Genomic DNA, 55,249 nt, shown 5'->3' on the forward strand with positions numbered 1-55,249 from the left:
ATCGCGACCAGTTCGGGCACCGAGTAGTTCTCGAACTCGACGGTCCGCGAGAAGCGCGATGCGAGGCCCGGGTTGGAGCCGAGGAAGGAGTCCATCTCGCGGGAGTATCCGGCCGCGACCACCACTACGTCGTCGCGGTGGTCCTCCATCAGCTTCAGGAGCGTATCCACGGCCTCGCGGCCGAAGTCGGCGCCGCCGTTGTTGCTGTCCGAGGTGAGCGTGTACGCCTCGTCGACGAACAGCACGCCGCCAAGGGCACGCTGGAACGTCTCGGTGGTCTTGATCGCGGTACCGCCGACGACCTGGGCGACCAGGTCGGCGCGGGAGACCTCCACCAGGTGCCCGCTGCGCAGCGAGCCCAGTTCGGCCAGGATCGAGCCGTAGAGGCGGGCGACGGTGGTCTTGCCGGTGCCGGGGGGCCCGGCGAAGATCAGGTGCCGGCTCATCGGCGGCGCTGACATGCCGAGTTGTTCGCGGCGCTGGGCGAGCTGGGTCAGGTTGACCAGGGTGCCCACCTGCTGCTTGACGTTCTCCAGGCCGATCAGCGCGTTGAGGGCGCCTAGCGGGCCGCCTTCGCGGTCCGGCGGGGGCGCGTCACCGGCGCCGGATCCTGCCGGGTCGGTGTTCTCCGCACTGCCGGTGCCCCAGGCGTCCCGCTTGCCGTTGCCGACGCTGTTCAGGCCCTCCACGGCGAGCCGGTCGCCGGGCGAGGTCTGTACGAGACCGCCGCCCGCGTTCTCCCGGGCGAGGCAGTTCACGATGGAGACCGGCGCGGTGGACTCCACGCGGAAGCCGTCCTGTTCGCCCCCGGAGACCTCGCAGCCGCTGAGCGAGGCGAGCGCGCCTTCGTTGAGCAGGAATCCGTGGCTCTTCGGGGCGTGGACCGTGGTGCGGTTGGCGGTCAGCTCGCCGCCCGCGGCGACGGCCACCCCTTCCTCGCCGGATATCTCGACGCGGAAGTCGCGGACGGTGACGTTGCCACCGTCCTCGACGACCAGGCCGCTGGTGACCGTGTCGGAGACTCCGCCACCGGCCAGGTAGAGGGTGCTGCCGGAGGCGACGCGCACACCCGCGCCGTTCGGCCGGACGATCTCGCAGTCCTCGGCGCGGCCTCGGGCGTCCTTGGTGGCCGCGATGCCGTCACCGCCGGGCTCCACCAGACGGGCCCGGCGCAGCAGGGGGTTGGCCCCGCCGCGTATCGCGATCGCGGGCGAGCCGCCGATCACTTCCAGGCGGTCGAGCTCGGGCGCCGAGTCCTCTTCAAGGAGCAGCCCGGTCGCGTCGCAGTCCCGGACGGTGAGGCCGGTAAGGGCCGGGGACGCGCCCCCGGCCACCCGCAGCGCCGCGCCCTGCGCGCTGTCCACCCAGCAGTCCTCGAAGGTGCCGCGCGCCCGGTCGGTGACGAGGACTCCGTGGCCGCGGGTGCGCGAGACCCGGCAGCGGCGCAACACCGGGTCGGTGCCACCGGCAAGGGCGATGCCGTTGCCGGAAGCGCCGGTGACGCGGACGTCCTCCAGCGTCGTACGGCCCGTGCTGCTCAGGTGCACGCCGGTGCTCGTGTCGTGCACCACGGTGCGGGTCACCGTGAGGGAGCTGTTCTGTTCCAGGGCGATGGAGGGTTTGTCGGTGGAGGAGAAGTCGCAGTCCTCGACGGTGCCACGGGCCTCGCCGTTGGCGAGCAGGCCGTTGCCGCGGGCGCCGCGCACCGTGCAGCCGCGGACGCGCGCGTCGCCCTCCTCCGCGATGACGAGACCGCTGGTGCCCAGGTGCTCGAAGTTGCAGGACTCCACGGTGCTGGGCGTGGTCGACGTGACCACGATGCCCGCGCCCTGCGGGTTGCTCACACGGCAGTCCCGCAGCGCGAGGGAGCCGGTGCCCCCGGCCAGCATCGCGGTCCAGGCCGCGCCGATGACCTCGCAGCCGTCGAGTGCGGCCTGTCCGCGCCGTACGTCCACGGCCGGTTGCTCGGCGTCGCCGCCGCGCAGGGTCAGTTCGGAGAGCATCACGGCGTCGGCGCGCAGCGCGAGCACACTGCCCGAGCGCGGCCGGATCTCCACGGTGCCCCGCCCCTCGGCGGCGGTGAGGGTGACCCGGGTGTGGATCACGAGGTTCTCCGCGTACGTCCCGGGCCGGACGCTGATCAGCGCGCCGGTCCTGGCGGCCACGAGTGCCTCACCGATCGTCCGGTAGCGGTCCTGGCCTCCGGGGCCGACCGTCAGTACCTGGCGCGACACGCACCAACCTCCTTGCCATGGCTGCGTCTACAGCGGGACGCCCCCTCGCGGGGGCGCGTGTGTCGGCGAGCCGACGGTGCCATCATGCCTCGCCCGCGGGAACGGGCGGGCGTCGGGAGCGGTGTGCTCCCGCTGCGGTGCGTCCGGTCAGACGCTCCACTTCTGGTTGTCCCTGCCCGTGCAGCCCCACAGTTCGAGAGGGGCGTGGTTCTCACGGTTGCTGCCGTTGATGTCGACGCACTTGCCGACCACTGTATTGACCAGGTCGTGGCTGGGGTTCAGCGCGAACTTCTGGGCGTCCGCGCCGTTGCACCGGGCGATCTGGATGGCCGTTCGGTCGTTGAAGTTCGCGTTGGCGACATCCAGGCACAGGCCCTGAATGCGTACGGTGCCGTCGGAGGCGAACTGGAACTTCTGCGCCGGGGCGTTGTTGCAGTCCCACATCTGCAGCTGCTTGCCATCAGTGAAGTTGCTGCCCGGTACGTCGATGCAGCGGCCCGAGAGGTGACTGTGGAAGGAGACGGGAGCGCCGAGAGTCACGCCGCCACCGGCCTTCTTGGGCTTGTCCTTCTGCCCGTCGGACTTCTTCTCGCTGCCCTGCTTCTCCGTCTGGGTCTTCTTGCCTTCGTCCTTCGGCTTGTCCTTCTCGCCGTCGTCCTTCGCCGGGGTGGCCTCCGCGTTCCCCTTCTCCGACTTCTCCGGCTTGTCGGACTTGTCGGAGTCCTTGTCGTCGTCTTTGGCACCGGCGTCGGGCTTGGTCTCCGCGAACTCGCCCGGTTCGTCCTGCTCATCGCCGCCGAGGACGGTTCCGGCAGCCGCCGTCGGTCCCTTGCCGCCCTTGTCGTCGTCCCCGCCGAGCGTCAGCAACGGCACGGACACGAGCAGCGCCCCGGCGACCGCGGCTCCGGCGAGCACAGCCCTGCCCGGCCGCCCCACCGGCCCGGTCCGCTGCTGCGGCTTGCCGATCGCGGTCGCGGACACGGTCCGTACGAGCGCGGGCAGTCGGCTCTTGGCCGCCGCGGCGGCGCCGGGGTCGGTCTCGGTGTCGGGCCCCGCGCCGGAGGCGGCGGCCCCGCTCTCGGACGCGGTTCCGGTGGCCTCGGACTTGGTCTCGGCCTTGGCTTCGGTCTTGGCTTCGGTCTTGGCTTCGGTCTTGGTCTCAGCCTTGGCTTCGGTCTTGGCCTCGGACTTGGAGGGCTCCGTGCCGGGCTCGGCTGCGGCTTTCGCCTCCGCAGGCTCGGGCACGGCCTCGGGCTCCGACTTGGGCCCGGTCTTCGACTGGGGATCCGTCTTCGACTTGGGCTCGGCGACGGTGGCCGCCGCGGTCGTCTCCTCACCGTCGGAAGCCGTCTCGGCCCCCTTCGGGGCGGGGGGCTGCTGGGCCGAACGCGTCACGAGGTACTCCCTGGGATGTGGGGCGAGAGTTCAGGAGAGCTGTCGGTCCGGGCCGCGGCCGACAGGTCGGCACGGTCCACGGTGCCGGAGAGACCGATGAGGCTGTCGGCCGGGACGAGCAGAGGGGCCGCGGCCCCTGCGTTGACCATCAGCAGGGTGCCCGAACCACTCAGTGAACGGGCCAGCTCCCGCGCCGGAAGCCTGCCATGGCGAAGTACCGGGGACATGAACTCGTGTGCAGGCGAGGTGAACAACAGCACAACCGGCTCCCCGTCCTGCCCGGTCGCCGTGAGCGGCCCGCCGTCCGGCGCGCGCACCACGGTGATGTCCGTCTCCGCGAGCGCCGCGAGGGCTTCGTCCACCGAGCCGTATCCGGTGGCGGCCCGCTGCGCCGCCGCGTCCACCGGGTCGGTGGGCTCCGGCCAGCCGAGCACCCGGGCGGAGGGGCGGTACGCCGGGTTGGCGCGGTACTCCCCCACTCCCCCGCTCTCGTCCGACTGCCACTCCCCGAGCACCGCGAACTCCGGCGGTGTCCGCTCCTCGGTCCACTCGGGGTCGACCACGCCGATCCAGTGCCCTGGCGCCCGGCGGGCGGCAGCGCGCACCGCCTCGGGTATCTCGGGTGTGACGGTGGCCTCTGGTGCGTCGTCGACGGCTGACGCGGGGGCGGCGGCGGCCGGGCCGGATCCACCGGACACCACGGACAGGGCATCATGCCTGCCCTCTTGCCGTTCTCCGGGCCGCATCTCCACCTGAACTCTTCGGTCCGTACGAATCCTTGGGCGCCGCACAACAGGCGCGCGCCGACACTGATCATACTGATCATGCCGGGAGTCAACACAATGCCATACGCACCCCTGCCGTTGGCGGCCGGGGAAGATCCGTTTCGGTCTTCCGCGTGCCCGTTTGACGCCCGATCGGGGAACGTTTGGGGAGCAGTGAGGCGTGAACGGACAAAGCGCGAAGGCAGTTGTGCCGCGATGAGCGGCTGCCGGTCCCATGACGGGCTAAGTTGTGCACGCCGTCGGCTCCGCCGATGGACAGTGCGTTCCCCGGACGTCCGGGCCAGGGCCGTACGGGAAGACCCAGCGGCCCGGAGGCGTCGGACCGGCCCGCGGCCGCCACCGTGACCGACCACGCGGAGAACCGCATCAAGTACCGGGCCGAACCGGCTCACTTCGACACGCCCCCACCCGACACCGGTGGCGGCGACAGGCTCTCGACCGGCCCGGCCGCCGCGCGAGCCCGTGCCCACATCGACAGCTCCGCCACCGAGGAGGAGTACCGCATGTCCCCCCAGCCCCCCGCCCCCGGCGCGAACGCGGAGACGGCCACAGCCACCCCCGCAGGAGAGAGCGGACCGCCGCCCGCGTCCCCCGCACCGGCCGAGAAGACCGCTCCCTCCGTACCGGACAAGGAGACGCCGAGCCCGGTCGCAAGCCCCGATGCGGAGTCCGGCACTTCCCCGGCCGCTGAGACCTCGGCCGCTCCGGCCGCCGCGCCCGCCAAGTCCACCGAGACTCCGGATGAGGGCGTCGCCGTGGCTGCGGCCGTCGGCACGGCGCCGCCCGGCGTCAAGACCAACGCCGGCGTCGGCAGCGGCCGCCCCCGCAAGCCGGTCCTTGCGGGTGCCGCGCTCGTCGGTGCCGCCCTGATCGCGATACCGCTGCTGCTGACCGGCAGCGCAAGGGACGACGGGCCCTCTGACACCGTCAAGGAGGCAGGAGGCTCCGACACCGTCCTGAACCCCGGATCCGACCCGGCGGGACTCCAGGACTACGTGGCCAAGAAGCCCAGTCCGTCCCCGGAGAAGAAGAAGCCGAAGAAGTCCGAGGCCCCGAAGACGACCGCACCCAAGGCCGCTCTGCCCCCGCCGGAGCCCAGCAAGAGCAACCCGCCCGAGAAGAAGCCCGACCCCAAGCCCAAGGCTGCCCCGAAGCCGAACTGGACCACCGAGACCGTTTCGGCACCCAGCGTCCTGGAGGTCAAGCAGGCCTGGACCACCAACCGCATCCGCATGGTGATGCAGACCGACGGCAACCTCGTCGTCTACAACGAGAAGGGCAAGCCCATCTGGGCGTCCATGACCTTCGGCGAGAACCACCGGGCGATCTTCCAGCAGGACGGCAATCTCGTCATCCACAACGGCGACGACCGTCCCATCTGGGCGTCCAAGAGCCACGGCCACGAGGGCGCCCGACTGGTCCTCAGGGCCGACGGCAAAGTGGTGATCGTGCACGACGGCCGGGTCATCTGGTCGACCTGACACCGCACCGGGGTCCGCTGCGGCAGCACCTCGCATACCAGCAGCTCTCACCCATGACCCCTCTTCGTTGCCCCCGATGAGTGCCCCGCCCCGCGTTGTCGACCACGACGAAGCGGCGGCCGGGCCCGCTGCCCTAGCTTCCGGACATCACCGGTTCGAGGAACAGCAGCAACCGAGAGGGGCAGCAGATGGCAGTGCGCAGAGCACGGATCGGCGCGGTGGGTCTGGTGGCAGCGGCGGCCTTGACCGCCACTTCGTTCACCTCACCCGCGGCGGCCGACAGCGGTGTGGGACATGCTCAGACCCAGGTGGCCATGGACACCGCCGTGAAGGACGGGGTGCCCGGAGTCGCAGGGCAGGTCAAGGACGGGTACTCGGTCTGGACGGGCACTTCGGGCGTCGGGAACCGCAAGACGGGCGCCCCGCGCTCGGCGTTCGACCGCTACCGCATCGGCAGCATGACCAAGACCTTCGTCGCCACCGTGCTGCTCCAGTTGCAGGGCGAGGGCAAGCTCGACCTCGACGACAAAGTCGACAAGTGGCTGCCCGGTGTGGTCCAGGGCAACGGCAACGACGGTCGCCGGACAACTGTGCGGCAACTGCTCAACCACACCAGCGGGATCCCCAGCTACACCGCCGACCCGGAGTTCCTGGAGAACGGCTTCACGGAGAAGTTCCTGGAGCACCGCTACGACACCTACACGCCCGCGCAGTTGGTCGGCATCGCCATGCGTCACAAGCCGCTCTTCGACCCGGGCGCGGGCTGGAGCTACTCGAACACCAACTACACGGTGGCCGGAATGATCGTCGCGAAGGTCACGGGCCACCCCTACGAGGACGAGATCAAGCAGCGCATCATCCAGCCGCTCGGCCTGTACGCCACCTCTGTCCCCCGCACCGCCTCGTCGATGCCCGCGCCGAGTTCGCGTGCGTACTCCAAGCTCTCCCTGACGCCGCAGCCGACCGGCGCGGTCCACGACGTCACCGAGCTCAATCCGTCGGCCGCCGGCTCGGCGGGCGCGATGATCTCCGAGTCCGGTGACCTGAACCGCTTCTACTCCGCTCTCCTCGGCGGCAAGCTGCTGCCCGCGGAGCAGCTCAAGGAGATAAAGACCACCGTCCCGGTCAGCGGGGCCGGTCTGATCACGGCCTACGGCTTGGGGCTGATGAAGTTCTCGCCGTCCTGCGGCGTCACGGTCTGGGGGCACGGAGGCAACATCCAGGGTTCGGCGTCCCAGGCCGTGACCACTGCGGACGGCACGCACTCGCTGGCCTTCAACTTCAACGGTGACTGGGCGGGGAACAGCCAGGCGGTCATCGAGGCGGAGTACTGCCCGAAGTGAACAAGGGCCGCTGCGCATGAGCGGGGGGGGTCCGGTACGGCTCCCGCCCCCCGCTCATGTGCCTACCGCCGTCTACCGCCGTGCCTCCGGGCGGCGCAGCAGGCGCAGTTGCAGCATCAGCGCGAAGCGGACGTCGGGGTCGGTGAGGTCGGTATCGGCGACTTCGGTGGCGCGGCGCAGGCGGTAGCGGAAGGTGTTCTGGTGGACGTACATCGCTTCGGCGGCGGCCGGGACGTCGCCGAAGGCGTTGAGCCAGGCCCTGAGTGTGTCGACCAGTTGGGAGTCGTGCCGCTTGTCGTAGGCGAGCAGCCGGGCCAGGGGTCCTGTCGGCGGATCGCCCCGCTCGGCGGCGAGGTCGGCGAGGTCGAGCAGGAGCGCCTCGACGTGGATGTCCGAGATGTGGGCGAGCTGTCGGGAGCCTCCGTTGGTGCGCAGGACGCGCAGTGCCCGGTCGGCTCCTTCGCGGGAGCGGGCCAGCGCGCCGGCGTCCTGGGCCGTGGGGCCGATGCCGATCAGCGGGGTCAGCCGGTCACCGATGCGTGTGAGGAAGTCGGAGCCGATGCGGGCCGCTCTCTCCTCCCCGTCCGCCTGGTCGTGCGGCACGGGGAGGATGCCGTAGGCGACATCGCCGATGAGCGCGGTGGCGGCGCGGGCGTGGATGGCGGAGAGATGCATGGCGAAGGCGTCGGCCAGGCGCTGGCGTTCGGCCGTGTGCTGCGCGTGCAGGTCGGTCGAGCCGGTCGACTCGGGCGGGTCCGGCACGGCCAGGGCGAGGACGACACCCGCATAGTCGGTCAGGCCGAGTCGGCCCAGAGCCTCGGCGGCGCCTGATCCGCCTTCCAGGGCGGTGGAGACCAGGTCGGCACGGAGCCGTCGCTCGACATCGGCCCCGGCCCGCAGGCGCAGCATGTGCAGGGCCACCAGTTTGGCCGCGTCGTGCAGCGCCTGGCCGCGCTGTGCGGTGAGCGGGGTGTGGACGACGGCCCAGATGGAGCCGAGGACTTCGTCACCGGCGCGTACGGCGATCGCGGCGCGCGGGATCTGGAATCCGTCGGGTCCGGGTGGGGCGACATGGACCGGTTGGTCGCTGCGGTACAGGGAGCGGAAGATCCCCCGGTCCTCGAGCAGGCGGGTGAAGCGTTCGGGCACTTGCCTGCCGAGGACGGTCTCCACGCGCGAGGGGTCGGCCTCGTCCTGGCGACCGGAGAAGGCAAGGACGCGGGAGCTGCGGTCCTCGATGGTGACCGGGGCGTCGAGCAGTGCGGCCACCGCGTTGGCCACCGCGAACAGGTCGCCGGACGGGGTGCCGCCAAGGGACTGGGGACCCGCGTCGCCGACATCGCCGTCCGCGAGCAGCGAGCGCAGCAGCGCCGCGAGCTGGGCCCATGAGGCGCCGCGGGTCAGCGCGAGCAGCGCCACCCCGGACCTCTGTGCGGCCGCGGTGACCGTCTCGTCGGTCTGCGCGGGGGCGCGGACCACCAGCGCCGCCGCGCCCGCGTCGCCGAGGGCGGTGAGCAGCCGGGCGGTCTCGTCCGCCCCGTGGACGCCGATACCGAGCACCAGCGCCTTCCGGGGCAGCACCGGGTCGTCCAGCGGGTCGTGGATGACCACACCGCCGATCCCGTCCACCGAGTCCGGGTCACCGCACACGAGGTCGAGCAGGGTGGTGCCGAGGTCTTCCAGGACGCGCCCGAGGCTGGCCCGCGGCTGTGTGTTCACCGTGCCTCGTACCCCCCGTCCCCCCAGTAGTGCTTGGGGCCGCTCTTCGTCGGTGTCGACGGGATTGTGCGGTGCTCTCGTCGGCTGCCACAAGGGGCCCGTCACAACGGGATCCACTCCGTGTCGACGGTGACCTCCTCAAGGGCGTCCGGGAGCGGTGCGACACCGAGTCCGGGGCCGTCGGGGACCGCGAGATGGCCATCGGCGAGCACGAACGGCTCGGTGATGTCGGTGCGGTAGAAACGGTCGGACGCGGAGGTGTCGCCGGGCAGCGTGAAGCCCGGCAGGGCGGCCAGAGCGACGTTCGCGGCACGGCCGAGGCCGGTCTCCAGCATGCCGCCGCACCACACGGGCACGCCGTGCGCGGCGCACACGTCGTGGATACGGCGGGCCTCCAGATAGCCGCCGACCCGGCCGGGCTTGATGTTCACGATGCTGCACGCGCCGAGGGTGATCGCCGCCGCCGCGGACCGGGCCGAGGTGATCGACTCGTCCAGGCACACCGGTGTGGCAAGGGCCTTGGCGAGCTGCGCGTGGCCGAGGAGGTCTTCCTCGTCCAGCGGCTGCTCGATCAGCAGCAGGTCGAACGGGTCGAGTCGGGCCAGGTGCCGGGCGTCGGCGAGGGTGTAGGCGGTGTTGGCGTCGACCTGGAGCAGCAGATCGTCGCCGAAGCGCTCGCGCACCGCACGTACCGGCGCGATGTCCCAGCCGGGCTCGATCTTGAGCTTGATGCGGCGATACCCCTCGTCGAGGTAGGCGCCCACCGCGTCGAGCAGCTGTGGCACCGAGTCCATGATGCCCACGGACACCCCGCACGGCACACGGTCGTGGACGGCGCCGAGCTCTCGCGCCAGTGGCACCCCTCGGGTGCGCAGTTCGGCGTCGAGTACGGCCATCTCCAGCGCGGCCTTCGCCATCCGGTGGCCCCTGAACGGTTCGAGGGCCGGGGCGACGCCGACCGCGTCGAGGCGTGGGTACCGGCCGAGGGCGGGGACCAGGAATCGGCGCAGCACGTCGGCGCAGGCGGCCGAGTACTCCGAGGAGTACAGCGGATCGACCATGGCGACGCACTCCCCCCAGCCCTCGGCGTCGGTGCCCACCGCGCGCAGGAGCAGCGCCGTGCGTTCCGTCTGTGTGCCGAACGAGGTGCGGAAGGGGGCCACCAACGGCAGCCGGACCTGACGGAGTTCGACTCCGGTGAGCTTCACTGTGTGTCCTTGTCTACGAGCAGGTACGAGGCCTACGAGGTGGAACGCGGATCTACGAGGAGGTACCAGCCGGCGCGGTCGAATCCCGTCACCTGCCACCCGTCGGCGAGGAGCCCGCCGAGGACGTCGCGCACGCCGGAGCGCCAGGCCGCCGCGGACTGCGGGTCGGTGCGGCGCAGTTGCTCGATGTCCTCGGGCACGGCGACCAGGGTCCGGGGCCCGATGACGGAGTACGCGTGCGGCCGGCCGTCGGCGGTGGCGCCCAGGGCGACGGTGGCTCCACCGGTCAGTTCGGCCGTCGCGTCGGTGGCCCGGTGGTGGCCGTTGCAGGCCGCGGCGGTCTCGGGGGCGGCCAGCCGCCACTCCACCAGGAGGCGGTCGGTGTCGTCCGCGCCGTTGATGCCGTCGTTCATGCGGCCGTAGAAGTTGGGCAGGTACTGCGCCGCCTTTCCGGCCAGCTTGCCGATGTTGAAGTAGGCGTTGCGCCGCACCAGTGGATCGAACGTCCAGGACACCTGGGCCGCGCCCCGCTGCAGCGCCCAGGCCCGCTGGTGCGCCTTGAGGGCGAAGCCGACGCTGCGGCCGCGCATCCGGGCCGAGACACCGGCGATGTGGCTGTGCAGGGCGCCGTCGGGCGGCGGGCCGAAGAAGCCGATGCAGGCGCCGACCAGTTCGCCGCCTCCGTCGAGGGCGGCGTCGACCGGGCCTGCCTCTCCGTCGAAGGCGGCCGCGACATAGCTGCCCGCCTTGTCCATCGCACGCAGCAGCTCGGTGGTCGCGAGGGCGTTCTCGCCGCCCGGTTTCCAGATGCCTTCGAAGAGCCGGCAGGCGGCCTCCAGGTCCGGCAGGGCGCTGATCGGCCGCACGTGGCAACCGGCCGCGTGCGCCGCGGCGTCGGCGGCGGTCAGTGCGTCCGCCGCGATCCGGTGGCCGGCGTCGGGCGCGAAGTCAGTGGCGGCGGACCTGTCCGTCATCGGGGGCTCCTGGCGATCGCTGTCGTGTCACTCTCGCGTGCTGCCTGCGGGTGCTCGGCGAGCACGGCGCCGACGAGTGCCGTCAACAGGGCTGTGCGGCGCGGGAGTTCCGCGACGATCACGTGCTCGTCGGTGGCGTGTGCGCCACCGCCCACCGCACCCAGGCCGTCCAGGGTCGGGATGCCGACACCCGCGGTGAAGTTGCCGTCCGACGCTCCCCCGACGGCGGCGGCCGTGAGCGGGCCGATGCCGAGCTCTTCGGCCAGTCGCCCGGCGCGGCGGTAGAGCGCCTCCGACGCGGCGTGCGGCAGGGGCGGGCGGTTGGGTCCGCCGGTCACTTCCAGCGTCGCGCCGCCGAGTACGGGTCGCAGCCCGTGGAGGGCGGTGTCCACGCGGGTCTGTTCCCCGGCGTCGCGTACGCGGACGTCGACGGCGAACCGGCCGTGGGCGGGGACGGTGTTGGTGGTGGTTCCGGCGCTCAGCGCGGTCGGGGTGACGGTGGTGCCCGCGTCGGTGTCGGACAGCGCGGCGACCGCGAGTATCTGGTGGGCGGTCTCGATCCCGGCGTTCACACCGCGGTGCGGTTCCAGGCCCGCGTGGGCGGCCCGGCCGGCGACTCGTATCTCGTACAGGGAGACTCCCTTGCGTTCGGTCTTCAGCGCGCCGCCGTCGGCGGACGCCTCAAGGACGAACGCCGCGGCGCAGCCTGCCGCCTCGGACTCGATCAGCTCCCGCGAGGACGGCGAGCCGAGCTCTTCGTCGCCGGTGACCAACAGGGTCACCCCGTCGACGGCGTCGGGGCCGAGCGCGGCGAGCGCGTGGAAGGCCATGACGAGTCCGGCCTTCATGTCGAAGCAACCGGGTCCGCGCAGGACGCCGTCCCGGACCGTGAACGGGTGGGTGTCCAGGGAGCCGATCGGCCACACCGTGTCGTGGTGGCCGAGCAGCAGGACGCGCCGGGGTCCGCTGCCCAGACGCCAGCGCAGATGAGTGCGGCCGTCCACGGTGATCAGGTCCGGCTCGGCGCCCAGGTGCGACGCGCCGATCCTGGCCACCTCTTCGGCGCTGCGGGCCACGGCGGTGAGGTCGGCCGACGGCGACTCGGTGCGTACCAGGCGCCCGATGTCGTCGATCATCGCGGGCAGTGCGTCCTCGAACTGGGCGACGCTGGTGGGGTCGTGAGGCATCTGAACGCCGTGCGGGCGCTTCACGTCAGGACACCTTCGGGGTCGCGCGGACGCCGAAGTGCACATACGGCTCGCCGGTCGGGAGCGCGTAGAACGTCACGGGGATCCAGGACGGGCTGCCGGGCAGCCGTACGACGAAGAGGTCGTCCGACACGGGCACCAGGTCGCCCTCCTGCACCGTCTCGGGCACCATGTCGGCGAGCGGCCCCGTCACCGTCTGACGCATCCGTGGCCCGTCGGCGCCCTGAAGGATCTCGATGCGCGCGCCTGCCCTTTCGTACCGGCCCAGATGGCGGTCGACGTCCACCGTCACCGGCTCGGCCGGGGGCCCCAGCGGCTCGGGCATGGTGACCCCGGCGAGGTCGGCGAAGATCTCGCGGAACAGTTCCAGGTACAGGTCGTGGCTGCTCCCGCCGTTGGTGAGGAGGGTGACGGCGAGGTCCTGCTCGGGCAGCAGGCGCAGGAACGCCGACTGGCCGATGGTGTTGCCGTCGTGTCCGACGAGCTGGTGGCCGCCCCAGCCGAAGCGGATCCAGCCAAGACCCCAGGAGTCCCCGAGTGTGTGCGCGTCCGGCAGGTCGACCTGCTTCTCGGTCATCGCGGACGCCGCCTGCCGCGACAGGACGTGGGTGTCGTCGGCGGTGCGGCCACCGGCAAGGTGCATACGGGCGAAGGCGAGGACGTCGGCGGCCGTCGCGGTGATGAGCCCGGCCGGGCCCGCCGAGCGGGGCAGGCCCCATGCCGGGACCGGCCGTGGGTCCTCATCGCCCTGGGCGGCGTGTCCCATCGCGGTGCGGAAGCGCAGCGCCTCCTCCGGCAGCGTGACGGTGTGCGCGAGGCCCAGGGGGGTGCACAGCCGCTCCTTGAGGGCGTTGTCCCAGCTCATGCCGGTGAGCTTCTCGATGACCCGCCCTGCGAGTACGAAGCCCGAGTTGCAGTACGAGAACGTCGCACCCAGCGGGTGGATCTGCGCCGCCGTGCCCAACTCGTCCACGAAGCGCTCGACGCAGTCGTCTCCACGGCCGGTGTCGGTGAAGATGTCGCCGTCGATGCCGCTGGTGTGCGTGAGCAGATGCCGTACGGTCACCTGCTTCGCCGTCCGCGGATCGGAAAGACGCAGCTCCGGGAGGACATCGGACACGAGGGCGTCGAGGTCGAGCTTCCCCTCGTCGACCAGCTGCATGATCACGGTGGCGGTCCACACCTTGGTGATGGAGCCGATCTGGAAGAGCGAGTCCTCGGTGGCGCTCACACCGGTGTCCTTGTTGAGCACGCCACAGGCGGCCACGGCCAGGTCGTCGCCGCGGGCGATGCCAAGGACCGCGCCCGGCACCCGGTGCCGGGCCGCCAGCTCGCCGAGCCGACGTTCCCAGTACGCGACGTCCAGCGGGGCACGGGCGGGACGTCCGGCCCCACCGGCATGGCGCTCCACCCAGTCCACGACGCGACGTGCGAGGTCGGCCCGGTGCGAGGGTGGTCCCTCGAGCAGGAACAGGTGCGCGCCGCCCGGGTAGAGCACGAGGCGTGTGGGCACGCCCCGCACCCGCAGAGCGGTGAACCACTGCTCGGCCTGCCCGACCGGGCAGCGCTCGTCGGCCGCGCCGTGCAGCACCAGCGTCGGGGTGCGGACATGCTCCACCCGTGAATACGGGGAGAGTTCGGCGTACAGCTCGCGGTTCTGCCACGGCGTGCCGCCCAGCTCGGCCGCGGCCAGCGGGAACGCCTCGTCGCTGGTGCCGCACATGCTGGTCGGATCGCTGACCACGCCACCGGCGACGGCGGCGGCGAAGCGGTGGTCACGACTGGTCAGGTAGCAGGTCATGAAGCCGCCGTAGCTGTAGCCGGCCACGGCGAGGCGCTCCGGGTCGGCGATCCGTTCGGCGACCAGGGTGTCCAGCGGTTCGAGGAAGTCCGGGGCGTCCGCCTTGCCCCACGCGCCGCGTGCCGCGGTGAAGAACTCCTCGCCGTAGCCGTCGCTGCCACGGGGGTTGAGCAGGAGCACCGACCAGCCGCGTGCCGCAAGGACCTGGTGGTACAGGTGGAAGGGGTCGGCCGCACCGTTCCAGGCGTTGTGCGGGCCGCCGTGGATGTCGAGCAGCAGCGGCGTGGGGCCGGTGGCGGCCGGGTCGCGCAGCAGCCACCCGTGCACCGTGGTGCCGTCGGATGTGGTGAACTCCCGCTCCTGCGGCTCGAAGAACTCCCTCTCCCCCAGGCCCGCCCCGTGCCGGGTGAGCACCTGCTCGCGGCCGGTCGACACCTCGACGGTCGATATCTCGCCGTACGAGGTGGACGTCGCCACGACGAAGGCGGCGGTGTCACCGACGGTGGACAGGCCCGAGACGACGCGGCCCGCGCCGCCCACAAGCGGGCGGGGTTCGCTGCCGTCGGCGTTCATCGCGTACAGGTGGGTGCAGCCGCGCTCGCGCAGGCAGAACAGCACGAGGGGGCCGTCCACGGCCGGTTGGGGCAGTGCGCCCGGGTAGCCGGGGCCGCCGGGCATCACATTGCGGTCGAGTCCGGCGGTGAGGTCGACCGGTTCGCCGCCGTGCGCCGGGACGCGCAGCACGCTCGCGTGGCCGAGTGCGGTGTCCGTACGGCCCACGACAAGGAGCGCGTCGCCGCCGGCGGTCCAGTTGACGGCGTGCGCGACGCCCTCGCCGGAGCCGGCCAACCGCGGCTCGGCTCCAGGAACCAGGCAGTCCACGACGTACGCCTCGGAGCGGAGCGTCAGGTCGGCGTCGGCGCCGCGTGCCGCACAGAAGGCGAGACTGCGGCCGTCCGGCGACCAGGCCGGGCTTCCCGCGTGCCAGTCGCCGTGGGTGACCTGCCGGACCTCACGGCTTTCGAGATCCAGGATGTGCAGATGGCTGCGGACCGTGCCGAAGAGGCCATGTCCGTCGGTCTTGTAGTCGAGCCGGTCCGCCACGACGGGGGCCGCGGTCGCCGCGGAAGCCGGGGTGCCGTCGACCGGCGCAGGGAAAGCGATCGCCGTGCCGTCCGGGCTCCACACCGGCGCCCCCGCACCCGCCGGAAGGTCCGTGACCGGCTCGGGTTCGCCACCGTCCGCGGGCAGCAGCCACAGCTGCGACGGGCTGTCGCCGCCACGCAGGTACGCGATCCACCGGCCGTCGGGGGACCACGCGGGCGCGGTGTCCGCGGGGCCGCGGGTGAGCCGTCGCGCGGCTCCGCCTCCGGTCGGCACGGTCCACAACCCGCGTTCCTCGCGGTCGTGTTCGCGGTCGGCGGTGCGCAACACGTAGACGACGCGCGTGCCGTCCGGTGACAGCGCAGGCTGCTCCGGCAGCGCGATGGCGTAGAGGTCGTCGATGGTCAGACGTCGCGTCACGGTGTGCTGTCTCCTCGATGACGGGGTGAATGGGGGTGGTGTACGAGTGTCACGCAGCGCCTTCTGTATGCGGCCGTCTCGTGAGGGCCAGGTCGGCGGTGGTCGCGAAGTGGCAGGCGGTCTGGTGGGGCCGTGCGGCGGCGTCCTTGGCCGGATCCTCGGTACGGCACAGGTCTCGCCCCGCGTGGAGCTGGGGGCCCGCGGGGCAGCGGGGGTGGTAGTGGCAGCCGGGTGGCGGGTGGTGCGGGTCGGCGGGCTCGGTGGCCGCGAGGGCGTCATCGACGGGTTCCGCGCCGAACCCCGACGCCGATGTACGGCTCGGTACGGCGGCGAGCAGGTCGCGGGTGTACGGGTGGCGCGGGTCGGCGAGGACCTGCTCGGTGGGCCCGGCCTCGACGATCCTGCCGAGATACATCACGGCGACATGGTCACTGAGGTAGCGCACCACGGCCAGGTTGTGCGAGATGAACAGCATGGTCAGGTTCATCTGCCGCTGCACGTCGCGGACCAGGTTGAGCACGGCGCCCTGGACGGATACGTCGAGGGCCGAGGTGATCTCGTCGGCGATGACGACCTGCGGCCGCCCCGCCAGTGCACGGGCGACCGCCACGCGCTGCCGCTGGCCGCCGGAGAGCTGTCCGGGCAGCATCGGGGCCCGGTCCGGATCGAGGTTGACCTGCTCCAACAGCCGGGCCACCTCGGCCCGACGAGCCGCCGCGCCGCGCCCTCGTTCACGCGGCAGGGCCTCGGCGACGGAGTCCCCGATACTCATCCGCGGGTCGAGGGAGGAGTACGGGTCCTGGAAGACCATCTGCAACGGTCGGCGCCGGCCGCGCAGCCGACGTACATCGGTCCCGTCGAGGAGGATGCGGCCTGTGGTGAGCGGGGCGAGGCCGACCGCCGCGCGGGCCAGCGTCGACTTTCCCGAGCCCGACTCCCCCACCAGGCCGACCACTTGGCCGGACGGCACGGTCAGGTGCGCGCCGTCCACCGCGGTCAGGGCGTGGCGGCGGGTGCCGTAGCGCACGCTCACCCCGTCGAAGACGAGCTCGCTCATGCCGTCCCTCCTCCTGTCACGGTCTCTTCGGCTTCGGCTTCGGCTTCGGCTTCGGCTTCGACTCCGACTTCGACTTCGGCCTCAACTTCGGCTTCGCCTCCGACCAGTTCGGTCGTGTCCTTGCTGGGGTGCCAGCAGGCGATCCGGTGCCCGACCGTGTACGTGAGCGGCTCGGGGTCCTCGCGGCGACAGTGGTCGTCCGCAAAGGGGCAGCGCGGGGCGAACGCGCACCCTTGCGGTATCCGGTCCGGCTCCGGCGGGCGGCCGGGGATCACGGCCAAGGGGCGGTCCCGGTCGGTGTCGAGGTCCGGTACGGCGGCGAGGAGCGCCCGGGTGTAGGGGTGCCGGGCCGCGGTGAACAGGTCGGCCGCGGGCAGGTCTTCGACGATGCGGCCCGCGTACATGACGAGCACCCGGTCGCAGGTGCGGGCGATGACCGTGATGTCGTGGCTGATGAGCAGGATGGCGGTGGCCCGCTCGTCCCGGACCTCGGTGAGCAGGCGCAGCACCTGCCGCTGCACGGTGACGTCGAGGGCGGTGGTCGGCTCGTCCGCGATGATCAGCATGGGGTCGCCCATGAGGCCCATGCCGATCATCGCGCGCTGTCGCATACCGCCGGAGAACTCGTGCGGATACTGGCGTGCGCGACGCTCGGGCGCCGGTACGTGTACGGCGCGCAGCCGGTCCACGGCCCGTGCGAACGCGGCGCTCCGGGAGAGGTGTTGATGGTGTTCGGCGACCTCGGCGAGCTGCCGCCCCATGCTCGTGACCGGATTGAACGAGGACATCGGGTCCTGGAAGACCATCGCGAGGGAGGTACCGAGCAGACGGCGCAGCTCACGCTCGTCGGCGTCGAGCAACGGCGTGCCGGTGAACTCGAGTCGCCGGGCGGTGACGTGGGCCGGGTGCTCGACGAGCCGGGACACGGCCATCGCGGTCAGGCTCTTGCCCGACCCGGACTCGCCCACCACGCCGACGGCCTCGCCCGGGTGCACGGCGAAGCTGACCCCTCGCACCGGTTTGGTCCACCCCGTGGGCCCCGGGAAGGCGACCTGCAGGTTCTGCACCGCGAGCACCGGCTGCCCGTCGGCGTCCGGCCGGTGCGCGGCCGCGTCCTCGTCGGTGTCCTGGGCGGGCGGTGGGAGCGGACGGGCGCCGGCGGCCTGACGTGACAGCGTACGTACGCCGAGGGCGGCTGCCGCTGCCTCGCCGAAGAGGTTGAACGCGAGGCCGGTGACGACGACCGCCACGCACGGCGCGAGCGCGGGCGCCGGGGTGAGGTTGATCCGGCCAAGGCCCTCGCCGAGGAGGCGGCCCCAGTCGTAGTCCGGCGCCTGTACGCCAAGTCCGAGGAACGAGAGCCCGGAGAAGGCGAGGAGGGAGGCGCCCGCGCCGATGGTGGCGTTGACGGCAAGCGGCTCGGCGATGTTGGGCAGGATGTGGCGCACCAGGAGCCGCATCCGGCCGACGCCGACGGTCCGGGCAGCGGCCACGAAGTCCCGGCCCGCGACCGACGCGCTCAACGTCTGGGTGAGCCTGGCGAAGGCGGGGGCCATCGCCAGGCCGATCGCGAGGACCGCGCCGGTGGCGCCCACCCCGAAGATGACCGCGAAGAACAGAGCGAGCAGCAGGCCGGGGAAAGCGACGGCGATGTTCACCACGGAGGTCATCAACCGCCCCGCCCCGCGCGGCAGCACGGAGGGCAGCGCGCCCAGAACCAGTCCCAGGACCACACCCAACAGGGTGGCGGTCACCGCGAGCAGCAGCGAGAGCCGGGTGGCCACAAGAACGCGGTAGAAGATGTCGCGGCCCAGGTTGTCCGTGCCCAGCAGATGCGCGCCGGAGGGCCCTTGCTGGATCGCGGCCGTGTCCACCACGGACGCCCTGTCCCCCCACAGGACCGGGGCGAGTACGGCCAGGACGACCACCGCGAGCAGTAGAAGACCGGCGCATGCGCCGACGGGGGTACGGGCGACCGAGGACCATCGGGAGCGTGCCGCGGACATCAGACCTCCCCGATCGCGGAGCGCGGGTCGAGCAGGGCGAGCGCCACATCGACGAGCAGGTTCACCACAAGGACTCCGGCCCCGTAGACGAGCACGATGCCCTGCACGACCGGATAGTCCTTCTGCACGATGGACTGCACGATCGTCGAGCCGAGGCCGGGCCAGGCGAACACGTTCTCCACGAGGACCGTCCCCGCGACGAGCGCCGAGAGCAGCAGACCGCCGAGGGTGAGCGTGGCGGTCAGGGCGTTGGGCAGCGCGTGGCGCACATACACGCGGCGCGGCGGCAGCCGCTTGGCGCGCGCGGTGCGCACATAGTCGTGGCCGAGGACCGACAGCATCTCCACCCGGCCGATCCGGGCGAGCACCGAGGCGGGGCCGATGGACAGGGCGAGGACCGGAAGGACGTACGAGCTCGGTCCCTCGCGGCCCGCGACGGGGAACCAGTCGAGGCGCACCGCGAACACGTAGGCCAGCACGACCGCGAGCAGGAACTCCGGTACCGCGGCGAGCAGCACGCTGACGGAGGTGAAGGCCAGTTCGGCGCCGCGGCGGCGCCCGCCCCGGGTCACGGCGGCCATCGCCGTGCCCAGCGGGACGGCCACCGCGAGGGCCAGTACGAAGGCGAGTCCGGCCAGTTGCACGGTCGCGGGCAGCCGGTCGCCGATCGTCTGCGTCACGGGCTGGCCGCTGATGGTGGAACTGCCCAGATCGCCGGTGAAGAGGCCTCCCAGGAAGTGCAGGTACTGCTGCCACAGCGGGTCGTCGAGACCCAGCTCCGCGCGCTTCGCCGCCACCAGGTCAGGCGAAGCGGTCATGCCCAGAGCGGCTCGCACCGGGTCACCGGGGATGAGATGGATCATCAGGAACGCCGCTGTGACGAGCACCCACAGCGACACCACAAGGCGGGCCGAGCGGCGCATGCCGAACAGCAGCCAGCGGTTGCCCCGCCAGTCGGGGGCAGCCGACGCCGACGGCGCGTCGGCGCCCGCCGTCGCGGTTGTCGCGGTCGTCATCGAACCGTCCCCCTAGTTCGCGTACATACGGATCGAGGACGGGACGATCGAACCCTGATCGACCTTGAAGCGAGCGGCCTTGCCGAAGACCGGGGTGAGGGAGTTGTAGTACGGCACCGCGTCGAGGTGCTTGATCAGCGCCTTCTCGGCCTGCTGCCACTGCGGGCAGCCGGCGGCTCCGACCTTGGCCGAAGCCTTCTGTACGAGGCCCTGGTACTCGGGGTTGTCGACTCCCGCGAAGTTCACGCCCTTGGGCGGCGTGGGCCCGGACATGAACGGGACGAGTTGGGTGGGCGCCCCGAGGGAGATCGGGCCCATGGAGACGTCCCAGTCGCCGGAGCCGAAGAGCGTGCTGTTCAGTCCGGGGCTGTCCGCCGGCTTCATCTTGACCTCGGCCCCGAGGCTCTTCCACTCCTTCTGGATCAGCTCGGCGCCCGCGGCCATGGTGGGCCCGTTCTGGGTGCCGTACATCAGGCTCATCGTGAGCTTCTTGCCGTTCTTGGTACGGATTCCACCGGCGCCCGGTTCCCAACCGGCCGCGCTCAGGCCCGACTTGGCTGCCGCGAGGTCGTGCTGCGGCAGGTTCCCGGTGACCGAGTCACCGGTACAGGCTCGCGGCTCGTCGGTGACCATGCCCTGGGACGGCTTTCCGGTTCCGTTGGTGATCACCTTGCCCACATCGGGCAGGTTCAGTGCCTGGACCAGTGCCCGGCGCACCTTCTCGTCAGCTCCGGGGCGGGCCCCGCTCTGGTTGAAGTACAGCTCGCCCAACGGCGCTTGCACGTCGGCGTGGAAGAGCTTCTGCGCGGCAAGGCGCTTCTGCTCGGGGCCGGACATCGGCGCGGCGTTGAGCTCTCCGGAAAGGAGCAGGTTCGCGGCCGTGCTCTCGTTGGGGATCACCCGGATCTTCACGGTGTCGGGCAGCCCCTTGGCCCCCGGTTCGGACGCCCCCGGGCCCCAGCTGTAGTCCTTGCGCCGGGTGAGAGTGTAGTGGTCGCCCGTGACGGCCTCGGTCATGGTGAACATGCCGGTGCCGCTGCCCTTGCCTCCCTTGGCCAGTGCCGTGCGGTCCTTCAGGCCCTTGCCGCAGGCGATCGGCACGGAACCGGCGTTGCGCAGCAGGAACGCGTCGGGGGCACCGCTGGTGAGAGTGACGGTGCGCTGCTTGTCGTCGGGCTTCGCCGTGGTGCCCGGCTGGATCTGCACACCGGCCAGTGGCGACTTGTTCTCCGGGTCACCGATGTAGTCGATGTTCGCGGCCACGTCGCTCGCGGTCAGCGTCGAGCCGTCGGAGCACTTGACGTCGGGGCGCAGCGTGAAGGTCGCCGTCTTCGTCGTCGCTTCCCACTTCCGCGCCAATCCTGCTTCGGGCTCGCCCTTGGCGTTGAGGTGGATCAGCGGGTCGTACAGGTAGCGGTTGACGCCGATGGCGATCGACATCACCGTCTTCGCCGGGTCGAGGGCGCCGGGGTCGGACGCGTAGGCCGTGGTGAACGTCTTGCCGTCCGCCAGCTCGCCTTTCCCCGCGGCGCCCGAGCCGGATCCGCCTCCGCAGCCGCTGACCAGGAGCGCGGCGGCCGCCACCATCGGCAGGACACGTACCGCGGGCGTTGCGGGCGGTCGGTTGAGCTCATCCCACATGGACATGCGGATCCCCACCTCCGAGGCTTCGAACCGGTGATGTCCGAAAGGTAGGGCGGGGACACGGACAACACTTCGTCGCCTACGACAAGGCAGAGGGGCCTGATCTATCGGCGCCGACAGGCCGACAGTCGGGGCCTGGGCCACTGGGGGCTACTGGGGGCTGCTGGGCGGGATCGGCGCAGATATCGGTGAAGCGGTACGCACATGAGGCTTCATGGCGCGCTGTCAGGCCATGGGGCCCGGTGTCCGCAGCATGAGATGGCGTTGCCGGTGCGACCGATCCGTGGAAGCATCCGCGCCATGCTGCGCCAGCTCATTATCAGCTGCGGCGTGCCGGCACCGAGGTGACCTGGAGGCAACCCCTCCCAGGCGGCTCACCGCCCGCACGCAGACCTCTCGCATTCCGCGAGGGGTCTTTTTGCTTTCGCCATCCGTGCAAAGACAAGGAAGCACCCGCGATGACTCCTGATGAGTCCCCCGCCCTCACCACGCTGACGGTGACGCTTCACGACAGCCGCGAGGCACTCGGCCGGATCGTCTCCGCCCTGCGCCCGGTGCCGGTGCGGGAGCTGACCTATGCGGTCCGCGCCCCCGCCCGGGCCACCGCCGAGGTGGTGGTGTCCTCGGCCGATGCCGCCCGGGCGCGCAGGCGCCTCCATCGGGTGGTGGCCGTCCTCACCGTGATCGAGTCGGGCACCAGCCCTGTTCGGGTGAGCTGACCTGTTCCTCCGGAATGAGGCGGACGGCCCTCAGCCGTTGAAGGTGTCCGGGTGGGGGCCGGTCCGCTCGTCGCGGTTCAGTGCGGAGATCTCACCGATGTCGCCCTCGCTGAGCTCGAAGTCGAAGATGTCGAAGTTCTGCTCGATGCGCTTCTGGGTCACCGACTTGGGGAAGACGATGTCCCCACGCTGGATGTGCCAGCGCAGGGTCACCTGGGCGGCCGACTTGCCCTCGCGCTGCGCGATGCGGTTGATGGTGGGGTCGTCGAGCACCTTGCCCTGCGCGATGGGCGACCAGGCCTCTGTGGCGATGTCGTGCTCGGCGCCGAAGGCCCTGACGTCGTCCTGGGTGAGGTAGGGGTGCACCTCGATCTGGTTGACGGCGGGCACCACGTCGCTGTTCTGCATCAGGCGGCGCAGGTGGTTGGGCTGGAAGTTGGAGACTCCGATGGCCTTGGCGCGGCCGGAGCGGTAGATCTCCTCGAGGGCCTTCCAGGTCTCCACGAAGTCACCCTTGCCGGGCAGCGGCCAGTGGATGAGGAAGAGGTCCAGGTAGTCGAGCCCCAGCTCCTCCATGGTGCCGTCGAACGCCTTGAGAGCGTCGTCGTGCTCATGGGCGCCGTTGTTGAGCTTGCTGGTCACGAAGACGTCGGCGCGGTCGAGGCCGGAGTCGCGGACCGCCTGGCCGACCTCCTTCTCGTTGCCGTACATCTGAGCCGTGTCGATGTGCCGGTAGCCGGCCTCCAGCGCGGCCAGCGTCGTCTCCCGGGTCTCCTCCGGCTCGATCTGGAAGGTGCCGAAGCCGAGCTGGGGGATCTCCACTGCGTTGTTGAGGGTGATGGAAGGTACTGCGGTCACGGTGACTCCTTGTGTTGCTGGTTTCGCGGGGTACTGCTGATTCCGCGGGGTACTGCTGGTTTCGCGGGTGGAGAGCGGTACGTCGGGGACTGCTCTCCGTTCACCTCGGCCGCAAAACACACGTATGGGCAGCTTCTGTCCCGCCGTAGGTGCGCGGGACACGGTGGAACATCGCGTTCCGGCCCCATCCCGGGGTACCCGGCATCACGATGCGCAAACCGTTCATATGCCGTAAAACGGTGCACGCGTTCCCCACAGAAACCGGGTGCCCAAGGGAGAGGTCATCTAAAGGTCACCTCCGGATTCCTGCCGCTGCCGCGGGACCCACATGGATGCGCAGGTCACCGAACCGATGGGACGGCCAGCCGCGCGCGTACCCCGGCGGCCCGTCCTCCGCCGTGGCGAGCGTGGCCGTCGGCGTCCGCCGCGCGGTCCGCAGCAGGGCTGCACGGGTGGTGCTGGCGTTGTGCCCCTGCGTCTGGGCGGAGGAGCACCCGGCGTAGAAGGCGATCGGGAGCGCCTCGTAGCCGGTCAGCACGCAAGGCGGCCGCACGCCGAGGCGATGCAGCTCGGACGCCGTGCGGGCCCAGTCCTTGCGGGCGGCGGCGGAGCGGTCCACGACATCCTCGAGGATCGCGTACTGCACCGCCAGATGCCCGGCGGCGGCGAGTGCCACCAGTGTCACGACCACCGGCCTCCATGCTTGGCGCGAGGCGGTGACCAGGTGGACGAGGGCATCGGCGACCGGGATGGCGAGCAGCGCGTAGAACGGCAGCAGGAAGCGCGGCGCCGCGTATCCGATCATGAACAGGTACGGGATGCTCGCCGTCGCGGCACAGGCCAGCGGCAGCAGCGTGCCCGCGGTGCGCCGGGCCCTGACCGCGACAACGAGACCGAGCGCGGCGAGCAGGGGCAGGGCGAACCACCACGCGATCAGCTCCGGGGCCGGAACCGAAGAGGTGCACGGACGGCACAGGGTCTGGCCGCGCAGGCTGCGCAGCTGATCGAGGACGGCGATGTTCCAGCCGAGGCCGCCCTGGATCCGCGAGGCATCGGCGAGGCGGGCACCCAGGCCGCCGAAACCGACGTACGCCTCACCGATCCAACCGACCGCCCCCGCCCCCAGCCCCGCGAGCAGCGCCGCAAGCAACCGCGGCCGACGCCATCGGCGTACACAGACCAGCGAGGCGAGCAGCGGGAGGCTCACCCAGACGGCGTCGATGGGCCGCATCCACGCCATCAGCGCCGCGCCGGCGCCCATGCCCCAGAGCGCGGCCCTGTCACGGCGGTCCACCTGGGCACGCAGGAAGCATCCGACGCCCGCCAGGGCGCCGATCGCGACCCAGTAGTTGGGCATGACCTCCGGGCCGTAGAAGACGGTCACCCAGAGCGTCGCGAAGAGGGCACCCCCCAGGGCGACCACCCGTACGGGGAAGAGACCGCGCCAGACGCGCAGCGCCAGGAAGAGCCCGAGGCCTGACAGCACGGCGAGGTAGACCCGCAGGAGTGAGGTGGACGACGACCATGAGGCGACCGGCGCGACCAGCAGGGAGATCCCGCGGGAACGGGGTGCGCTGAAGAACGCCGCCGGAGCGTGGCCGCTGACCTGACTGACGTACACCGCCTCGTCCCAGCCGAGTCCCATTCCGGGCCGCACCAGGGCCAGTTGGGTCAACGTGAAGACCCCTGCCACGACGGCCGGCCAGATCTGGCTTCCGGCACGCCGCGGGATGCGCGGGGCCGGTGTCGGGCCGCGGCGCTCCATTGCGACGAGCGGGATGTTCAAGGTCTTGGCCATCGCCCGGCTTTCCCCTTACTCACCTGTAGGGCTCCTCTGCTGACCTACAGGGCGCAGGGCAGAAGTCATACATCATTACAAACGTGGACAAATTACCCCGATGCGTTCGGGAGCGCACGCTGGCGCGACACGGCGAGGCGGCACCCACGGAGGTTGCCTCCAGGGTGCGCACCACTCCTGAGGGGTAGTCGTTGCCGGAGAGGTTTACTCGTGTGAAATGTGGTCAGGCGCACGAGAGTTGACACAGGAGGTGCACGTTGTTCCCCAACTTGGGACAGAACGGCCAGTGGGTCCGCACGCGCACGGAGGCCGACGCGAAGGCCTTCATCGAGGAGAAGCGCGCCGACCAGGAGCGCTCCCAGGGAACCGGCACGCTGATCCTGGCGGTCGTGATCGTGCTCTTCCTGGTCGCCGCGGGCCTGTACAGCCGGTTCGGCTGACGTCGCCTGCCTCCACCTCTGCCGCGCCGCCGGTTCGGCTCCTCACCAGGCGGGGCCGGAGGGCACACTGCGGCACCCCTCTCAGGCTTCCGGCCACGGCTGCGGTGCATGCCGTGGCCGGAAGCCTGAGAGGGGTGCTCACCACGTTCTCGAACAGGTTCAGCGGCACAGGGCCTTGTCCACGACCCGTTCCACACGCTTCATGGTCGCCGTGTCGGACGGCTGGACGGTCACCGCGACATTGGCGGCACGTCCGTCGGCGGTGACGCCGCCCCGGGTCTCATATCCCGTGGTGCTACCGCCGTGGCCCCAGTAGACACCACCGCACGACAGCGGTGTGCTCACGAGCCCGAGTCCGTAACGGGCGCCGGAGGCGAAGGGCGCTCCGGCGGGGACGGTCGTGCGCATCTCGGCGAGCTGGGCCGCCGGGAGGAGCCTGCCCGCCAGGAGTGCGGTGAAGAACCGGTTGAGGTCGGAGTTGGTGGAGATCATCTGGCCTGCCGCCCAGCCCCAGGACGGGTCCAGTTCCGTTCCGTCACGCAGCGGCGCACCGGCCGAATCCTGGTAGTAGCCCTTGGGATGGGGCTCCCGGATGGTCACGTCACCGGGTGCGGGGAAGTAGGTGTGGCGCAGCCCTATGGGCTTGATGATGCGCCGCTCCAGTTCCTTGGCGAGCGGACGGTGGGTGACCTTCTCGACGATCAGACCGGCCAGCACATAGTTCGTGTTGCTGTACGCCCACTTCTTCCCGGGCTCGAAGTCGGCCTTGTGCTGGAGAGCGATGTCGAGGAGCTCGCGGGGTTCGTAGTGCCGGACGTCCTCGCCGAGGTATTTGACGTAGTTGGGGAGCCCGCTGGTGTGCTGCAGGAGCTGACGTACGGTGATGCGGCGCCCGTCGATCCCCTCCCCGCGCACGAGGCCGGGCAGATAGGTGTCGACCTTGGCGTCGAGGCCGATCTTCCCTTCGCCGACCAGTTGCAGCACGAGCACCGCGGTGAACGTCTTGGTGTTGCTGCCGATCCGCACCTGACCGTCCCTGGGCACCTTCGAGCCGGTGGCCAGGTCTCCGACCCCCGCCGTGTAGGTACGGGCGTGGCCTTCAGCGCCCTTGACCCCCGCGAGCGCGGCGGGCACTCCGTCGGAGCGCACCAGTGCGTCGAGGCCCTCCTGGACGGTGTCCGGCCTGGCGGAGGCGGACGCCACAGCCGGCGACAAGGTCGCCGCCGTCATGACGGCGGCGACCACCCCGGCCGTCGCGGCCGCGGCCGACACGGCTCCGCGTCGGCCACCCCGCCGCCCGGGAGAACTGAACCTCTGCCATACCTGCTCACGCACTAGCCAACTCCTGCGGAATCGTCGGGAACCCAGCTCCATCTGTCTGGCCCAGCTTTTCCGAATGCGGCACCCCGGGACGATCCTGCTAACCGCCCAGGTCCAGGTAGGGCTAACCCCCGATACACCGCCCCCCGCTCAGCCCGCGCCGGAAGTCCTTGTTCCACTCTTCCCTCGCGGAGCGGTCGTTCTTCGACCGCCCGGGTGCGCCCGTACCCAGGATCGCGATCGCGCCCACGACACTCGTGTAGGACTGCGAGAAGTCGATGATGTCGATGGCACGACCCTGGCCACGCCACTCAGGCAACGGGTGCATATAGGTCACTTCCTGTCCTATACGAGTCCTAGCGTGGCCCCTGACCGGCGGAACACGAACACTTGAAGGCGGAGACCATGGCTGCGAACGAATCGACCATCACCCCCGACGGCCCCGCAAAGGGCCCTGCCGTCACCGGCGAGCGTGCCGAGTGGCTGGAGACGCTGGCCAAGCACCGGCACTTCCTGCGCTTCACCACCCGCGACCTCACCGACGAGCAGGCCGGCCTGCTCACCACCGCCAGCGCACTGTGTCTCGGCGGCCTGATCAAGCACGTCACCGAGGTCGAGCGGATGTGGGTGGGCTTCATCCTGGGCGGACCGTCGACGATGGCCGACTTCGCGGCCATGACCGAGGCCGACCGGGCCCGCCGTGCCGACGAATTCAGGATGCTGCCCGGTGAGACGCTGGCGGGCGTGTTGGCCGATTACGCCGAAGCGGCCCGTCGGACCGACGAACTCGTCGCCACACTGCCCGACTTGGATGCCACGTGGCCTCTGCCGAAGGCCCCGTGGTTCGAGGCCGGTGCGCAGTGGTCGGTTCGCCGGGTGCTGATGCACATCACGACCGAGACCGCTCAGCACTCCGGCCACGCCGACATCATCCGTGAGTCCTTGGACGGCGCCACGAGCATGGCCTGAGTCCTGATCCGCCTGAGCGGATCAGGACTCAGGAAGGCACTTACTTGACTGGTTTTTCAGTTCAGGGAATGCAGGGCATGCCTTCGGTAGGTCTTAGGTCATTGGCAGGTCTCCGGTAGGCCCTACATTCCCTGCAGCAGTGCCAGCTCGGCGTCGATGGCGCCGCGCAGCAAGTCACGCGCGTGCTCGATCCGCAGGCCGCCGCTGAGCCAGCGCGTGCTGAGCCCTTCGAGCAGCGCGGTGAGTCGCTCGCCCGACGCGGCCAGGGCAGGCGGCGGGGCCGTGGGCCGCACCTGGCCGAGGAGGGCCGCCACCTCCTGCACCCATACCAGGGTTGCCCTGGCGAGGTCGTCCCGCAGCACCTCGTCGAAGACGGCACTCGCCCGGAGCTCGCCCCAGGCGGAGCTGTTCTCCCTGACCATCGGGGTGTCCTGAAGTTCCAGGAGGAGGGTCTCCTCCAACTCCTCACGCGGGGCGAGCGGTCCGGCGTCCGACGCCTGGCCGGCGGTGTAGCGCTCGGCTCGGTCGTTGATGAACTCGAGCGTCTGACGCAGGATCCCGGTGCGGTCCTTGAAGTGGTAGTAGATCAGCCCGGTCGAGACACCCGCCTCGGCGGCGAGCTCTTCGACGCGCAGGCCACGGACGCCGCGACGGGCGATGAGCCGTGCGGCTGCTTCGAGGATCTGAGTAGTGCGAGGCGCCATGAATCCGAACCCTATCGGGCCCTTCCCCGCCCGGTGATCTCGGGCGACCCGCAGAAATCGGCGCTGGAAGGGGTTCTCTTTGACTCCTCTTCGACTCCTCTTCGGCTCCTCTTTGACTGAATTTTCAGTCCGTGTCAGAGTCGAGGTATCGAGCGGCTCCGTCCGCGCCGCGCTCGTCGAGCGTCCCGCCGTGCCGATGGGTAGCTTGATCCCCATCACGATGATCGGAGTCACCGTGTCCCTCTCCTCCGTCTTCCCGATGCGCCCCTCCCGTCGCTCGGCCCTCCGCGCGCTCGCCGGAATCGGCACCGCGGTACTCGGAGCCTCGGCGTGCGGGACCGGCGACGAGCAGGCGCGGGCCGCGAACACCGCGGGCGACCGGGACACGGTGGCCCAGGGACTGCGCATGGGCGCCGAGTGGGAGAGCCACGCGCGCACCTTCATGTCGTGGCCCGCTCTCGAGTCGGTGTGGGAGGAGGTCCTCCCCTACGTACGCGAGGACATCGCCCGCGTCGCCCGCGCCATCGCGGAGTACGAGGACGTCGTGATGATGGCGAGGCCCGACCAGCGGGCCGCCGCCCAGAAGGCCTGTGGGCGCGACGTCGAGGTCATCCCGCTGGCCGTCGACGACCTGTGGGCCCGCGACACCGTGCCGGTGTTCGTGGAGCAGGACGGCGACGTCGTCGGTGTCGACTTCAACTTCAACGGGTGGGGCGACAAGCAGGAGCACACGCACGACGCCCGGGTGGGCCGCACCCTCCTCCCGAAGTACGACATCCCCCGCAGGAAGGCGCCCCTGATCGCCGAGGGCGGGTCCTTCGAGACCGACGGCGAGGGCACGCTCCTCATCACCGAGAGCTCGATCGTCAACGACAACCGCAACCGCGGTAAGAGCCGCGACCAGATCGAGGCCGAGCTCAAGCGGACCCTGGGCATCAAGAAGGTGATCTGGCTGGCGGGCGTACGCGGTCAGGACATCACCGACGCGCACGTGGACAGCCTGGTTCGCTTCACCGCGCCCGGTGTGGTGCTCCTGGACCAGGCCTTCCCCGGTCTGCCCGCCGACTCCTGGTCGCGCGCGGCCGACCAGGCGAAGGCGGTGCTCAGCAAGGCGACCGACGCCAGGGGCCGGTCCTTCGAGATCGTCGATCTGCCGCAGCCGGACCCGGACAGGATCACCGGCGAGGGCGACGACTTCGTATCGGCGTACGCCAATTTCTACGTCGCCAACGACTCCGTGTTCATGCCCAGGTTCGGGGACCGGAAGGCCGACAACCGCGCCCGGAGCATCCTGCGGGAGCACTTCCCCGAGCGCGACGTCGTGCCGGTCCGGATCGACACCATCGCCTCCGGTGGCGGCGGCATCCACTGCTCCACGCACGACGAGCCCGGCAAGCCGGTCGACTGAACCCGGCCCGCGCGAACGACACCGGCGTCACCGGGGGTGGCATCAGCACCACCCCAGGGCCGGGCCCCAGACCTCCTGACCCGCGGCTTCCGTCGGCGCAGGCTTGTCCCCGTCACCGACGAACAGTCCGGCGGTCCACCGCCGGACACCGAAGGCGAACGGGGAAGACAGGATGACCAGTCATACGCGACGGAGGATTCTCCAAGGTGCGGCGCTCGCGGCGGCGGGCAGCGTGGTCGGGACCTACGGGCTCGGACAGGACGCTCCGGCAGCGCGGGCAGCGACCCGAACCCGAACGGCAACACGGACGGCGGCGGGCGGCGGTGCGAAGTCGCTCCCGTTCCTGGAGGGCGCTTTCGCACCGGTCACCGAGGAGTTGACCGCGTTCGACCTGAAGGTGACCGGCCGCGTGCCGCGCGACCTCGACGGCCGTTTCCTGCGCACGGGACCGAACGCGCTGGGCCTCGAGGACCCGCGGGCACACCACTGGATGCTGGGCGACGGCATGGTGCACGGGGTACGGCTGCGCGGTGGACGCGCCGAGTGGTACCGCAACCGCTGGGTGCGTTCCTCGCAGGTGGCGAAGAAGCTGGGCGAGACGTATCCCGGCCAGGCACCGCCGGACGACTTCGCGTGCAACACGCACGTGATCCCGTACAAGGGGCGGATCCTGGCGCTCCAGGAGAGCGGGCCGCTGCCGTACGAGCTGGACGGCGAACTCGACACCGTGCGCCCGTACGACTTCCGCTCCACGCTGCGGGGTGCGTTCACCGCGCACACCAAGTACGACGCCGCAGCGGACGAGTTGCACGCGGTGGCGTACTACGCGACCTGGGACCACGTGCGGCACATCATGATCGACGGGACCGGGCGGGTCGCCCGGTCCCACAAGATCCCGGTGACGGACGCGCCGATGATGCACGACTTCGCCCTCACGCAGAAGTACGTGGTGATCGTGGACGTCCCGATCACGATCGACGCGGCGGCCGCCGAGGCCGGTGCGCAGGTGCCGTACACCTGGAACGAGCACCACCCGATGCGCGTGGGGGTCATGCCGCGAGCAGGCGGCGCCACCCGCTGGTTCGAGATCGACCCGGTCTTCTACTCGCACACGCTCAACGCCTACGACCAGGGCGACACGGTGGTGATGGAGTACACCAGCATGCCCGCCCCCTTCTACGCGGCAGGCCGGGGCAACGGCGGCCCCTCCACGAACGGCGCGCCGACACTCGACCGCTGGACGATCGACCTGCGCGCCGGCCGGATCCGCAGCACCCGCATCGACGATCTGCCGCAGGAATTCCCCCGCGTCAACGAATCCCTGATCTCCCGTCGGCACCGCTTCGGGTACGCGGCGAGCGCGGCCGAGATGTGGCGCGCGTACGAGACGATCGACGGGGTTTTGCCGGACGACAAGTTCACCAACTGCCTTGTCAAGCACGACATGTTGCGCGACAGCAAGCAGGTGGTCCGCTTCCCGAAGGGCGCGGCGGCGAGCGAGCCGGTGTTCGTGCCGCGCCGGGGCGCGCGGGACGAGGACGACGGCTACATCCTCTCCTACGTGCACGACCCCGACCGCGGCGCGACCGACCTGGTGATCCTCGCGGCACAGGACTTCACCGGCCACCCGCTGGCCCGCGTCCACCTGCCGGGGCGGGTGCCGCTCGGCTTCCACGGAAGCTGGGTGGGGGACGTGTAGCCACGGATCGGGAGCGTCTCCGGCTCTGATCCAGACGTTCTGGACTCACCGGGTGGCGAACGGCCTTCTCCGGCTTGCTCACTTCCGCACCACCACCACGGTCCGCAGCCCGATCGAACCGGCCTTTGATCGTCACGCATGGAGGCCGCTCCCTCACTCCGGAGCAGGCGATGTGCCGCGCCGGCCTCGGCCGCCGCCGGACGGACGAGGCCGGCGCGAACCTCAGTTGCCGCCCGCTCCGATCTCGGCGCCGACCGCCGCGAGCGCGGTGGTCACGGGCTGGAAGAACGTCTCACCGCCCGCGGTGCAGTCGCCGCTGCCGCCCGAGGTGAGGCCGATCGCGCTCCCGTCGCCGGTGAACAGTGAGCCTCCGCTGTCTCCCGGTTCGGCACAGACATCGGTCTGGATGAGCCCGGTGACGGTCCCTTCGGCGTAGTTCACCGTGGCGTCGAGTCCGGTGACGACACCGTCCTGGAGCCCGGTGGTGCTGCCCATGCGGGACACCTCGAGCCCGACCGACGCTTCGGCGGCCCGCGCGATCTCCACGGTCTGGCCGTCGCCCGTGTTCACCGCGCTCGGGGCGTCGGCGGCCGGGTCGTCGTACGTGACGAGCGCGAAGTCGCCGTCCCCGGGGAACGTCGCGTCCTGGACGGTGCCGATGGCCGCGCCGCCCTGGGTATCCGACCAACTCTCGGCGGCCACCCCGCAGTGGCCCGCGGTGAGGAATCCTGGACTCCCGTCCTCGGTCGTCACGTTGAAGCCGAGCGAGCAGCGTGCGCCGCCTCCGAAGATGGCGTCGCCCCCTGCGGCGAAGGGCTTGAACTCTCCCGCGGACTTCTGGACGCGGGCCATTCCCGGGCCGAGCGAATCGACGGTCGCCTCGAGCTTGTCCCAACGCCGACCGGTGACCGTGCGGTCGGCCGTGACCACGACCTGATTGGTCCTGGGGTCCGTGGCCCACGCGGTCCCGGCCATGGTGGCCCGACTCGCCAACGTCCGCGCGGCGGCGCCGAGTTCACCACTGCTGTTGTCGACGCTGCGCGCCACCGCTCCCGCTCTCTGCACCTGGGCGTTCACCGCGTTGTCGTCGCCCACGACGTTGACGACGAGCTGCTGCTTGTCCTCGTCGTAGAACGCGCCGCCGTAGGCGTCGCCGAGCTGCGAGGCCAACGGCTCGACCAGCTTCGTCGCCGATGCCGCGCTGATCCTCTTGGCGGCGGGCCCTGAAGCGTCCTCGGTCCCGGACTGCGAGGCGTTGGCCTGCTGCAGCAGGACGGCCGTAGCGACCATGCCCATCGCCGCAGCCCCTGCAAGAACGGCCTTTCGCCTGGGTATTCGCTTGTGCCTCAACTCGTCGCCTCCAGTGCGGATGCCGAATTCGACCGCCGACCGAAGCCGGGGCATGTCCGCCTCTAGATACGGGTGAGACGAGAGTTGTGTTCAACCGCACGACTGAGGTTGTGTTCAACTGCGCGGCTGTGGTGGCGCGTTCGTCGCTCCGGCCGACAGCAGTCGCTGTGCCAGTTCGCGACAGCGCTCCCCCAGCTCCGGAGGGTCGAGCACCTCGAAGTCGTGCCCCAGCAGCAGCATGTGCAGCAGCACGCCGTCGAGGCGTTCGCCGCCGCTGAGCACCTCGCAGCGCTCGCTCCCCCGCGGTCGCACGACGGCAGCCGCCGCCGGAATCTGCGCGCGCACCGTCTCGGCCGGCGCGTGCACGAGGAAGCGCGCCTGGTGCGAGTAGACCCGGCTCGCCACACCCTCCTGTACGTACGCCGCCGCGTCGGGCGCGTCGCGCGGGCGAAAGCGCCAGGTCCGTGCGGAGGTGTCGGTCATCCGGTCGACGCGGAAGGTGCGCCAGTCGTCGCGATCGAGGTCGTAGGCGAAGAGGTACCAGCGCCGGTCGGATGCGACCAGGCGGTAGGGCTCGACCCGCCGCCGTCGCACCTCGCCTCCTGACGGGTAGTCGAATCCGGCCTCGACCTCGTCGCGGCAGGCTCTGGCCAGTGTCATGAGCGCCTCGGGGTCGACGGGCGTACGGCCGCCGCCGAAGAACTCCACCGAGCCTGAGAGAGCACGCACCTCGTGCCGCAGCCGGGTGGGCAGCACCTGGTCGAGCTTGGTCAGCGCCTGGAGAGCGGCGTCGCCCGCACCGGCGACCGCGCCACGCGCACCGGCGAGCAGCGAGACCGCGGTGGCGATCGCCTCCTGATCGTCGAGCAGCAGCGGCGGCAGCTCCTGCCCCGCACCGAGTCGGTAACCGCCGCCGACGCCCTGTCCCGCGTGCACCGGATAGCCGAGCGTGCGCAGCCGCTCGACATCCCGCCGTACGGTGCGGGGCGTGACCCCGAGCCGCTCGCCGAGCTCGGGTCCTGTCCAGACCTGACGCTGCTGCAGCAGCCCGAGCAGGGTGAGCACTCGCTCCGTCGTGCCCCGTTCGTCCTTGCGTGCCCCGTTCATGTCGCACACCCTGCCAGAGATAGCGGACCGATCCTGTCCGCCTGGGGTGTCACGGTGGCTCCATGAACGCAGACGAACTCGACTGGAACCGAACCCTGTGCGAGCAGTGGGAGGTCCATTGGAACCACCAGCTCCGAGACCGGCTCGCCGGCCTCACCGACGACGAGTACTTCTGGTCGCCCGTGCCGGACTCCTGGAGCGTGCGGCCGCGCGGCAGCTCGACGGCGCCCGTGCAGGCAGGCGCCGGGGATTTCGCCATCGACTTCGCTTTCCCGCAGCCGGTCCCCGCGGCCTTCACCACGATCGCCTGGCGACTCGGTCACGTCATCGTCGGTGTGCTCGCCACCCGCAACGCCACGCACTTCGGCGCTCCGGAGGCGTCGTACGAGAGCTGGGAGTACGCAGGCAGCGCGGCCACCGCACTCGACCAGCTCGACGCTCAGCTCGATCTCTGGCTGACAGGGGTACGCGGTCTCGGCGACGCCGGGCTCCGGGTCCCGCTCGGTGAGAAGGAGCCCTTCCCCGAGGCGTCCATGGCCGATCTGGTGCTGCACATCCACCGCGAGCTGATCCACCATCTTTCCGAGGTCTGCTTGCTGCGCGACCTCTACCTGCACACGAATCCCGCGAACCCCCAGAACCCCCAGAACCCCGAGGACCCCGAGAACCCCGCTAGGAACGGAGCAACCCGATGAGCCGCACCATCCAGATCACCTTCGACGCCCATGACCCGCGTGCGCTGTCGACCTTCTGGCGCGACGCTCTGCACTACGTCATCCCCGGCCCGCCCGGTGTCGAGCTGCCGGAGGGCGCCGACGCGCTTGCGGCGTGGGACGACTTCCTCGCGCGCGTCGGCGTACCGGAGGACCAGCGCAACTCGAGATCGGCCGTCGAGGACCCGGCCGGGCACGGCCCGCGCGTGCTCTTCCAACAGGTGCCGGAGGACAAGGTCGCCAAGAACCGCGTCCACCTCGACGTCCGCGCGGCTCCCGGGCTGCGGGGCGAGGAGCGGATGGCGGCCCTGGAGGCCGAGTGCGACCGGCTCGTCGCGCTGGGAGCGAAGCGGGTACGCCGCGACGAGCCCGCGCCCCCGATGAGTTCCGGCTACATCGTGATGACCGACCCCGAGGGCAACGAGTTCTGCCTGGACTGACCTGGCCCCGCCGTGACCGTGCGTGACGACTGGACGGGCGGGGTCCGCACCGGCGGCCTACGTTGAATACAGAGGCCCACACCAGGTGAGAGACCGGTGGGCGCTGTAACGACAAAGGAGTTGTCATGGCTGACAAGGGCGGCATGGACAAGATGAAGGGCAAGGCCAAGGAAATGGGCGGCAAGGTCATGGGTGACCGTGACAAGCAGGCCGAGGGCAAGGGCGACCAGGCCAAGGGCGAGGTCAAGAAGGCCATGGGCGACATGCGCGACCGCGCCGAGGTCGCGCGGGAGAACCTCAAGCGCCGCGACAGCTGACGAACTCCGCCGCAAGCTCCCGCACATTCGTGTGCGGGGGCTTCGGTCGTCCTGACGCGGAGGCTTCGGTCGTTCTGACGCGGGTGGCGTGTGCCTGCCGGTTACCGCTGCCCGTCGGGCGGTGCGTGCGGCGATGCGTAGGGTGGAATGCCCGCCTCGCCCGCCGCATCGCGCAGGACGTCCTTGAGCATGTCCGGGGTTAGCCGACCCGTGAACGTATTGCGCTGGCTCACGTGGAAGCAGCCGTACAGGGTGACCGGACCCGGCCCCGGCCCCGGCCCCGCATCGGAGTGCCCGGAGCCATCCGCACGCTCCAGTGTCACCCGCGTGCCGTGCGCGAACCGGGGCCGTGGCTTCGGTACGCGCCACCCCGCCGCCGTGAACGCCGGCAACGCCGCCTGCCATCCGAACGCCCCCAGAATCACCGCCGACCGAAGACGCGGCCCCAGCAGCTCCAGCTCCCGCACGAGCCACGGCCTGCACATGTCCCGCTCACCCGGGGTCGGCTTGTTCTCGGGCGGGGCGCAGTGCACCGGCGACGTCACCCGCACCCCGCGCAACGTCAGGCCGTCGTCCATGGACTCCGCCAGCGGTCTCGACGCGAGGCCCAGCTCGTACATCGCCTTGTACAGGACGTCTCCGGAACGGTCGCCCGTGAACATCCGGCCCGTCCGGTTCCCTCCGTGCGCCGCGGGCGCGAGCCCGATGGCGAGCATCGAGGCATCCGCCGGTCCGAACCCGGGTACCGGCCGGGCCCAGTACGTCCAGTCCATGTAGGCGGCCCGTTTGACCCGCCCGACTTCCTCCCGCCAGGCGACGAGCCGGGGGCACGCGGAACACCCCGAGATACGCGCGTCCAGCTCGGACAACGGATTCATGCAGGCCACACTAGATCGTGTCGATGCCTGTCGTACCCATCCGTAAATGGCTGGCGCGGCATACCGATACGGCGAGATGCTCCCACGTGTCCGGGTCCGTGTGTCCGGGTCCATGTGTGCGGGTCGGTGTGTCCGGGGCCGCGCGAAGCTCGGTGATCGCGTTCCCGTCCGACCGGAGAGGGAGTTGTGATGACCGTTGGCGCGTCGGAGCCGTCCCGGGCCGAACCCACTGTCCGCCTGGCGGCCGGAGCACTGCGCGGCACGCGGGAGACAGGGATGGCGGTCTTCCGTGGCATCCCGTTCGCCGAGCCGCCGATCGGCCCTTTGCGTTTCGCGGCGCCGCGGCCGGTACGGAAGTGGGACGGGGTGCGGGCGGCGGAGTCGTACGGACCGCCGCCCCCTCAGGGCGGTCACTTCGGCATGGACGCCCTGGCTCGGGATGTGGAGGGCGACGCGTGGCTGACGGTCAACGTCTGGTCGCCCGATCCTGGGCCGGGCGCAGGCCTTCCGGTGATGGTGTGGATCCAAGGCGGCGCCTACACGATCGGCATGTCCGGGCTCCCCGAGTACGACGGCGGCCGTCTCGCGCGCGAGGGCGGCGTCCTCGTGGTGACGTTCAACTACCGTGTGGGGCTTGAGGGTTTCGGGCAGTTCGAGGGGGCTCCCGCCAACCGGGGGCTGCTCGACCAGGTGGCCGCTCTGGAGTGGGTGCGTGACAACATCCGGGCCTTCGGCGGCGACCCCGACCGCGTCACGGTCTTCGGTCAGTCGGCGGGGGCCGGATCGGTCGCCGCGCTCCTTGCGATGCCGCGCGCGGCAGGGCTGTTCGGCCGGGCCGTCGCACAGAGTATGCAGGGCACTTTCTTCTCTCCGGAGCTCGCCGCCGACATAGCCACCGCCTGTGCCGCCGAGCTGGGGCTCAGGCCCACGGTGGCGGACCTGTCCACGGTCGATCCGGCCCTGCTGTCCGCAGCCGGTGACGCGGTGGGCGCCAAGATGGGGCAGTGGGCCCAGCGGTGGGGTCATGTGGCGCACAGGTCGATCGTGTTCTCGCCGGTCGTCGAGGGTGATGCGCTGCCGGTCGCTCCCTGGCAGGCGCTGGCTGACGGCGCAGGCCGCGGCATCGAGCTCCTCGTCGGCCATACCCGCGACGAAACACGGCTGCTCACCGCGCTGGACGGCCTGCTCGGCCAGGTGACACAGGAGCAGGCGACGACCGCGTTGGACGTCTTCGGCCCCGGGCAGGACGGCGCACGCCGCTACCGCGACGGTTTTCCGGACGCGGGCCCGGACAAGCTGTATGAACTGGCCCTCTCCGACTGCCTGTTCCGCATGCCGAGCCTCCATCTCGCCGAGGCCCAGACCTCCGCGGGTGGCCGCGCGTACGTCTATGAGCTGACCTGGCCCGCCCCTGGGATGGACGGTGTCCTGGGTGCCTGCCACGGCCTCGACGTACCCCTGGTCTTCGGCAACCTGGACCGCGGCCAGCCCGCCGCGCTGATCGGCGAGGGCCCGCCCCCGGAGGCGGAGGCGCTGTCCGCCCGTATGCGCGCCGCGTGGACGGCGTTCGCCACGACCGGCGATCCCGGCTGGCCCGCGTACGACGCCGGGCAGCGCCTCGTGCAGCTCTTCGACACGCGACCGGCTGTCACCACGTACCCGGAAGAGCCCTCCCGCCTCATCTGGCAGAACCACGACTTCCCTGTCCTGCCGCTGATCGGGGGCCAGTGAAAGGGAAGCCCTATCAGGCCCTCGTCAATGCCGAATCGACCAGGGGCGGTGTCACTCGCTAACGTGTGACGGACCGGCATCTCCCCATCGTCCGATGTGCGGTATCCGGCCTTGTCCAGCGAGGAGTTGATCGATATGCGCAGGCTCACCCGACGCCGCCACATCGACCTCGGACGTCTCGCCGGCGCTTTCTGTCGCCGCTGACCTCCGGCCTCCGCTCGGCCCTTCCTTGCACTGATTCGCCGAAGGCGCGTCCGTGCTTCCACACGTCTGCGCGTCCGCGCGTCCGCGGGCTCTTCCGCCGTGCGTGATCGACGCCAAGTGATGTACATCCTCTGATCAGCGGGTCCCGCCGCACGCCCCGGCATGCCCGAAACATCCCCAGGAGCCCCCCTATGTCATCCGTGCCGCCATCCGCCCCTGCCTCGACCCCCGTCGCCACCGAACCCGCGCGCTTCGCGTACTGGGTGCCCAACGTCAGCGGTGGCCTCGTCACCAGCAAGATCGAGCAGCGCACCGACTGGGGCTACGAGTACAACCGCGAGCTGGCCGTCCTCGCCGAGAACAACGGCTTCGACTACGCCCTGAGCCAGGTGCGCTACATGGCCAGCTACGGCGCCGAGTTCCAGCACGAGTCGACCAGCTTCAGCCTCGCCCTGCTGCTCGCCACCGAGCGCCTGAAGGTGATCGCCGCCGTCCATCCGGGCCTGTGGCACCCGGGGGTGCTCGCCAAGCTCGGCGCGACCGCCGACCATCTGTCGGGCGGGCGGTTCGCCGTCAACGTGGTCAGCGGCTGGTTCAAGGACGAGTTCACCGCGCTCGGCGAGCCCTGGCTCGAGCACGACGAGCGCTACCGCCGCTCCGAGGAGTTCATCCGGGCGCTGCGCGACATCTGGACCGAGGACCACGCCGAACTGGCCGGTGACTTCTACCGGATCCGCGACTTCTCCCTCAAGCCCAAGCCCCTCAACACCCCCGAGCGCCCGCATCCGGAGATCTTCCAGGGCGGCAACTCCACCGCGGCCCGCGCCATGGCGGGCCGCGTGTCCGACTGGTACTTCTCCAACGGCAAGGATTTCGACGGCGTCACCGAGCAGATCCAGGACGTACGTTCCTCGGCCGCGGCCGCCGGACGCACCGCGCCCCGCTTCGGCCTCAACGGCTTCCTCATCGCCCGTGACACCGAGGCCGAGGCCCGCGAGACGCTCCGCGAGATCGTCGCCAAGGCCGATTCCGACGCGGTGGAGGGCTTCGGCGCCGCCGTGAAGCAGGCAGGACGGTCCGCCGCCGACGGCAAGGGCATGTGGCAGGACTCCTCCTTCGAGGACCTCGTCCAGTACAACGACGGCTTCCGTACGGGTCTCATCGGCACCCCGGAACAGATCGCGGAACGCATCGTCGCCTACAAGCGCCTCGGCGTGGACCTCTTCCTCCTGGGGTTCCTGCACTACCTGGAGGAGGTCGAGTACTTCGGCAAGAAGGTGCTCCCGATCGTCCGTGAACTCGAGGCCTCCGCCGCCCACTGACCCACCCTTCCCTCCAACTCCCGTGGATCTGAACTCCCCTGGAAAGGAAGCAACATGAGCACCGTCGCACCCGCCGACTGGAAGACCCTCCCCGCGCCCAAGGACTCCCGGGCCTGGATCGACCGCGCCTCCGAGGTCGCGGCCGTCCTGGCCACCGACGCCGTCGCGCGCGACAAGGCGGGCGAAACCCCTTACGCCGAGGTCCAGTTGCTCAAGGACGCCGGTCTGGTCACCCTGCTCGGCCCTGCCGAGCACGGCGGAGCCGGTCAGGACTGGCCGACGGCCTACCACGTCGTGCGCGAGGTCGCCAAGGCCGACGGCTCGATCGGTCAGCTCCTCGGCTACCACTATCTGTGGAACTGGGCCGCACGCCTGGTCGGCACCCGCGAGCAGTGGGAGCACGTCGAGGCCACGGCCGCCCGTGAACGGTGGTTCTTCGGCGGCGCGGTCAACCCGCGTGACCGGGACGTCGTGGTCACGGAGGACGGCGACGACCTCGTCTTCACCGGCCGCAAGAGCTTCTCCACCGGCAGCAAGGTCTCGGACGTCACCGTGCTCGAAGGCGTTCTGGACGGCACGGACAAGCACGTGTTCGCCATCGTGCCGTCCGACAGCGAGGGTCTGACCTTCCACGACGACTGGGACAACATCGGCCAGCGGCTCACCGAGAGCGGCGGCGTGACGATCGACGGCGTACGCACACCGTGGGCGTCGGCCGCCGGATACGTCGACAAGGAGTTCACGCCGCGCGTCTACAACACGCTCAACGTCCCCACCATTCAGCTGGTCTTCGTCAACTTCTACCTCGGCATCGCCGCCGGTGCCCTGGAGACCGCCGCTTCCTACACCACGGCCAAGTCCCGTCCCTGGCTGCACGGTGGCCACGACACGGCGGTCGACGAGCCGTACGTCATCGACATCTACGGCGATCTCACCGCCAAGCTGTGGGCCGTCGAGGCACTTGCCGACGCCGTCGCCCTGGAGGGCCAGGTACTGCACGACGAGCCGGACGCGGTCACCGAGCAGTCCCGTGGGGCGTTCGAGGTGCGGGTCGCGGCGGTGAAGGCGCGGGCCACGGAGGTCGCCCTGGAGATCACCAACCAGGTCTTCGAGGTCACCGGCGCCCGCGCCACCGCGTCCGCCGAAGGACTCGACCGGTTCTGGCGCAACGTACGCACCCACACCCTCCACGACCCCGTCGCCTACAAGCGGCGCGAGGTCGGCCGTCATGTCCTGACCGGTGAACTCCCGGAGCCCACTTGGTATTCGTGACCCTCGAACGCGGTCAGTTGCCCGCGCCCTTCCCGATGTAGAGCTCGGCGAACGCCGCCGCGGCCGCCGGCGAGCCGAGAATCCTGCGCAGCCGGGCGGCCGCGGTGCCCGCCTTGAAGGGGACCCCCGACGACGGCCCGTGCAGGACCTCCGAGAGCCACTGGGAGAACTCCTGGTACTGCCACACCCGCGGCAGGCACGCCTCCGAGTAGCCGCTCAGGTCGCGCTCGTCCCCTTCAGCGCAGTAGGCGACGAGCGCGTCACCGAGCAGCAGCGCGTCGTGCAGCGCCAGGTTCATGCCCTTCGCGGCGATCGGCGCGGCGAGGTGGGCGGCGTCGCCCGCGAGGTACAGCCGCCCGTAGGACATGGGTTCCACGACGTAGTTGTGCATGTCGAGGACGCGCTTCTCGATCAGTCGGCCCTCGGTGAGCGGTGGCGCCCCCGCCACCGAGAGGCGGGCGTGCAGCTCAGACCAGACACGCTCGTGCGACCAGTTCTCGGGGTCGTCGCCGGGCGGGCACTCCAGGTAGTAGCGGGTGACCTCGGGGCTCCGGGCCATGTGGGCCGCGAAGCCGCGCGGGTGGATGCCGAAGACGACGCAGTCCGATGACGGCGGCGCCTCGGCGAGGAGAGCGAGCCAGCCGATGCCGTAGTCGTGCCGGGCGACGGTGGCCCGCTCCGCCCCCAGGTAGGTGCGCGTCACACCGCGCGCGCCGTCGCAGCCCGCGACGGCGTCGCATTCGACGCGTATGCGCTCGCCCGTGGCCGGGTCCGTGTACGACACCGAGGGGTGGTCCGTGTCGATGTCGTGCAGTTCCACGTCGCGCACGCCGAAACGGATGTCGCCGCCCGCGCGGTCGGCATAGGCGCGCACCAGGTCCGTCACCAGCAGAGGCTGGGGATAGACGAAGTGGCGGTTCCCCGACAACTCGCCGTAGGCGAACCGGTGGCGCTCCCCCGCCCATCGGAACTCGCACTCACCGTGCGTCTGCGCGTGCACGAGGAGCCGGCCGGCAAGGCCCCGCTCCTCCAGGGCGCGCACCGCCCACTCCTCGATGAAGCCCGCACGGGGACGCTGTTCGATGAACTCCCTGCTCTCCGTCTCCAGGACCACGCAGTCGACGGAGGCGGCACGCAGGATGTTGGCGACGGTGAGTCCCGCCGGTCCGGCTCCTACGACGACGACGCGAGGGCGCCTTCGCGACGCGGAGGGCTGGGGAGTTGAGGCGAGGTCCATCCGAGAATTATGACGGGGACACGACGAGAGGAGAGACCACCCCCGACGGGACAGACGCCCATGGATGTGGTGCGACAATCTGCCCTGGACCTCGCCCCGTGCCCGATCACCGGTGCGTGCGTCGGTCCCGTTGCGGGAGGCGCCGGTCATGGACGTCCCCGGGGCATCGGCGCCCCGGCGGACCGGCGGTGGGGAGGAGTCGATGGTGGTGGAGTGGCGATATGTCGCCAAGGGCGTGCGGGTCGTTCCTGAGCCTGTGGCCACGCCTTTCATCTGGACGGGCGCGTACGCGGGCGCCTTCGCACTGGTGACTGTGCTCGACCTGCTCGGTGCGCTCGACCGCACGGGGCTCGCGCTCGCGGCGCTCTCGGTGCTCGCCGCACTGCTCGGAGTGCGGGGCCGTTTCGCCGCGGCGCCGGGCACTGCCCTGTTGTGCTGGATGCTGCTGAACTTCTTCGCCGCCCACCCCATCGGGGAGATCTCCTGGGCCGGGCACCGGGATCCTGAGTGGATGGGCTGCCTGCTGGCCGCGGCTCTCATCGGCACGACGGCGGGCCGCGTCCTTCACGCACGCGCCGCGTACCGCCGCATCAGCCCGTTCGACGGCACGGGCTGACCCCCGGTCCGCGGTACAGCAAGTGGTTTCCTGTGGCGCGGGGATGCTTCTACTGTGGCGCGGTGACGACTCAGGTGATCATTCTCAATGGTGGTTCCAGCTCGGGGAAGTCCGGCATCGCCCGGTGTCTCCAGGCAGTCCTCCCGGATCCGTGGCTGACTTTCGGGTGCGACACGCTGGTCGAGGCGATGCCCGCGTCCATGCGGACCGCGTCGGAGGGAATCGAGGTCGCCGCGGACGGCGGGGTGAGCGTCGGCCCGGAGTTCAGGACGCTGGAGGCGGCATGGATCGAAGGGGTCGTGGCGATGGCCCGCGCCGGCGCACGGGTCATCGTCGACGAGGTCTTCCTCGGCGGCACGGCGTCACAGGAGCGGTGGCGGACGTCCCTCGGTGATCTGCCGGTGTTGTGGGTCGGCGTCCGCTGTGACAGCACGGTCGCCGCGGGCCGGGAGACCGCGCGGGGTGACCGTGTCGCCGGGATGGCCGCCTCCCAGGCGGAGGTGGTCCACCACGGCGTGCTCTACGACATGCAGGTGGACACGACGGCCACCGAGTCCCTGGAGTGCGCGCGAGCCATCGCCGCACGCGCCGCCTGAGTGACGGCCACTGCCCTGGGCCCGCGCCGCCCGGGCGGCGTGAACGGACGACTGCTCCGGCCGAACTCAACCTTTTGCAGTACGTCCACGCACACGCAGGCATTCAATTCGATCCGCAAGAATCAGTTTTTACGGTCGCGGGCTGGGAAACCGGGTGTACGAGGCCGTGCGGCGACGCACGGCAATTCATCACTAGTGAGCCACGGCTCTATGGAGGCCCACATGTTGAAGGCCATCGCAGATGTTGTCCGCGCCATCGGCGGAGCCATCGCCACGGTTGTCACGCTGCCGTTCCGCGCCGTCGCGCGGCTTTTCGGCGGCGCTTCCGACAGCGCACACGGCCGCCACTGAGAGCCGTACCGAAATGCCTGATGGCGTCCGGGGCACCAGGTGCCCCGGACGCCATCGGTGTCAGTGCCGCTCAGTGACCCGGACCGCTGTAGTAGCCGCCGAGCTGGTCGCGGTAGGCGGGATCGCCCAGGTGCTTCTCCTTGTCGAACTCGGGCGCGTTCTTGATCTGCTCCTTGGTCCGCGAGACCAGGATCTTCCGCTCCTCGTGGTCGATGGCGGTGACGGTGCTCGCGGGAAGGAGCACCTCCTTGCCGAAGATCCACACGCCGGTGTCGACGACGATGTACTGGTTGGCGACCTCGTCGGAGTGCTTGTCGACCTTGCCGATGTGCCCGTCAGCGGCCTCGACCTTGTAGCCCGTCAGATCGTTGTCCGGACCGTGCCCGGCCGTGGGAATGTAGCTCCAGATTTCGTTGCTCATCGAGAACTCCTCAATTGTTTTTCCCTGTTTTCCCCTGAAGGCAGGGATGCGAATAACGGGAGGGGATGATCAACCTCCACCGCATCGAGTGCCCTGCCGAAAAGAGGCCAAACAGAGAATTCCGGCCTCCATATCGGGCCTCCTATGTGTGCGTCATGATTCTTCGGGCACCTGGGACGACGAGCACACCTAGGGGAGGGACGAGCACACCTAGGGGAGGAAGGATCCGATGCCCGCTGAGAACCAGAGCCCCTCCCCCGACGACGGCCTTCCCGAGTCGCGCCGCACGAGCCCCGCCCTGCCCGAGCCCCGCGGCCCACTGTCCCGTCTCGTGGTCACCACGCTGCGCACCGGGGGGAGTCCGGGGCCGCTGTCCCTCGACACCCACGACGCCGACCCCTACGGCGACGATCTCCAGCTCGCCCTCTACACCCTCTACGAGCTGCACTACCAAGGCTTCGACGGCGTCCGCGATGATCTCGAATGGGACCCCGAACTCCTTGGGCTGCGCCGCGCGCTCGAAGGGCGCTTCGTCGGCGCCCTGCGCGCCAACTGCCGTTCCACGGACAGCGCCGACCGCGCCCTGGCCGACCTGCTCATGGAGCCCATCGGCCACAGCCGCACCAGTGTCAGCCACCATCTCCAGCACGACGGCGAACTGTGGCAGCTTCGGGAGTACGCGGCGGCGCGCTCGCTCTACCACCTCAAGGAGGCCGACCCGCACGCCTGGGTCATCCCACGGCTGCACGGCCGGGCCAAGGCGGGCATGGTGGCTGTCGAGTTCGACGAGTTCGGGGCCGGGCGCGCCGAGTACATCCACGCCCGGCTCTTCGCCGGCCTCATGGAGGACCTCGCCCTCGAGACGTCGTACGGGTACTATCTCGACGCCGCCCCGGGCGAAGTGCTCGCGACGGTCAATCTGATGTCCCTGCTCGGTCTGCACCGGGCGCTGCGCGGCGCCCTGGTCGGGCACTTCGCCGCCGTCGAGGTGACCTCGCCCCCGGGCTCGCGGCGACTGGCCGAGGCCATGCGCAGGAGCGGCGCCGGACCGGCGGCCGAGCGGTTCTACGACGAGCATGTGGCGGCCGACGCCGTTCATGAACAGGTGGTGCGGCGTGACGTCATCGGCGGCCTCCTCGCGAGCGAACCCGGCCTGGAGACGGACGTCGTCTTCGGCATCGAGGCCACGGGCTTCCTGGAGGACCGCCTCGGTGCACGGTTCCTGACCGCCTGGCGCGACGAACGCAGCGCTCTTCTAAGGCCGTTGACGACGGTGGGATGACAGGTTGGGGGGGACCGGCCGGTGCCCCAAGGCGTCAAGCGGGTCCGCGACCGGGCGTGGCCTCCCCGCGCACCCTGCTGATCTGCGCCAGCGCCTCCCGCAGGCTGGTGGGCCGCAGCGCTCCGCGCACGGTGGGACCCGCCCAGCCGGGCCCGCCCAGCATGACCACCGGACGGCCGCGGGCGCCCCGTACGCCCCAGCGGGTGTCGGCGATGTGCCGGGCCAGCGGGACGCTCGCGGTGGAGCGGGCCTGCGCCCACAGGACGACGACGGCCGGGCCCGTCCTGCGCACGGCCTCCGCGACGGCCTCGACCGGCACCGCGGCACCGAACATGCGCTGCGGAACGCCGAGTTCGCCGAGGGCGGCGCTGAGCGCCTCCAACGGGAGGGAGTGGTTCTCACCCGGTACACAGGCAAGGACGAGAGGCGTGTTCATGGCAGGCGCACCAGCGGGGGCCGGAGAGGGCGGAGCGGTGGCGCAGCGGTGCAGGGTGCGGGAGACGTGCCAGGAGAGCAGGTGCTCGACCTCCACGTAGCGGTCGCCGGCCTCTTCCCACTTGCGGCCCACCGCGTGCAGTGTCGGCACCATCACCTCCTGCCAGGCGGTGACCAGGCTGTGGCTCTCCACCGCGTCGGTGAGCAGGTCCTCCACGGTGGGCGAGTCGAGCCGTACGGCGGCGCGCGAAAGGCCGCGCCGTTGGCGGACGAACATGTCGGATGACCGCACCGGCGCCGGGCGTGCGGGCCCCCTCCGTCGCGGCACGGCGGCGGGGCCGGGGGCGGACTCCGATGCGGACTCGGCGGCGGACCCGGAGTCGAGCAGCTTGAGCGCCTCCTGGGCGGCCTCGGCCGGCGGCACCCCCGCCGACGTGAGGCGGCCCATCTCCTCCACCATCGCGACGTCCCGCTCGGACCAGCGGCGATGGTGACCGGTATCGCGCCGGGCGGGGCCGAGACCGTACCTCCGGTCCCATGTGCGCAACGTCGTCGGTGACACCCCCAGACGTCGTGCCAGAGCACCCGTGGTGACTCCCGCACCTGCCGACTCGCCGTTCCGTCCGCCGTGTTGCCCCTCGCTCATCCGGCCAAGATACGACGCACAACCGATGCGAGTTGCCGTGTGCCGGGAGCTGTTCCCAGTATGACCGGATCGCGGCCGGGGCCACGGCGCGACTGCCCGTTTCCGTTCGGTCGGACGGCGATTGCGATCGCCACGAGGAGCTGACGAAGCGTCGATGAGCGCACTGGTGTCACTGCCCACGCGGATCCCCGCCGGGGAGCGGGCCACAGCTCCGGCCAAGGATCTGGCCACGGATCTGGCCAGAGGTCTTGCCGGCGGGGACGAGGCGAGCCTCACGGCGGTGTACCGGCGGTGGGGGCCTCTGGTGCACGTCCTGGCCCAGCGCGCGCTGGGCGACAGCCGTGAGGCGGAGGACATCACCCAGCAGGTGTTCCTCGCCGCTTGGCGGGGGCGGGCAGGCTACCGCCCCGAACTCGGCAGTGTGTCGGCCTGGTTGACCGGCATCACGCGGCACAGGATCGCCGACGCGCTGGCGGCGCGCTCCCGCCGGGCGGCGCTCGTCGAGGGCGCCAGGGCACAGTACGTCGCCATGGACCACCCGGCGCTCGAAGGAATGGACTCGGCGGTCGACCGGGCGCTGATGGCACAGGAGCTGGCGAGACTGCCGGTCTCGCAGCGGACGGTGCTGCGTCTGGCGTTCTACGAGGACCTCACGCATCAGCAGATCGCCGAGCGCACCGGGTGGCCGCTGGGCACGGTCAAGAGCCATGCGCGGCGCGGTATCCACAGTCTGCGGCTCCGGCTGGAAGACGTACAGGACGGCCGGTGAAGAAATCCGGATGCCGGTGCATCCACGCGCGTCCTCGGGGCGGAAGCAAGGGGTAGCTCAGCTCGTCATGCCCGTCACGTGTTCGAGGTCGGCAGGATCGCCCAGACCCTGCTTCCTGTTCGGCCTCAGCGGAGTCGGTGCCGCTGAGGCTGCCGCCGTCACTCCCGCTACGGCGGCCGAGCGGGCTGTGGGTGGCGCACGAGTCGTGCGGCGCCGCCCACAGCCACGGCTCGCTCACTCACTCCTCATGGCTCAGGCCGCGTACCCCTTCGGCGGGATCAGAGTGGCGAGCTGGTCGAAGGAGAGCCAGTAGATCTGGTTGCCGCTGAAGGAGGCGGGGTCGGCGATGAGGACGGTACGGTTCGCGTCGTCGTAACCGATGACCGTGAAGTAGTGGTAGATCGTCTGGTCCGACGGATAGCCGGGCGGCTGGTTGCCGGGCGGGGCCACGATGTTGGTCACGAGCGGGTAGTTACTGTCGATGTCCAGGACGATGTCGTGCCACAGCAGGTCCTTCTGGGCCTGCGTGGGCGGATCGTTCGGCATCTCCTTGGTCTCGTACCAGCCGGTGCCGAGGTTGGCGTTGAGCACGCCGGTCACCTGGCTGATGTGGTCGGTGCCCGCCTCGGTGGTGCCGAGCTGCGCGGCCAGAGCGCCCTGGCTCGGCGGGGCGATCCGTGCGGACAGGGCGATGCGGGTGGCGGCGGGGCCGCACCAGTAGCCGGTCTCCTGGACCTGGTAGTCCACCGGGAGCGTGTGCGCGCTCGCCGTCCGCGCCCCGCCGACGCGCAGCCGGGTTCCGGGCTCGTTCTGTCCGCTGACGACGGCGGTCCCGGCCTTCGAGCCGTCGCCGAGCACCGACACGCTCCGGGGGTGCGCGGGTTCCGCCTGGGCGGCGGCCGGAGTGAGGAGGGCGCCTGCCGCGGCCACGGCGATCGCTGTGGAGACAAGTCTCTTGCGCATACGGGCTCCTGGTGTGAGGGCCTGCTGTGAGGGGTGGAGAGGGCGGGGGCGTGTGCGTGCGTGCGCGGGTCAGGGAATCGGCGGGACCGAAGGACCTTCCTGGGCGAGCAGGTCACGGGCGAACTGCTCCCACTGCGCGTAGCGGTCGGGGTAGGCCGAGACCTGGACGGCCTGGCAGACCTCACCCGGCGGCATCGTCTCCCATCCTGCGATCTGGATCAGTCCCGGATTGCTGCCGAAGGGGGCCACTCCGTAGAAGGACTTGGACGAGGTGGCGACGTCGGTGATCTGCTCGGGAGTGCCCCAGCCGGTACTGGGACGCTGCTGGAAGATGCCCAGGGAGTCGTGGTCCACAGGCGTCAGGTAGTTGACGAACTTGGACTCCTGCATGGCTGTCATCAGCGCGATGACCTGGCCCTGCTCGGGAATCTGGGCGCCCTTGCCGACACCGATGACGGTGCGCGCGTTGGCCAGTTCCTCGGGCCCGAGGTCGGCCGCGGTCCGGAACGTCCGGTGCAGTTCGGCGTCGGAGGCCCGGCTCAGGGCGTCGGCGGTCGCGCCGTCGACCGAGCCGGTCCGGGGCAGGCCGTGCCGCTCCTGGAACCACTTGACGCCGTGCCCGGAGGACGCCGCCGAGGCCGAGGGGGGCACGGCACAGAGGGTGCCGGCCACGGCGAGTGCGGCGGCGACGGCCGCGCGGCGGGTGAGGATACGAGTAGTGCGCAACGCCACTCCTTCATCGGATCGTCGATGCGTTCCCTCGTACCGTGCCCGGGAGTTCACACGTGGACGCGCGTTGAACGGCGCGCGGGGCAAGGTGTCGGGACGCACCGCGGTGGGGGGATGCGTGGGTAGGTGGGGGGTGCGTGTGCGACAGCTCGGACAGCTTCCTTGCATGCCCATGCCAGGCGCAATCGATGAAAGCCCAGACTTACGACCCGCTGCCGCGCAGCAGCGCGCGCCCTTCCGCGGTCGCGACATGGAGCGACCGTCCCGCCCTGCGGACCGTGGTCACAAGTCCCGCTGCACGCAGCACCTTGATGTGCTGGCTTATGGCCGGGTGGGTGACCTCAAGGAGGCGGGCGAGCTCGACCGTGGACGAGCCGGTGCGTGCCGCCTTGAGGACGGCGGCGCGTGTGTGCCCGATGAGCGGCCCCAGCGCGCCGTCGTCCGGACGGTCGAGGGGTGTGGGGTGGGTCCAGTCCGTCGCGTGGTCGATGGGATACACCAGGACGGGGGGCAGTTCACCGTCGGCGAGCGTGACTGGAGTGGGCCAGCAGAAGAACGAGGGCTGCAGGGTGATCCCCCGGCCGTCGAGACGCAGATCCTGATCCACGGGATAGTCGGCCTCCAACACCGGCGGCTGCCAGCGCAGTTGAGGACCGAGTCCCGCGAGGAGCCCGTCGGTGCCGCCGTCGAGGAGGCTGTGCAGGCGGATGATGCGGTCGGCGTCGATCTGGGCGTGGACGCGCGGCCAGAAGGGCTCGAGCGCCTCCAGGTGGTACGTGTGGAGGGCCTGCCCCAACTGCCGCAGGGCGGCGCCGTCGCCGCGCGCGAGCGACTGCGTCCATCCCGGAAGCCGACGCGAGGCGGCCACTCGCGACAGGTCCGTGCGCAGCCGCGGACGGGGGGTGCGCACAAGGGTGTCGACCGCCGCGTGGAGCGTCTGGCCCTCTCCGTGGGTGGGGGTGAGGAAGTCCGGGGAGCAGCCGTGCGGCGGCAGGAGCGGCGACAGGAGCCGGGCACTGGCCGAGAGACGCGGCCTCGCCCACCGGCGCCATTCCCCGAACACCCGCGCCCCGTCCCGCCGTTGGAGCGTCTGCACGCTGTTACTGATCTCCCAGAGGAAGTCAGGCCCCGAGGCGACCCGCACCCGCGCCAGATCCTCGGCCGTGAAGTGCACTCGCAACATGGCCCGCCCCTCCCCCTGTGCCCCGCGCCCGGCTTCGTGGCCGCCGCGTCGCCGCGCGGCAGGGCACCAGGCCATCGCCGCGAGGCGGGTGCTGTCAAGAGAGGCGGGTGGGCTACTGCGGCACGTTCAGCACGAAGTCGAAGTCCGCCTCCTTCGCGTTGCCGACGGTGCGTACGTTCATGAGCAGCCGTGCGTCGAAGATCGGGTCCGTGTTGTTGCGCGGCTCACCGGGGAAGTACAGCTGGGTCGTGAGGACCGGGCGCCCCGGGGCCTGCACCTTGACGTGCAGGTGCCGGGTGCGGCCAGGGTAGAGGCCGGGCACGATCGTGGTGAGCCTGAACGCGCCTGACGCGTCGGTGAATTGATGGCCTCGGAAGCGAAATCCCGTGTTGTCGTACGTCCCGTACGTGTCGGCCTGCCAGAAGTCCATCAGGACCCGGGGAATCGGCCGGCAGGCACGCCCGAAGACATAGCCGGTGACGGTGAGCCGTATGCCCGGCACGCCGGGCTGGAGGAGCGAGGTGCGCTGGGGGGAGTTGGGTTTGAAGTACGGTCCCTCCATCTGCGGGGGCGTCGGGTCGTCGCCGTCGTCACAGGCCGGGGTCGCCTCGGGGACCACGCCCCGCTCGCCCGCGGTCCGGGCGAGGGCGGGAACTCCCATGAGGGCCACGGGCAGGGCCATGCCCACTGCGGCGGCCGCTCTCAGGACGGTCTTTCGGCTGGGGCCGCTACCGTCTCCGCTCGTACCGATCTCGTGCTCCATCGCTCCTCCTGAGGGGGTGGGGTGGGTTCCGGATCGGCACCGAAACTATGCGGAAGGCCGGGCGCGGGCGATGGACTCAAGTCGGTGGTCGTGGTGAATATCGCCACCGCCGCGCCGGAAGTCTCCGGGACTCGCGCCGGTCTCGCGGCGGAAGAACCGACAGAAGTAGGCCGGGTCCCCGAAACCGACCCGGGCGGCTACCTGACGGACCGACAACTCCGTACGCAGGAGCAGGCGTTTGGCCTCGTGCACCCGCGTCTGCCGGATCAGTTCGCCGGGCGTGCGGCCGGTGGAGGCCTTCACCGCCTCGCTGAGGTAGCTCACGGAGACACCGAGGTGCCCCGCGCAGGCGCGCACGGAAAGGAGGGAACCCTCCGGGGTGCCGAGCAGGGCCACGAACTCCGCGGCGACCGCGCCGGGCCGTGAGCGGGGTGCGGGCGGGGCCGGCGCCGGATGCCGCGCGGGCAGCCGCGCCGAACGCACCACGAGAACGTGCAGCAAGGCCCGCAGCACGCTCTGGAATCCGTCGGCCCCCGCCCGGTACTCGCCGTCCAACTCGGCGACGAGGCGCGCGATCCGGTCCGCCGACTCGTCGGGCATTTCGATCCAGGAGCGCCGCCCGAGCCCCCGCAGCGCCCGGCGGTCCGCGGGGTGGTCGAGAAGGAAGTCGTCGGTGAAGAGAATGACGCTCCCTTCGAGGCCGGTGACGTTCTCCCAGTGGTGGACCTGGCCGGGGGCGATGAAGCAGAGGTTCGGCGGCCGCAGCGGGAAGCGGGTCAGGTCGACGACGTGCCTGCCGGTGCCGCCGGTGACGTGGACGATCTCGTGGAAGGTGTGCCGGTGCGGGAACGCCGCACGTGACATCGGTCCGATGGTGTCGAACGTGCCGATGGCGAACGGCAGCGCGTTGGGCATGGGCACCTCCAGGCGATGCGTCGGCATGCCCTCCTCACCGGGTAATCCGCTGTTCCCCTCGCCGGGCAAGACCGTTGTACCGCGCATGCGTACGCTCCTCACCACACCGGAGACTGGTCCAGACCAGCCGACTCCCCCACCATGGCATGCACGGTCGCCTACGGGGCAGAGGGTGGCCACGGGCCGTCACTGAGCCGTGTGCGGCCGTCGGCGTGACAATGGTGGTGCGGAGCACGCCTGCCGTTACGGAGAGGCGGGACAGGGATGCCGTACATAACAGTCACCGCGCTGAGCCACCCGGGGCTCGTACGCGACAACAACGAGGACAGTCTGGCCGTCGGTCCATGGACGCTCTGCGGGACCACGACCGAGAACCCGCAGACCCTGGGGTTCCCGCTCGGCACCCCCCTCGTCGTCGCCGTCGCCGACGGCATCGGCGGCCAGCCCGGCGGCGAGGTGGCCAGTGGCGTCGTCGTACGACGGCTGGCGTCGCTCGGACCCCTGCTGGACAGCGAGCAGGCCGTTCGTGACGCGCTGAACGCCTGCAATCACGCCGTGTACGAGGCCGCCGAGCACGATCCGGAGCTGGCCACCATGGGGACGACGGTCGCGGGTGTCGTCGTCCTCGGGACGGAACTCCTCGTGTTCAACGTCGGTGACAGCAGGGTGCTCGACGTGAGCCGGAGCGGCGCCCCCAGGCCACTCCGCCAGGTGAGCGTCGACGACAGCCCACCTCCGGTGCCGGGGCGGCGCACCACGTCGATCGTCACGCAGGCGCTCGGCGGTGCGCTCCGGTTCAGCGCGGTCACCCCGCACGTCAGCACGCTGCCGCTCGTCGCGGGTGAACGCTATCTGGTGTGCAGCGACGGCCTGACCGACCCCGTGCCCGAGGACGTCCTCGACGAGCTGCTCGCGGCCCACGACGGCGACCGGGCGGTCTTCGAGCTGTGGAAGGCCGCCGTCGACGCGGGTGGCCCCGACAACATCACGCTCGCGCTGATCAGCGTGGTCGACGACGACTGACCGCACCCTGCGCGACCGACGGTGCGGTTGTGGCCCCAGACCTCGCGGCTGCGCCCGCTGGGGAACCGGGGACTTCTGTTGCGATCACGTACGCTCGGCGGATGGCCAAGTATTTTGACGTGCATCCCGACAATCCCCAGCCGCGCAGCATCGGCACCGTGGCCGACAGCATCCGCTCCGGCGCGCTCATCGCGTATCCGACGGACTCCTGTTTCGCCCTGGGATGCCAGCTGGGCAACCGTGACGGCCTCGACCGCATCCGCAGGATCCGCAACCTCGACGATCGCCACCACTTCACCCTGGTCTGCCAGAACTTCGCGCAGCTGGGTCAGTTCGTGCACATCGACAACGACGTGTTCCGTGCGATCAAGGCCGCGACGCCGGGCAGTTACACCTTCATCCTCCCCGCGACGAAGGAGGTGCCGCGCCAGCTCCTGCACCCGAAGAAGAAGACCGTCGGGGTCCGGATTCCCGACCATGTCGTCACGCAGGCCCTGCTCACCGAGCTCGGTGAGCCGCTGCTCTCCAGCACCCTGCTCCTGCCCGACGAGGAGGAGCCGCTGACGCAGGGCTGGGAGATCAAGGAACGGCTCGACCACCAGGTGGACGCCGTGGTCGACTCGGGTGACTGCGGCACGAGCCCGACCACCGTCATCGACTTCTCCGGCGGCGAGGCCGAGATCGTGCGCCGAGGGGCGGGCGACACCTCGCGGTTCGAGTAACCGCTTTCGCGTGGCCGCGCGGCTCCGGGCACCTGGTCAGCCGGTGAGACCGGTGACCCGCATCGTGATGTTCAGGCGGCCCGAGGTCAGACCGGTCGCGGGGTCCGCGGTGCCCTCGTGGACCTTGGGCACGCCGTGGAAGATGTAGCGCGAGGGGCCGCCGAAGACGAACAGGTCACCTGTGGCCAGTTCGATGTCGGTGTAGGGCTTGGTGCGGGTCTCGGTGTTGCCCACGCGGAACACGCAGGTGTCGCCGATGGACAGGGAGACCACCGGGGCCGACGACCGCTCGTCCTTGTCCTGGTGCATGCCCATCCTGGCCTGCCCGTCATAGAAGTTGATCAGCGCCGTGTCCGGCGTGTAGTCGGCCGCGGCCGACGCGTCCGCGTACGCCTCGGTCAGCGCCCGGCGCCCGAGCTCGACCATCCACTCCGGGAACGCCGCGACCTGCTGCCCGTTCACGTCGCCGGCGGTGCGGGTGTACCGGTACGGCTGCCAGTGCCAGCCGACGCACACCGTCTGTACGGACATGATCCCGCCACGCGGCAGCTCGGTGTGGCGGATCGGCACAGGACCGGTGGCCCAGCTTCGGCACGCCGTGACGAGTTCGCGCTGCTGCTCCAGGGTGAGCCACTGCGGCACGTGCACCGCGCCGGGGGCGATCTCCGTGGTGGGGCGGGGGATCAGGGCGCTCACGCGGTCACCTCGGCGGGCAGGTGGGTGGTGACCCAGCGGTGGCGTACGTCCCAGGTGGCGCCGTCGGCTGTCGCGCCGCGCAGGCCGTGGAGCACGTCGTCTCCGGCGAGGGCGGGAACGCGGGAGTCCTGGAGCGAGGCGAAGGCGTAGCTGCGGGCCGGGTCCCAGTCGGTGGAGTGGCGCAGCCGGCGGGCCAGCTGGGCGAGGCCGAGCGGCGCGGCGGCCATGACCCAGGCGTCCGGGAGCTCCGCGGTGAGGCGGTGCGCGGGGCGCAGCCAGGACGCGGCCGTCTCGGGCCAGCTCACCGTGGTGAGGATCGTGCCGCCGCGGTCCTTCCACGCGGCGGCGAAGGCCTCGGCGGCGGCCCGGGACGCGGTGTCGCGGCTGTGGCCGACGGTGACGGTCCCGATTCGCGCCTTCGGCAGGGTCAACAGGCCGATCAGGGCGGCGAGTTCGGCTTCGGTGTGCGCGGCGGGGGCGGGCAGGTCAGCGTGGGCGGCGAGGTCAGCGGCGCCGATCAGGGGGGAGCGGGAGTTCTCCCGGTCCTTCAGGATGCTCATGGTGTGCCGGTGCTTTCTGGGTCAGCTTTCCATCGAGCGTACTGAGCGGGCAGCCAGACCGCACAGGGGCGGTATCCGGCCGCGACCGCGGTGCCCTCGTCGGGGAAGAACACCCGGTGGATGGAGTAGGGGCCGCGGGCGACGGCCCGCAGCGCGGAAGGGCAGTCAAGGCGGCCGTACAGGCGCCCGCGGCGATGTCCGCCCAGAGTGCCCGGCGTGCCGCTGGGGTACGGCTTTCCGTCCGGGCCGCACAGGGTGTACGTAGGCGGATACGGGCACCCGGCGGCCTGGTCGGGGTTCATGCCGCGTCGTGGAAGACCAGGCCGAGCGTGCGCCGCCGCCCGGAGCGGACGGTGCTCACGCCGTGCCGCATCGGCGCGGTCGACCAGCCGCGCTTGGAGGCCACGGGCCGGTCCCGGGTCGTGAAGACGAGCCCGTGGCCCTGCGGCAGGGTCGTGGACGATCCGCGCGACTGGGCGCGGGGGCGCTGCTCGGTCATGATGAACTCACCACCGGTGAAATCGGTCCCGGGGGCGTCGAGGCCGATGACGACCTGGAGCGGGAAGAGCATGTCGCCGAAGACGTCGCGGTGCAGGGCGTTCCAGTCGCCGGGCCCGTAGCGCAGGAGGATCTGTGCGGACTTGGCCTGCCCGGCCGCGTGGCACATCGCCACCCACTCCTCCAGGCTCTCGGGCCAG

The 55,249-nt window shown here is 70.9% G+C and carries 52 protein-coding genes and 1 pseudogene (2 of these 53 only partly in view); 21 read left to right on the forward strand and 32 right to left on the reverse strand.

Annotation, left to right across the window (positions count from 1 at the left end):
• From ACZ5CR_RS15105 to ACZ5CR_RS15115, 3 genes are all read right to left on the reverse strand, one after another.
• On the reverse strand, positions 1-2,234 hold the 5' portion of the coding sequence (locus ACZ5CR_RS15105; protein WP_468857509.1) for a right-handed parallel beta-helix repeat-containing protein. 1,087 nt of this gene lie to the left of the window's left edge; the window shows 2,234 of its 3,321 coding nt (coding positions 1-2,234); the start codon lies at positions 2,232-2,234; its stop codon lies beyond the left edge, outside the window.
• 147 nt (positions 2,235-2,381) lie between these two features.
• Positions 2,382-3,629: a ricin-type beta-trefoil lectin domain protein gene (locus tag ACZ5CR_RS15110; RefSeq protein ID WP_468857510.1), complete on the reverse strand. Its 1,248-nt coding sequence runs from the start codon at positions 3,627-3,629 to the stop codon at positions 2,382-2,384.
• The gene (locus tag ACZ5CR_RS15115) at positions 3,626-4,375 is read right to left on the reverse strand and encodes a type VII secretion system-associated protein (protein WP_468857512.1); all 750 of its coding nucleotides are present in this window, start codon (positions 4,373-4,375) and stop codon (positions 3,626-3,628) included. Before ACZ5CR_RS15115 ends, ACZ5CR_RS15110 begins: the two co-directional genes overlap by 4 nt.
• 290 nt (positions 4,376-4,665) lie before the next feature.
• On the opposite strand from ACZ5CR_RS15115, the gene ACZ5CR_RS15120 reads away from it, so the two are divergent.
• Positions 4,666-5,895, forward strand: coding sequence for a mannose-binding protein (locus ACZ5CR_RS15120; RefSeq protein ID WP_468857513.1), 1,230 nt, complete (start codon positions 4,666-4,668; stop codon positions 5,893-5,895).
• Positions 5,896-6,083: 188 nt separating this feature from the next.
• Positions 6,084-7,238 carry a serine hydrolase domain-containing protein gene (locus tag ACZ5CR_RS15125; protein ID WP_468857514.1) on the forward strand — a complete coding sequence of 385 codons (1,155 nt, stop codon included), beginning with the start codon at positions 6,084-6,086 and terminating at the stop codon, positions 7,236-7,238.
• Between the two features lie 72 nt (positions 7,239-7,310).
• Here the strand turns inward: ACZ5CR_RS15125 and ACZ5CR_RS15130 are convergent, their stop codons facing one another.
• From ACZ5CR_RS15130 to ACZ5CR_RS15170, 9 genes are all read right to left on the reverse strand, one after another.
• Positions 7,311-8,957 carry a PucR family transcriptional regulator gene (locus ACZ5CR_RS15130; protein WP_468857515.1) on the reverse strand — a complete coding sequence of 549 codons (1,647 nt, stop codon included), beginning with the start codon at positions 8,955-8,957 and terminating at the stop codon, positions 7,311-7,313.
• Between the two features lie 101 nt (positions 8,958-9,058).
• Entirely contained in the window at positions 9,059-10,165 is a 1,107-nt protein-coding gene (gene menC, locus ACZ5CR_RS15135; protein ID WP_468857516.1) for an o-succinylbenzoate synthase, read from the reverse strand.
• Between the two features lie 32 nt (positions 10,166-10,197).
• Positions 10,198-11,139: a GNAT family N-acetyltransferase gene (locus ACZ5CR_RS15140; protein ID WP_468857518.1), complete on the reverse strand. Its 942-nt coding sequence runs from the start codon at positions 11,137-11,139 to the stop codon at positions 10,198-10,200.
• On the reverse strand, positions 11,136-12,275 hold the full coding sequence (locus ACZ5CR_RS15145; protein WP_468857798.1) for a M20 family metallopeptidase: 1,140 nt from the start codon (positions 12,273-12,275) through the stop codon (positions 11,136-11,138). Before ACZ5CR_RS15145 ends, ACZ5CR_RS15140 begins: the two co-directional genes overlap by 4 nt.
• 76 nt (positions 12,276-12,351) lie before the next feature.
• Entirely contained in the window at positions 12,352-15,672 is a 3,321-nt protein-coding gene (locus ACZ5CR_RS15150) for a serine hydrolase (protein ID WP_468857519.1), read from the reverse strand.
• Between the two features lie 49 nt (positions 15,673-15,721).
• Positions 15,722-16,729, reverse strand: coding sequence for an ABC transporter ATP-binding protein (locus tag ACZ5CR_RS15155; RefSeq protein WP_468857520.1), 1,008 nt, complete (start codon positions 16,727-16,729; stop codon positions 15,722-15,724).
• A complete protein-coding gene (locus ACZ5CR_RS15160) occupies positions 16,726-18,735 on the reverse strand; it encodes a dipeptide/oligopeptide/nickel ABC transporter permease/ATP-binding protein (RefSeq protein WP_468857521.1) in 2,010 nt (669 codons plus the stop codon). Before ACZ5CR_RS15160 ends, ACZ5CR_RS15155 begins: the two co-directional genes overlap by 4 nt.
• Entirely contained in the window at positions 18,735-19,751 is a 1,017-nt protein-coding gene (locus tag ACZ5CR_RS15165) for an ABC transporter permease (RefSeq protein ID WP_468857522.1), read from the reverse strand. The genes ACZ5CR_RS15160 and ACZ5CR_RS15165 overlap by 1 nt, the downstream gene beginning before the upstream one ends.
• Positions 19,752-19,763: 12 nt before the next feature.
• Positions 19,764-21,398: an ABC transporter substrate-binding protein gene (locus tag ACZ5CR_RS15170; protein WP_468857524.1), complete on the reverse strand. Its 1,635-nt coding sequence runs from the start codon at positions 21,396-21,398 to the stop codon at positions 19,764-19,766.
• Positions 21,399-21,853: 455 nt separating this feature from the next.
• Here ACZ5CR_RS15170 and ACZ5CR_RS15175 point away from each other — a divergent pair, with 455 nt between their 5' ends.
• Complete coding sequence (locus tag ACZ5CR_RS15175) at positions 21,854-22,114, forward strand: hypothetical protein (RefSeq protein ID WP_468857525.1); 261 nt, start codon at positions 21,854-21,856, stop codon at positions 22,112-22,114.
• 30 nt (positions 22,115-22,144) lie between these two features.
• Here the strand turns inward: ACZ5CR_RS15175 and ACZ5CR_RS15180 are convergent, their stop codons facing one another.
• Both ACZ5CR_RS15180 and ACZ5CR_RS15185 read right to left on the reverse strand, forming a co-directional pair.
• On the reverse strand, positions 22,145-22,972 hold the full coding sequence (locus ACZ5CR_RS15180) for an aldo/keto reductase (protein WP_468857527.1): 828 nt from the start codon (positions 22,970-22,972) through the stop codon (positions 22,145-22,147).
• 292 nt (positions 22,973-23,264) lie between these two features.
• Positions 23,265-24,770, reverse strand: a complete 1,506-nt coding sequence (locus ACZ5CR_RS15185) for a hypothetical protein (protein WP_468857529.1) — start codon at positions 24,768-24,770, stop codon at positions 23,265-23,267.
• 257 nt (positions 24,771-25,027) lie between these two features.
• On the opposite strand from ACZ5CR_RS15185, the gene ACZ5CR_RS15190 reads away from it, so the two are divergent.
• Positions 25,028-25,210, forward strand: a complete 183-nt coding sequence (locus tag ACZ5CR_RS15190) for a hypothetical protein (RefSeq protein ID WP_468857530.1) — start codon at positions 25,028-25,030, stop codon at positions 25,208-25,210.
• A gap of 159 nt (positions 25,211-25,369) precedes the next feature.
• Here ACZ5CR_RS15190 and ACZ5CR_RS15195 read toward each other — a convergent pair whose 3' ends face one another.
• Entirely contained in the window at positions 25,370-26,440 is a 1,071-nt protein-coding gene (locus tag ACZ5CR_RS15195) for a serine hydrolase domain-containing protein (RefSeq protein ID WP_468857799.1), read from the reverse strand.
• 214 nt (positions 26,441-26,654) lie between these two features.
• Entirely contained in the window at positions 26,655-26,858 is a 204-nt protein-coding gene (locus ACZ5CR_RS15200; RefSeq protein WP_468857531.1) for a hypothetical protein, read from the reverse strand.
• 77 nt (positions 26,859-26,935) lie between these two features.
• Between ACZ5CR_RS15200 and ACZ5CR_RS15205 the strand changes: the two genes are divergently transcribed.
• A complete protein-coding gene (locus ACZ5CR_RS15205; RefSeq protein ID WP_468857532.1) occupies positions 26,936-27,499 on the forward strand; it encodes a DinB family protein in 564 nt (187 codons plus the stop codon).
• Between the two features lie 122 nt (positions 27,500-27,621).
• On the opposite strand, the gene ACZ5CR_RS15210 is transcribed toward ACZ5CR_RS15205, so the two are convergent.
• Positions 27,622-28,203 (reverse strand): TetR/AcrR family transcriptional regulator, encoded by a 582-nt coding sequence (locus ACZ5CR_RS15210; protein ID WP_468857533.1) that lies wholly within the window; start codon positions 28,201-28,203, stop codon positions 27,622-27,624.
• A 259-nt stretch (positions 28,204-28,462) separates the two neighbouring features.
• On the opposite strand from ACZ5CR_RS15210, the gene ACZ5CR_RS15215 reads away from it, so the two are divergent.
• Both ACZ5CR_RS15215 and ACZ5CR_RS15220 read left to right on the forward strand, forming a co-directional pair.
• Positions 28,463-29,611: an agmatine deiminase family protein gene (locus ACZ5CR_RS15215; protein WP_468857800.1), complete on the forward strand. Its 1,149-nt coding sequence runs from the start codon at positions 28,463-28,465 to the stop codon at positions 29,609-29,611.
• Between the two features lie 172 nt (positions 29,612-29,783).
• Positions 29,784-31,310 carry a carotenoid oxygenase family protein gene (locus tag ACZ5CR_RS15220; protein ID WP_468857535.1) on the forward strand — a complete coding sequence of 509 codons (1,527 nt, stop codon included), beginning with the start codon at positions 29,784-29,786 and terminating at the stop codon, positions 31,308-31,310.
• 222 nt (positions 31,311-31,532) lie between these two features.
• Here the strand turns inward: ACZ5CR_RS15220 and ACZ5CR_RS15225 are convergent, their stop codons facing one another.
• Together ACZ5CR_RS15225 and ACZ5CR_RS15230 are read right to left on the reverse strand one after the other, a co-directional pair.
• On the reverse strand, positions 31,533-32,606 hold the full coding sequence (locus ACZ5CR_RS15225; RefSeq protein ID WP_468857536.1) for a S1 family peptidase: 1,074 nt from the start codon (positions 32,604-32,606) through the stop codon (positions 31,533-31,535).
• Positions 32,607-32,774: 168 nt separating this feature from the next.
• On the reverse strand, positions 32,775-33,767 hold the full coding sequence (locus tag ACZ5CR_RS15230) for a helix-turn-helix transcriptional regulator (protein WP_468857537.1): 993 nt from the start codon (positions 33,765-33,767) through the stop codon (positions 32,775-32,777).
• 62 nt (positions 33,768-33,829) lie between these two features.
• On the opposite strand from ACZ5CR_RS15230, the gene ACZ5CR_RS15235 reads away from it, so the two are divergent.
• The 3 genes from ACZ5CR_RS15235 (at position 33,830) to ACZ5CR_RS15245 (ending at position 35,237) form a co-directional block, all read left to right on the forward strand.
• Positions 33,830-34,462, forward strand: a complete 633-nt coding sequence (locus tag ACZ5CR_RS15235) for a DinB family protein (protein WP_468857539.1) — start codon at positions 33,830-33,832, stop codon at positions 34,460-34,462.
• Positions 34,459-34,920, forward strand: coding sequence for a VOC family protein (locus ACZ5CR_RS15240; RefSeq protein ID WP_468857541.1), 462 nt, complete (start codon positions 34,459-34,461; stop codon positions 34,918-34,920). Before ACZ5CR_RS15235 ends, ACZ5CR_RS15240 begins: the two co-directional genes overlap by 4 nt.
• 125 nt (positions 34,921-35,045) lie before the next feature.
• Positions 35,046-35,237 (forward strand): CsbD family protein, encoded by a 192-nt coding sequence (locus ACZ5CR_RS15245; RefSeq protein WP_468857542.1) that lies wholly within the window; start codon positions 35,046-35,048, stop codon positions 35,235-35,237.
• A 101-nt stretch (positions 35,238-35,338) separates the two neighbouring features.
• On the opposite strand, the gene ACZ5CR_RS15250 is transcribed toward ACZ5CR_RS15245, so the two are convergent.
• Positions 35,339-36,115 carry a uracil-DNA glycosylase gene (locus ACZ5CR_RS15250; RefSeq protein WP_468857543.1) on the reverse strand — a complete coding sequence of 259 codons (777 nt, stop codon included), beginning with the start codon at positions 36,113-36,115 and terminating at the stop codon, positions 35,339-35,341.
• A 189-nt stretch (positions 36,116-36,304) separates the two neighbouring features.
• Between ACZ5CR_RS15250 and ACZ5CR_RS15255 the strand changes: the two genes are divergently transcribed.
• The 4 genes from ACZ5CR_RS15255 (at position 36,305) to ACZ5CR_RS15270 (ending at position 40,644) form a co-directional block, all read left to right on the forward strand.
• Positions 36,305-37,846, forward strand: a complete 1,542-nt coding sequence (locus ACZ5CR_RS15255; protein ID WP_468857545.1) for a carboxylesterase/lipase family protein — start codon at positions 36,305-36,307, stop codon at positions 37,844-37,846.
• A 135-nt stretch (positions 37,847-37,981) separates the two neighbouring features.
• A complete protein-coding gene (locus ACZ5CR_RS15260) occupies positions 37,982-38,050 on the forward strand; it encodes a putative leader peptide (protein ID WP_389916339.1) in 69 nt (22 codons plus the stop codon).
• A gap of 191 nt (positions 38,051-38,241) precedes the next feature.
• Complete coding sequence (gene sfnG, locus ACZ5CR_RS15265; RefSeq protein WP_468857546.1) at positions 38,242-39,372, forward strand: dimethylsulfone monooxygenase SfnG; 1,131 nt, start codon at positions 38,242-38,244, stop codon at positions 39,370-39,372.
• A gap of 54 nt (positions 39,373-39,426) precedes the next feature.
• Positions 39,427-40,644 (forward strand): acyl-CoA dehydrogenase family protein, encoded by a 1,218-nt coding sequence (locus ACZ5CR_RS15270; RefSeq protein WP_468857547.1) that lies wholly within the window; start codon positions 39,427-39,429, stop codon positions 40,642-40,644.
• A 13-nt stretch (positions 40,645-40,657) separates the two neighbouring features.
• Here ACZ5CR_RS15270 and ACZ5CR_RS15275 read toward each other — a convergent pair whose 3' ends face one another.
• Positions 40,658-41,881, reverse strand: a complete 1,224-nt coding sequence (locus tag ACZ5CR_RS15275; RefSeq protein WP_468857548.1) for a 4-hydroxybenzoate 3-monooxygenase — start codon at positions 41,879-41,881, stop codon at positions 40,658-40,660.
• Between the two features lie 148 nt (positions 41,882-42,029).
• Here ACZ5CR_RS15275 and ACZ5CR_RS15280 point away from each other — a divergent pair, with 148 nt between their 5' ends.
• The 3 genes from ACZ5CR_RS15280 (at position 42,030) to ACZ5CR_RS15290 (ending at position 43,444) form a co-directional block, all read left to right on the forward strand.
• Positions 42,030-42,497, forward strand: a complete 468-nt coding sequence (locus ACZ5CR_RS15280) for a hypothetical protein (RefSeq protein ID WP_468857549.1) — start codon at positions 42,030-42,032, stop codon at positions 42,495-42,497.
• Positions 42,498-42,559: 62 nt separating this feature from the next.
• Complete coding sequence (cpt, locus tag ACZ5CR_RS15285; RefSeq protein ID WP_468857551.1) at positions 42,560-43,093, forward strand: chloramphenicol phosphotransferase CPT; 534 nt, start codon at positions 42,560-42,562, stop codon at positions 43,091-43,093.
• A 222-nt stretch (positions 43,094-43,315) separates the two neighbouring features.
• Complete coding sequence (locus tag ACZ5CR_RS15290; RefSeq protein ID WP_389916323.1) at positions 43,316-43,444, forward strand: LPFR motif small protein; 129 nt, start codon at positions 43,316-43,318, stop codon at positions 43,442-43,444.
• A 70-nt stretch (positions 43,445-43,514) separates the two neighbouring features.
• Here ACZ5CR_RS15290 and ACZ5CR_RS15295 read toward each other — a convergent pair whose 3' ends face one another.
• Positions 43,515-43,865 (reverse strand): PRC-barrel domain-containing protein, encoded by a 351-nt coding sequence (locus ACZ5CR_RS15295; RefSeq protein WP_453524333.1) that lies wholly within the window; start codon positions 43,863-43,865, stop codon positions 43,515-43,517.
• A gap of 229 nt (positions 43,866-44,094) precedes the next feature.
• On the opposite strand from ACZ5CR_RS15295, the gene ACZ5CR_RS15300 reads away from it, so the two are divergent.
• Entirely contained in the window at positions 44,095-45,147 is a 1,053-nt protein-coding gene (locus ACZ5CR_RS15300; protein WP_468857552.1) for an iron-containing redox enzyme family protein, read from the forward strand.
• A gap of 34 nt (positions 45,148-45,181) precedes the next feature.
• On the opposite strand, the gene ACZ5CR_RS15305 is transcribed toward ACZ5CR_RS15300, so the two are convergent.
• Positions 45,182-46,228 carry a MerR family transcriptional regulator gene (locus ACZ5CR_RS15305; RefSeq protein WP_468857554.1) on the reverse strand — a complete coding sequence of 349 codons (1,047 nt, stop codon included), beginning with the start codon at positions 46,226-46,228 and terminating at the stop codon, positions 45,182-45,184.
• Positions 46,229-46,382: 154 nt separating this feature from the next.
• Here ACZ5CR_RS15305 and ACZ5CR_RS15310 point away from each other — a divergent pair, with 154 nt between their 5' ends.
• Entirely contained in the window at positions 46,383-46,997 is a 615-nt protein-coding gene (locus ACZ5CR_RS15310; protein WP_468857555.1) for an RNA polymerase sigma factor, read from the forward strand.
• 252 nt (positions 46,998-47,249) lie between these two features.
• Here the strand turns inward: ACZ5CR_RS15310 and ACZ5CR_RS15315 are convergent, their stop codons facing one another.
• The 5 genes and pseudogenes from ACZ5CR_RS15315 to ACZ5CR_RS15335 form a co-directional block, all read right to left on the reverse strand.
• Positions 47,250-47,960, reverse strand: coding sequence for a C39 family peptidase (locus ACZ5CR_RS15315; protein ID WP_468857557.1), 711 nt, complete (start codon positions 47,958-47,960; stop codon positions 47,250-47,252).
• Positions 47,961-48,029: 69 nt separating this feature from the next.
• On the reverse strand, positions 48,030-48,686 hold the full coding sequence (locus ACZ5CR_RS15320) for a peptidoglycan-binding domain-containing protein (RefSeq protein WP_468857558.1): 657 nt from the start codon (positions 48,684-48,686) through the stop codon (positions 48,030-48,032).
• A 205-nt stretch (positions 48,687-48,891) separates the two neighbouring features.
• Positions 48,892-49,872 carry an ArsR/SmtB family transcription factor gene (locus ACZ5CR_RS15325; RefSeq protein WP_468857560.1) on the reverse strand — a complete coding sequence of 327 codons (981 nt, stop codon included), beginning with the start codon at positions 49,870-49,872 and terminating at the stop codon, positions 48,892-48,894.
• Between the two features lie 115 nt (positions 49,873-49,987).
• Positions 49,988-50,635, reverse strand: a pseudogene (locus ACZ5CR_RS15330) (dioxygenase family protein); the annotation flags it as partial.
• Positions 50,636-50,680: 45 nt separating this feature from the next.
• Positions 50,681-51,637, reverse strand: coding sequence for a helix-turn-helix transcriptional regulator (locus ACZ5CR_RS15335; protein WP_468857561.1), 957 nt, complete (start codon positions 51,635-51,637; stop codon positions 50,681-50,683).
• Between the two features lie 177 nt (positions 51,638-51,814).
• Between ACZ5CR_RS15335 and ACZ5CR_RS15340 the strand changes: the two genes are divergently transcribed.
• Both ACZ5CR_RS15340 and ACZ5CR_RS15345 read left to right on the forward strand, forming a co-directional pair.
• On the forward strand, positions 51,815-52,573 hold the full coding sequence (locus tag ACZ5CR_RS15340; RefSeq protein WP_468857562.1) for a PP2C family protein-serine/threonine phosphatase: 759 nt from the start codon (positions 51,815-51,817) through the stop codon (positions 52,571-52,573).
• Between the two features lie 101 nt (positions 52,574-52,674).
• Complete coding sequence (locus tag ACZ5CR_RS15345; RefSeq protein WP_468857563.1) at positions 52,675-53,295, forward strand: L-threonylcarbamoyladenylate synthase; 621 nt, start codon at positions 52,675-52,677, stop codon at positions 53,293-53,295.
• A gap of 36 nt (positions 53,296-53,331) precedes the next feature.
• Here the strand turns inward: ACZ5CR_RS15345 and ACZ5CR_RS15350 are convergent, their stop codons facing one another.
• The 4 genes in view from ACZ5CR_RS15350 to ACZ5CR_RS15365 are tightly spaced (each overlapping or abutting the next) and all read right to left on the reverse strand, a layout consistent with a single transcriptional unit that may run on beyond the window.
• Positions 53,332-53,991, reverse strand: coding sequence for an alpha-ketoglutarate-dependent dioxygenase AlkB family protein (locus tag ACZ5CR_RS15350; protein WP_468857564.1), 660 nt, complete (start codon positions 53,989-53,991; stop codon positions 53,332-53,334).
• A complete protein-coding gene (locus ACZ5CR_RS15355) occupies positions 53,988-54,551 on the reverse strand; it encodes a hypothetical protein (RefSeq protein ID WP_468857565.1) in 564 nt (187 codons plus the stop codon). The genes ACZ5CR_RS15350 and ACZ5CR_RS15355 overlap by 4 nt, the downstream gene beginning before the upstream one ends.
• Positions 54,548-54,853 carry a metal-binding protein gene (locus tag ACZ5CR_RS15360; protein ID WP_468857567.1) on the reverse strand — a complete coding sequence of 102 codons (306 nt, stop codon included), beginning with the start codon at positions 54,851-54,853 and terminating at the stop codon, positions 54,548-54,550. Before ACZ5CR_RS15360 ends, ACZ5CR_RS15355 begins: the two co-directional genes overlap by 4 nt.
• A protein-coding gene (locus ACZ5CR_RS15365; protein ID WP_468857569.1) for a 2OG-Fe(II) oxygenase crosses the window boundary here: on the reverse strand, positions 54,850-55,249 show its 3' portion. 335 nt of this gene lie beyond the right edge of the window; 400 of the gene's 735 nt are visible here — the last part of the coding sequence; its start codon lies beyond the right edge, outside the window; the stop codon is at positions 54,850-54,852. Before ACZ5CR_RS15365 ends, ACZ5CR_RS15360 begins: the two co-directional genes overlap by 4 nt.

It is taken from the genome of Streptomyces sp. NPDC031274 (assembly GCF_055570235.1).

Excerpts from the sequence above, each read along its gene's own strand:
- ACZ5CR_RS15115 (WP_468857512.1), bottom strand. The coding sequence starts at position 4,375 with ATGCGGCCCGGAGAACGGCAAGAGGGCAGGCATGATGCCCTGTCCGTG.
- ACZ5CR_RS15120 (WP_468857513.1), top strand. The coding sequence starts at position 4,666 with ATGGACAGTGCGTTCCCCGGACGTCCGGGCCAGGGCCGTACGGGAAGA.
- ACZ5CR_RS15125 (WP_468857514.1), top strand. The coding sequence starts at position 6,084 with ATGGCAGTGCGCAGAGCACGGATCGGCGCGGTGGGTCTGGTGGCAGCG.
- ACZ5CR_RS15140 (WP_468857518.1), bottom strand. The coding sequence starts at position 11,139 with ATGACGGACAGGTCCGCCGCCACTGACTTCGCGCCCGACGCCGGCCAC.
- ACZ5CR_RS15145 (WP_468857798.1), bottom strand. The coding sequence starts at position 12,275 with ATGATCGACGACATCGGGCGCCTGGTACGCACCGAGTCGCCGTCGGCC.
- ACZ5CR_RS15155 (WP_468857520.1), bottom strand. The coding sequence starts at position 16,729 with ATGAGCGAGCTCGTCTTCGACGGGGTGAGCGTGCGCTACGGCACCCGC.
- ACZ5CR_RS15160 (WP_468857521.1), bottom strand. The coding sequence starts at position 18,735 with ATGTCCGCGGCACGCTCCCGATGGTCCTCGGTCGCCCGTACCCCCGTC.
- ACZ5CR_RS15165 (WP_468857522.1), bottom strand. The coding sequence starts at position 19,751 with ATGACGACCGCGACAACCGCGACGGCGGGCGCCGACGCGCCGTCGGCG.
- ACZ5CR_RS15170 (WP_468857524.1), bottom strand. The coding sequence starts at position 21,398 with ATGTCCATGTGGGATGAGCTCAACCGACCGCCCGCAACGCCCGCGGTA.
- ACZ5CR_RS15175 (WP_468857525.1), top strand. The coding sequence starts at position 21,854 with ATGACTCCTGATGAGTCCCCCGCCCTCACCACGCTGACGGTGACGCTT.
- ACZ5CR_RS15185 (WP_468857529.1), bottom strand. The coding sequence starts at position 24,770 with ATGGCCAAGACCTTGAACATCCCGCTCGTCGCAATGGAGCGCCGCGGC.
- ACZ5CR_RS15195 (WP_468857799.1), bottom strand. The coding sequence starts at position 26,440 with ATGACGGCGGCGACCTTGTCGCCGGCTGTGGCGTCCGCCTCCGCCAGG.
- ACZ5CR_RS15200 (WP_468857531.1), bottom strand. The coding sequence starts at position 26,858 with ATGCACCCGTTGCCTGAGTGGCGTGGCCAGGGTCGTGCCATCGACATC.
- ACZ5CR_RS15205 (WP_468857532.1), top strand. The coding sequence starts at position 26,936 with ATGGCTGCGAACGAATCGACCATCACCCCCGACGGCCCCGCAAAGGGC.
- ACZ5CR_RS15210 (WP_468857533.1), bottom strand. The coding sequence starts at position 28,203 with ATGGCGCCTCGCACTACTCAGATCCTCGAAGCAGCCGCACGGCTCATC.
- ACZ5CR_RS15215 (WP_468857800.1), top strand. The coding sequence starts at position 28,463 with ATGCGCCCCTCCCGTCGCTCGGCCCTCCGCGCGCTCGCCGGAATCGGC.
- ACZ5CR_RS15220 (WP_468857535.1), top strand. The coding sequence starts at position 29,784 with ATGACCAGTCATACGCGACGGAGGATTCTCCAAGGTGCGGCGCTCGCG.
- ACZ5CR_RS15225 (WP_468857536.1), bottom strand. The coding sequence starts at position 32,606 with ATGGGCATGGTCGCTACGGCCGTCCTGCTGCAGCAGGCCAACGCCTCG.
- ACZ5CR_RS15230 (WP_468857537.1), bottom strand. The coding sequence starts at position 33,767 with ATGAACGGGGCACGCAAGGACGAACGGGGCACGACGGAGCGAGTGCTC.
- ACZ5CR_RS15235 (WP_468857539.1), top strand. The coding sequence starts at position 33,830 with ATGAACGCAGACGAACTCGACTGGAACCGAACCCTGTGCGAGCAGTGG.
- ACZ5CR_RS15240 (WP_468857541.1), top strand. The coding sequence starts at position 34,459 with ATGAGCCGCACCATCCAGATCACCTTCGACGCCCATGACCCGCGTGCG.
- ACZ5CR_RS15245 (WP_468857542.1), top strand. The coding sequence starts at position 35,046 with ATGGCTGACAAGGGCGGCATGGACAAGATGAAGGGCAAGGCCAAGGAA.
- ACZ5CR_RS15250 (WP_468857543.1), bottom strand. The coding sequence starts at position 36,115 with ATGAATCCGTTGTCCGAGCTGGACGCGCGTATCTCGGGGTGTTCCGCG.
- ACZ5CR_RS15255 (WP_468857545.1), top strand. The coding sequence starts at position 36,305 with ATGACCGTTGGCGCGTCGGAGCCGTCCCGGGCCGAACCCACTGTCCGC.
- sfnG (WP_468857546.1), top strand. The coding sequence starts at position 38,242 with ATGTCATCCGTGCCGCCATCCGCCCCTGCCTCGACCCCCGTCGCCACC.
- ACZ5CR_RS15270 (WP_468857547.1), top strand. The coding sequence starts at position 39,427 with ATGAGCACCGTCGCACCCGCCGACTGGAAGACCCTCCCCGCGCCCAAG.
- ACZ5CR_RS15275 (WP_468857548.1), bottom strand. The coding sequence starts at position 41,881 with ATGGACCTCGCCTCAACTCCCCAGCCCTCCGCGTCGCGAAGGCGCCCT.
- ACZ5CR_RS15280 (WP_468857549.1), top strand. The coding sequence starts at position 42,030 with ATGGACGTCCCCGGGGCATCGGCGCCCCGGCGGACCGGCGGTGGGGAG.
- ACZ5CR_RS15290 (WP_389916323.1), top strand. The coding sequence starts at position 43,316 with ATGTTGAAGGCCATCGCAGATGTTGTCCGCGCCATCGGCGGAGCCATC.
- ACZ5CR_RS15295 (WP_453524333.1), bottom strand. The coding sequence starts at position 43,865 with ATGAGCAACGAAATCTGGAGCTACATTCCCACGGCCGGGCACGGTCCG.
- ACZ5CR_RS15300 (WP_468857552.1), top strand. The coding sequence starts at position 44,095 with ATGCCCGCTGAGAACCAGAGCCCCTCCCCCGACGACGGCCTTCCCGAG.
- ACZ5CR_RS15305 (WP_468857554.1), bottom strand. The coding sequence starts at position 46,228 with ATGAGCGAGGGGCAACACGGCGGACGGAACGGCGAGTCGGCAGGTGCG.
- ACZ5CR_RS15310 (WP_468857555.1), top strand. The coding sequence starts at position 46,383 with ATGAGCGCACTGGTGTCACTGCCCACGCGGATCCCCGCCGGGGAGCGG.
- ACZ5CR_RS15315 (WP_468857557.1), bottom strand. The coding sequence starts at position 47,960 with ATGCGCAAGAGACTTGTCTCCACAGCGATCGCCGTGGCCGCGGCAGGC.
- ACZ5CR_RS15325 (WP_468857560.1), bottom strand. The coding sequence starts at position 49,872 with ATGTTGCGAGTGCACTTCACGGCCGAGGATCTGGCGCGGGTGCGGGTC.
- ACZ5CR_RS15335 (WP_468857561.1), bottom strand. The coding sequence starts at position 51,637 with ATGCGCGGTACAACGGTCTTGCCCGGCGAGGGGAACAGCGGATTACCC.
- ACZ5CR_RS15340 (WP_468857562.1), top strand. The coding sequence starts at position 51,815 with ATGCCGTACATAACAGTCACCGCGCTGAGCCACCCGGGGCTCGTACGC.
- ACZ5CR_RS15345 (WP_468857563.1), top strand. The coding sequence starts at position 52,675 with ATGGCCAAGTATTTTGACGTGCATCCCGACAATCCCCAGCCGCGCAGC.
- ACZ5CR_RS15355 (WP_468857565.1), bottom strand. The coding sequence starts at position 54,551 with ATGAGCATCCTGAAGGACCGGGAGAACTCCCGCTCCCCCCTGATCGGC.
- ACZ5CR_RS15360 (WP_468857567.1), bottom strand. The coding sequence starts at position 54,853 with ATGAACCCCGACCAGGCCGCCGGGTGCCCGTATCCGCCTACGTACACC.